We start from the raw sequence: 54,113 nt of genomic DNA, 5'->3' as shown, positions 1-54,113 counted from the left end.
GATTGCTCCGTCTTTCATTACTTCCCCATGCGAGAAAATAAATTATCCGGTATTAGCTAACGTTTCCGCTAGTTATCCCAGTCTTACAGGCAGGTTACCTACGTGTTACTCACCCGTCCGCCGCTAACCCTCCGGAGAGCAAGCTCTCCATCAAGTCCGCTCGACTTGCATGTATTAGGCACGCCGCCAGCGTTCGTCCTGAGCCAGGATCAAACTCTCCAATAAAGTGTTACTCATTGAAAAGAGCGATTAGCTCATTTTGAATCTGACTTATTTCTCAGATTTCACTTGACGTGAAACCCGCTCACTCGTTGTTCAGTTTTCAAAGATCAACTTCGTTTTTAGCGTCGCTGCGTTCTCAGCAGCAACTCTTATAATATATCATGTCCATTTCAGAAAAGCAACAACTTTTTTTAAGCTTGTCTTTTCTAAAATCAACCAGCCGTTTGAAGCGGCGTTTAATTAATATATCAAATATTGCACCCAAATACAAATTGTAATTAATTCCAAATAAAAATACAGAAAAGGCCGGTCACCCCACGGGCGACCAGCCTTTAAAATACTTACTTATATTAATGACATTATTCTGCGCCGAGGAAAATGTAGCGGCAGAGGATCAAAACAGTCAGAATCCACATCAACCAGTGAATCTTAACTTTGTTCTTGTTAACCAAGTTGCTGAATACAGCAAGAATTACGTAAGATACGATACCTGCCGAGATCCCGTTAGCAATACTTCCGGAGAACGGCATCAGGATAATGGTCAGGAATGCCGGGAATGCATACAGGAAATCGTCCCATTCAATCGACTTCACTTGACCCATCATCAATACACCAACTGTAATCAATGCCGGAGCCGTTGCAGCGGATGGAACTACTCCAGCCAGCGGTGCAATGAACAGAGCGCAGATGAACAGGATTCCCGTAGTTACGGAAGTCAGACCTGTACGTCCGCCTTCAGCAACGCCTGCCGTACTTTCCACGAAGGAAGTGATCGTACTTGTACCAAGCACAGCACCCGTACTAACGCCAACTGCGTCAACAAGCATCGCCTTACCGATCATCTTCTCGCCTTTTTCCTTATCCTTCATCAACCCGGCCCGTGTAGCCGTACCAACAAGTGTACCAAATGTATCGAACAACTCAACAAAGGTAAAGACGAATACAATTTCGAGCAAACCAAGCTTGAACGCACCTGCGATATCAAGTTTGCCGACTGCTAGGTCGCTCAGGTTAGGGAACCAAGTTGCATGCGACAAGCCGCTTACGTCAGTAACTCCCATCGGAATACCAATCAAAGTTGTTGCCACGATACCTATTAATAAAGCGCCTTTTACACGCATTGCCATCAGAATAGCAATCAGAATCAAACCGATTAATGTTAATTGGACATCATGACTATGAACAAAATCGCCAAAAGCAAAGTTAATGCTGCTGCCAGGAATCGTAACCGTTGCATCTTCAACCCCCGACAAGTTTGCGGCGATCAAATTACTCATTTTCAAACCGAGGCTTGCTACGAACAAACCGATACCCACCGTGATAGCGGCTTTAAGACTTTGTGGAACGGCAACGAGCAGCAATTGACGAACCTTCGTAATCGTGAGGATGATAAAAATGATACCGGAAATAAATACGGCCCCAAGGGCGGCTTGCCAAGTGATTTCTCCTCCAGAGCTAAGAACAACGGTCATGAAGTACGCATTAAGTCCCATACCAGGCGCAAGCGCGATCGGGATGTTAACGAATAATCCCATAATAATTGTAATCAGGCCCGCCCCTACCGTCGTTGCGAAGAAAACACCATCAGCAGGAATACCAGCTCCGTTTGGTCCAAGGAACAACGTGTTGACGAATAAAATATAGGCCATCGTCATAAAGGTCGTAATACCCGCGATGATTTCAGTTTTTACATTTGTTCCGTGTTCCTTAAGCTTAAAGAACCGATCCATTGTTAAATTTCCCCCTTAAAAGTGCTTGTTCAAAGCTATAGCTTAAAATAAGTCAGGAACGACAAAAAACCCGGGTTGTTACTAGCTTCCCAGGTCACTTGCTGAATAGAAGAAGCGCCGGGAGAATAGAATTCCAAGTCCGTACCCCGCATCTGGCGGATAAGGACATGATTCTATATATCGTCCGGAGTTATTGCCGGTGCGCCTCTTCTTTCCGTAGCCAGATCATTTACGGTGACCTCGTAGAAACTTCCGGGCCAATTCCCGGAATTATACGAAAAGCATATAGAAATTTGTCGATAGTTCCTGTAACAGCAGCTCTTTACTTGAAGATTTGCTACATGGACTATTCTAGGCGCGAACAATATTCTTGTCAACATGAAAAGCGAATGTTTTTGGATGTATTTCTTTTTAATGTTCGTGATTTGTTAAAAAATTAGTAATTTCTCCTATAGTATTGTTATATTATCCTGTATCCATACCACAAAATATTAGAATAAGACGATATGTTGTCATATTACATGGTCTAAGATGAGATCAAATACAACAAAAGGAGTGGTAAAAAATGGAACTATATATTTTGGAAAGCATTCGCACAAATAATTTTACAGACCCTGACATGTACTCAAAAATTACGGGGGTGTGGCAGAGCATACAAGCTCGGCCCGAGGTCGCGAACACGGTCATTTTCGGCGTATACCACAACTATGAGAGTAATTACAAAGGCGATTACGATCTTTCGATTGCTACCTCTTCCTTCAGTACAACTAACAAGCTCACTATATCTGAACAAGGTTATGAAATTTTCAAAGTAGACAGCTCCAAAGACAATGGTGTATTCGAAACCTGGCAGCGGATTTGGGCTTTAGAAGAAAACGGGGAGTTAGACAGAGCTTACACATTCGATTTTGAAAAATACGATACAAATGGAGAGATTGAAATCTATATTGCTATTAACAAAGCGTAACCACCTTAAATCTAGACAAGTGTCTAATTCCCTTTTACCCTGTATAACTATCCGATACAAAACACTAATTGTGACTCTACCTCCCTCTTTTCAGGGCAGAGTGTCTTGTTAAAGGTTAAATTCATGGATATCCCAATCAAAGCAGGCTTCTTTCGGCTAGGATAGTGTTAAGCTATGAAAATGTCTTTAGGACAGGGGGCAAATACGATTTTATGATGATCTTGGAAAGTATATTTGGAGAGACGATAACTTCTTTATTTCTTCCACCATCTATGAAAATCTCTATCCTGAAGGTTCCAAACTTGCCGATGGCAGAAAGTAAGTGATCTTATCAATATCAGTTCAAAATAACAAAACGATTAACCCTGCCCTCCTTTTTCTAACTATAAAAAAAGAGGTCAAGCAGGATACTTTCATTAATAATGATCCTGAGGAACAGACATCGTATTGAAAGCTAATTCTAATAAAATAATTATCATAAGCGTCAAGACTAAAGCAGCACGGTGTTGACATTATGGAAAAGAATAATATATTAGTGAAACAGTTAAGGGCTTTGGAATTAGTACAAAAAGCAATATATCATTGGCCACATTAAGTATTGATCCACTATCAACTGACAAAGAGTGTCCAAAAATGGACACTCTTTGTCATAATGTTTCATTGGTTCTTAGTTACCCTATCTTTAATTTCTTCCTTAAATGCTCTCATCTTTTTACCAAACTCAAACAATAAAGTCGTTAAAATAGTTTCGGAACACTACTTAAAAAGACCTGAGTTGTCAATTCATGAACGAACTTTTTTAATATTTGCTCTATTATCCTTATTGTTTTTTTGTAAAGGTATATTCTTGCCACCTGTTTAAGCGATATATACTGATATCAATGTACTTCTTGGCTCTGCCCCGTACTTCTTGATTTAGTCTGAAATCCTCGATTAACTCATTAATTTGGGCTATAAAAAAACTCCCTTTCATCTGGTAAATAACGCAGATAAAAGAGAGTAACTTTTATCATCCAATGGTTGCGGGTGCAATGGGAATTGCATTGCCTTAAACACTACAAACCCTTGTGACCAAGAATTCACGTCGTTTCAGATCATCATTTCTCTCAGTTTATTCCCACTCAATCGTAGCCGGTGGCTTCGAGGTAATGTCATACACAACGCGGTTGACATTCTCTACCTCGTTGACGATCCGTACCGAGATTTTCTCGAGCACATCCCAAGGGATACGCGCCCAGTCGGCGGTCATGCCGTCGATGGAGGTTACAGCGCGGATGCCGACGGTGTAGGAATAGGTGCGCTCGTCGCCCATGACACCTACACTCTTCATATTAGGCAGAGCGGTGAAGTATTGCCAGATTTCGCGGTCAAGGCCCGCATTGGCAATCTCTTCACGCAGGATATAATCGGAATCGCGAACGATCTTCAGTTTGTCTTCCGTTACATCGCCCAATACGCGAATGGCCAGACCTGGACCCGGGAACGGCTGTCTCCAGACGATTTCCTTAGGCAAGCCGCACTCTTCGCCAACTTTACGAACTTCATCCTTAAACAGCGCCTTCAGCGGTTCGACTAATTCGAACTTCATGTCTTCTGGCAAGCCGCCAACGTTGTGGTGAGACTTGATCGTCTGCGCCGTCGCCGTACCGCTCTCGACAATATCCGTATACAAAGTACCTTGAGCCAGGAACCTAAAGTCATCAAATTTGCTGGATTCTTCGTCAAATACGTAAATGAATTCGTTACCGATAATTTTACGCTTCTTCTCAGGATCATCCACTCCAGCCAGCTTCGAGAGGAATCGTTCGCGAGCATCAATCTTGACCACTTTCATATCGAACTTGCCAACAAAGGTCTCCATCACGCTCTCAGCTTCGCCTTTACGGAGCAAGCCGTGGTCGATGAACATACAAGTAAGCTGATCACCGATCGCTTTATGAATCAGCATGGCTACGACAGATGAATCTACCCCGCCGCTTAATGCGCACAGTACCTTCTTGTCGCCAACCTGGTTGCGAATATCTCGAATGGTATCCTCAATAAAGGTCTCCATGGACCAGTTGCCCTCGCACTTACAAACTTCATACAGGAAATTCTTAATCATCTCATTCCCGTGCAGGGAGTGACGAACCTCCGGATGGAACTGAACCCCGTACAATTCGCGCTCTTTATTAACGAAGGCAGCGATAGGTGCAGACCCTGTCCAACCCCCTAGTGCAAATCCTTCCGGCATTTGTGTAACATGATCCCCGTGGCTCATCCATAATGTCTGTTTTGTATCCAGACCCTTCACCAAAGCCAGATTAGGGTCAAAATCGACCTCAGATTTACCGTACTCACGTTTGTTCGCCCGCTCAACCTTGCCTCCAAGCTGTTGCGCCATCAATTGCATTCCGTAGCAGATTCCGAAAATCGGAACACCGATGTCATAAATAGCCGGATCGATATGTGGAGCATCTTCTGCATATACACTAGCCGGTCCGCCAGAGAACACGATGCCCTTCGGCGCCAGCTCGCGAAGACGCCCCACCGGGGTATTATATGGCAACAATTCGCTGTACACGCCCAGGTCGCGAATCCGTCTAGCGATTAGTTGGTTATATTGTCCTCCAAAATCCAGAACGACAATGATTTCATTTGGCTTATTCATAACTGGCCTCCCTCAATTAATGACAATAATTATACGCAACGACGAAAGATGTCGTCAAGGAAGATCATGAGGGAGATCGCGGTAACGATATGCCAAATCTCGGCATCTCCTCAAAAAATGCATACTTTCATGTCGCCCCAACCTGACCCTTCCATAATAGAGGTTTTCCCAGTTCATTATAAAATCATCCAATTCGGTATAATTTTCTCTGTTCCCAGCTTGCACCAAAGTCATGTACTCCCGTGCGGTCATAGCTTGTGGCTTAAGGCCAAAACATCGATATAACTGACGCCAGACGATATCGGCTGCCAATAGCAATTCATCGGAACCAGGAAATTGTCGGCGCGGCTTAAGGAGATAGAGACTCAACAAAAGCGCGTTCCAGCAAAATAGCTCCCGACGATAACTCCAGAGCAACCAGACGACAGCGGGTATACTGCACAGCACAATGGTCCACATGAGCAGATTCGGCGCGATCCTGATCCAGAGCATATGGGCCGCCATAGACAGCCCTTGCTTCATTTGGTGTGCAATCCGGGCTGCTTGTTCCATGATTAAACCCATATCAAGTTCAGAAGACGTCTCTGCGATATTCTCCTGGCCAAATACGGATAAGCTCTCAAAACCTGGCGTTGGATCAAAGGGCACCCAGCCTAGCCCAGGAAAATAGACTTCTACCCAAGAATGAGCATCCGAATAGGCAACGTCATACTGATTACTAGTTGTCGCTATAAGTTCCCCGGGTGCGAAGCCTTTGACCCATCTGGCGGGCACCCCTCCACTTCGCAGCAAGACGGTCATCGCCGTCGAGAAATGATCACAATACCCGCTTTGGCTCTCGAATAGAAAATCATCCACAAGGTCATGACCGGATGGGGGGAGCGACGTATTAAGATTGTACGTATAGTTGTTCTGTAAATAGTTCATAACCGCAGTAACTGACTCATACCGGTTCGAGCCCTGCCCGACCAGTTCGGTCCCCAGACTCCTAACGCGTAACGGCAATTGCTGAGGCAATTGCAGCGACTGCTGTATGGTTGCCTCTTCTCCAGGATCGGCGATACCCCCAGCTTGCTTCAATTGATCCAACGTATATTGCTGCGGCTGTACCCTTACTTTATAGCCATACAGCTTCTCATTTCGCTCCAATTTGCTAAAGGCCGCATTCGAGGATGAATCGTATAAGATACCGCTGTCGGCCTTCTCCTCCAGATTCTCATCGACATATAAACGTCCGGTTCCCGTGGGCAGGCCGCCCGTAAACAGAGGAATATCCCTGCTCTCCGGCCTAGAGAATATAACAGTCTGTTCAAAAATAGCTCCCGCCTCGCTCGTCTCTCCGGCCTGGGCACCGCTAGAAGCCGGGATTGCGGGGGCATCCCCCACATTTTCAAGCAAAATTCGGTCTGTACCGGACTCCAGCCAGCCTTGTCCCGTATATACATTTTTACTCTCGCCGCGCCAATATGTACGATAGGGCGAGAAAGCCGTAAAGTATCTTTCATGCCGAAGGCTCAGAGCAGACCCCAAAGTGGAATCATCCTGGCCATATCCAGACATCTTATACGCCTGGGTTTGTCTTTCCCCGAGCCGTTCGCCATTCCAATTCTCCCAGGCCCGGATCACCTCATTCCAGGCGATCTCTCTTACGGGCTTCACGGGCATGCGGATAGTAAGAAAGGCTGTCCCTAACAAGCCTGCCAATAAAAAAACAGCACTAACTGCGAGCCAAATCCGCTCCATTCCTCTTGTTCGCAGCTGACCTGCAAGATTCCGATGTCCTTCCGCTCCTAAAACCTGCATTGGCATTCGCCATGAATGGCGCAATGGCTTTGTCTCTGGGAAGGACAGACCCCCCGTTATAATCTGCAGTCTTTGCCTGAACAGGACTAGCTGCAAAAGCAGCCCCCAGCATAGAGTGCGGACAAGGCCAGCATATATATTCAGTTCACCGGCTATTTCAAGCGCCAGCAAGTAAACAATCGATGCTACGAAGAACAACATCGCGCTCTGCCTGCCAAAGGCCAATATTTGCACGGAGGATACCAGCAGTGTCCAGCCGATAAGAAGCAGCAGAGCACGCGTCTCGATGCTTACCTCGTATAACCGGCCTGATTGGACAATATCTGTAAGATCATTTCCCAGCAGCTGAGCATAGCTGGAGAACCATCTTCCCCCGCTTCCCACCCCATACAGGAAGTACAGAGACGCACTGACCAGCAAAGGGTATAAGCCAAACAGCAGGCCCTTTGGCAAGTTCAGACAGCCGATGAACAACAGTGCACCTGTGAGCATCATAAACAGAGTGATGACACGATAATGATCATCACCGATCAACTTCTGCAGCGGAAATAGCCATTCCGAGAACAACGCAAATAGCAGCAGGGAGATCACACTTCTGTTCACCACTAATTGGCGGAATGAAGCAGGGCCTCCTGCCTGTAATGGTGCAGCGAACACCGTCAGGTTATCCCCTCTGACCCTTCCTTCCAGATTAGGCGCTGGCATGTCCGTCCCCCCTGTCATTAGCTTTCGCGGACACCCATGAAGCCAGGTCAACGTAAGGAATGCCCACACGCTGCAGTCGGGCTAACCACGTTCCACGCTCCGCCTCACTGCTAGGTATCGAAGACCAGATCTCTAGTTTCACGCCCGACTCCGCCAGTTGCGTAGCTACAGATACCAGCTCGGAAGTCACTCTTCCCGTGATCAGGGTATGGATCACCCCAACACGGGAAGTCATCGCGTCAACGGGAATGACAAGACGGGAAGCCGAACGATCGGTTCTAACTCCTGCCAACAGATCAAGCCCTTGCCGAAGCCCCTGAAGGGTGGAGACGATGATCGCTTCGGCGGATGCTCCATAACGAAGCTCTATCTCACTGCCACTGGCTTCTCGATCAGACATCTCGGCTGTCTCGTTGCGAAGAAGGTCCGCAGCTGCTTGAACGGCCAGCTCAAAATTAGCCCGTACCGGAACCACCGGACGGCCCTGCTGCGCTTCAGGCTCATACGCGATATGCCGAGTATCCAGCCATAAGCAGCGAGTTTCCTTCCCCCTCACATCTGGAATCCGGGCCAGCAGCGTGCCCGTCCTCGCGGAGCCCTTCCAATAAATGCGATGGAGTGGATCGCCTGGCAAATATTCACGAATACGCTCTATAGATGAACTTGTCTCCATATTTCTAAGAATTGCACCTGAGGTCATCTCCTCATCACCAACGGGATGTACCTCTTTGCCAGGGTAAGCAGCCAGACGCGAAGGGTGAACATAAATGGTATCGTCCATGACAATCCTTCGTGTCCGTTTGAAGTAACCCAGCGGGTCACCATAATTTACGTACACCGCTTCTGTTCCGTAAACTCCTCGCCGTGGGTTCGTTATTACATATTTTACGGTGTGCTGCCTGCGAAGTCCGCTTAGCAGCAAGCTCCCATTTTCGTATTCTTGATCCGGATCCATCCGTTCAGCTTGCATCGCCAGCTTGTCCCTTATAAGCAGCCAGGGGACGGGAATTCCCCCCGCAGCCTTAATACGCAAAGTCACTTCTATAGGCTCCCCAGCCTCTGGTTGTAGAGGCAGCCAGGAGCGTTCTATCTTAACGGAGCGTGGTCCCAATAATAGAATGACCACTCCCTGAAATATCAGCAAGCCAAGCAGCAGGCATAAAAAAAGCAGCGTTGCTCCTCCCCGCCAAATGTACAGTGCGACCAGCAGTCCAGCCGCCAGTGCATACCATAACCCATTCCAAGCCCTTTCCCTCATGACGGGACACCCGGAGCACGATGAAATACAGGAACCGGTATGCCATTTAATAGGTCAGCGATGACCTGATGGGGATTCAGCCCGGAGATTCTTGCTTCGCTATTCAGCATGATTCGATGTGCTAATACAGCTTCCGCTACCTGCTTGGCATCATCAGGGACCACATAGGTTCGTCCTTGGCAGAAAGCCATAGCCTGGCTCGCTCCCAGCCAGGAGAGCGTGCCCCGCGGGCTAATGCCCAGCGAGATCTGCGGATGACGCCGGGATTTATCCGCCACTTCTACCAAATATCGCTTGATTCTATCATCCACGAGCACCATTCTGACATGGCGCTGGATCGCCATCATCTCTTCCGGCAGCAATATTGGCTTTGCCACTGCTGCCTGCGGGTCGCTGAAGCGCCCCAGCATCTCTATTTCTTGCTCCGGTGCCGGGTAGCCAAGAGACAACCTCATTAGGAAACGGTCTAATTGAGCCTCCGGCAACCGATAGGTTCCCTCATATTCCAACGGATTCTGCGTTGCGAATAGCAAAAAAGGCTCAGGCAGGGGACGGGTAATCCCGTCTACCGTTACCTTTCGCTCCTCCATCGCCTCAAGCAACGCAGATTGAGTCCGCGGAGCGGCCCGGTTTAATTCATCAGCAAGCACGATGTTGGCATGAATCGGCCCCTGCTTGAACTCGAAATATCCGGATTGCGGATGATACACCGTTACCCCGGTGACATCGGCAGGCATCAGGTCGGACGTGAACTGAATCCGTCCGAAGGTACCGCCTACGCAGCTCGCCAATGTTCTGACCAGCATCGTCTTCCCAACCCCGGGCACATCCTCCAGCAATACATGCCCGCCGCATAACATCGATACGAGAATAAGTTCAATTTCCTTTCTTTTACCGACAATGACACGTTCCACCCGGTTCACCAGGCGCTCAAGCAGCTCTTGAGCCAGTTCTTGATTCATCTCTACTATTCCTCCATTTCCGGCGATTCAATCTATCAACCAGTATCGCCAGAATCTAGCAGGAATAGACCTATAAAGTATAGTTAACCAGTCGTCCCTAGCCTCGTCTAATTGAAGCGTTTTGAAAAAAACGCACAACGGAAGCATAAGCCTTAGTGCTGATAACCAGCCTTTTGGAACGAACCCCTTAAGAGAGGAACGCTTCATCTGGCCCTTACAAGCCGTTCCTCGGTGGTAGAGGAAGTGGAGAGAATCGGATGTCCTGTCGCCTCGAGAATGGAGCGCAGCGGTACCCAAATGGCTCCGTTTTTTCTCGTAATTGAGATAGATTGAGCCTTCTCATTGCCATCGGCCAAATCGGACTCGGTCATGATCACATTTTCTATCGTATCGATAATAACCTTAGATTCTCCCCAGGTAATGACGGCGCTGCGATTCGGATGATCCCAGACCACTTTGGCCCCCAGGCGCTCCATCACTGCCCGCAGCGGAACCTGGTATTGCTCTCCCTGTAAGTCGTACTCCCCGGCGGCCAGCTTCGTCTGTACGCCACCAGCCTCTACATACAGCGGCAATCCGGGAGCGAACAAGGATGCGTTTGGCACAATATGACTATCAATCCAGGCCTGGGATGGGGCAGATCGCGTTGTACGCTTCATCTTGTCGGAGATCGAGAAATGCACGGACGGCTGCTCTGCTGACAGCGTGCGGAACATGTACCCTTGTTTTTTGTAGAAATCGATAATTCCTGGAAGCGCCTTGACCGTCTCCGCGTGTCCCGCCCCGTCATGCATCAGTACAATCATCTGATTCTTCAATTTATCCGGAGTACTGTTTCGTAAAATTTCCGCAGCCGGTACGCCCTTTCGCTTGGAGTCCCCGCTGTCCACGTCCCAATCAAATATTTTATAGCCGGCCTGCTCCATTAAATCAAAATAGGTCTTGTCAAAATGATCATAGGTACCGCCTGGGGCTCGAACCAGCTCGGGACGTACTCCGGTAATCTGGCGCAGCACTTCCTCTGTCTCCTTAATCTGGCCCCAGAATACATTGAAGCTCTTGTACAGCTCGCTGTATTCATGATTATAAGTATGATTGCCAATCGTATGACCTGCCTCAACAATCCGTGTAATAACCTCTGGCATTTTCTTGGCGTTCCCCCCCAGGACAAAAAAAGTAGCGGGAACATTTTCTTTTTTCAAAATTTTTAGCACTTGATCGGTTAAATTACTGGGCCCGTCATCAAAGGTAAGATAGACAACCTTGTCTGCCTTATCGGATTGAGTCATCGCAGCCGGCGTCCCAGCGGTCAGCGTCACCGCTCCGGCAACCGCTTTATCTGAATCCAGTCCTGATAAATCCGACTTTATACTTGAGCTGTTATTTACAGCAGGCGCTGCTTGCCGCGACTGTGTAATCTGCTCTTCATGAGCCTTATCCAGCGCTGCTTCCCCTGCCCCAGCCACCGTCTGTTCCGGTGTAATCCTGCTCTCCAAGGCCCCGACCTGTTTGGAGGAATAGGCCGAAGCCTCCATAATCCCCGCCTCCCGGGAGATGAAGAGCGAGCTTACCGCAAATACCAGCACTACAAAAAGGATTGGAATCATCACAAGACTGGAAATGAATCTTCTTTTCATTTATTTCTACCTCCGCCGTTTATATGAATCATTTTGCATCTGGTAGATTGTATGTCGGGAAGTATAGAAATAGACTTCTTCAATGAATCCTGGTAAAAGGATCATTCAAGAAGTCTATCGCTGTCACACGAAGTAATCCGGTGAAGTTCCTGTTAGGAGTTGAAATTCTCGTCTTTCGCGGACTTTCGATTCGTTATTTTATATGCAAGGCCAATGCAGGCTGGGATCAAGACAGGTAAAATAATCAAGCTTAAGAGCAATAACCCTGTGATCACGACAATTGCTATTTCGATAAGTGACAATACCCCCGAAGGCATTAAGGCTGCGAAGGTCCCGCTCAATATGATCGCTGCAGAGATAACTATGCCACCTATATGAATTGCTGAGTCCGTTATTTTTCTATCCGGTGAACCCTCGGTTTCCCGATACCGCATCATCAAAAATATGCTGTAATCAACGCCTAAAGCGATAAGCATGACAAAGGAGAAGAACGGTATATTCCAGCCCATTTCGGAAACGCCCAGGAACTTGTCAGTAATCCATTCGCCGATTCCAAGCGACATCCCGTAAGTTAATACCAGTGAGCCAATAATTAGAAGCGGCTGCCAGATGGAGCGTGTGATTAAAATAAGAACCAGGCCGATCCCCACCAGCATAATTACAGCTGTACGGCTGAAGTCGCTTTTGGAGAGATCCCGCAAATCCAAGTTTTGCGAGGTTTTACCACCAATCGCGATATGAGCATCACTTAATTCTGTTCCCTGAACAGCAGATTGAACCTGCTTATCCAGCTTCTCTACCATGTCCATAGCTTCCTCTGTAAAAGGATTTACATCTAGAATGATGAGAACTTTGGTGCTCTTCCGATCCCTGGACATAAACATGTCTAGCGATTGCTGGAACTCTTCCCCTTCCATGACCTCTCGAGGGATATATAATTTGCGGGATGCCTCCGATTCCCCCAGATCACGCAAATATTTATTGGCATCATCAAGCCCCGAATGAATCTGCTTCAAGCCTTCTGTACTATCCGATAATCCCGATTTCAATTGATCCAGCTTGCCCGTTAAATCATCCAATCCAGTCAGCATTTGCTGTTGTCCTTCACTGATTTGCCCGAGTCCGGTTTCAAGCAGGGAGGTTTTATCCGATATTTCCGCTGCGCCTGTTGCGCCCGCTGTAACCCCGGCCTCCAGTTCTGAAGCAGCTCCTTGCAATTGTGCCGCACCTTGTTGTATCTGCGACAAAGCACCATTAACCTGTGTCAGAGATGTATTGGCTTGCTTGAAAGCATCCATCGCTGATTCATATTGGGGGGTCAATTGCTTCAGTTCCTCTGTGAATTGGGTTAACTGCTGCTTCGCGCTCGCGGCAACGGCGAGTGTGCTTTGCACATCCCCATCTTTGGCGAGCTCAGGCTTTTCCTGAAGCAGATGATTCATCGACTGTTCTATCATTTCAAATCCCTGCTTTGCGCCATCGATCGCTTGACGAATGGACGCAAATTTATCGCCGAAGCTTCCTAATCCGTTGGCTAATTGAACATAGCTCTCATGCAATTGATTGGCTCCCTTGGCAAGAGTCGTCATTTGTTCATTTAATAATGCCAGCCCTGACTTTAGCTTGCCAGCGCCTGCGGCTCCATTTTGAAGTCCAGACGATAACTGAGTCAATGCTTCTCCTAATTGGGCTGCACCCTCTTTTACGGCCTCAGTTCCGTCCGCCAGTTTCTGCACCTCGTCCATTCGAGCTGAGTCGGTACTGAGCTGTGACTCGGCCGTAGATAATCCACCCGATATTTTGCCAATCCCATTTTTGGCCTCATCAATTCCACTGTTCAGCTGCTGACTTTGGTCGTCAATATACAGCTCATCGATTTTCTCACCCATCGGCCGGGTCACCGAATAAACCTTTGAAATCCCATCGACCTTGGATATTTTATCTACAATCTCATCAAGAGCTTGCAAGCTTTGCGGATCCTCCAGGGAATGCTCTGATTGAATGACAAGATTAACCGGCGAGGAAAATCCCGCTGGAAAGTGATCCTCAATCACAGTAATCCCCTGCTTGGAGGCATACGAGTCATCCACCTCAAGAAGATCGTTGTAGCTGAACGAATTACTGTAAGTCAAAATACATGGGATGCTAATCATCGCAACAATCACAATGCTTGCGACGGGACGCAATACAGAGTTTTTAGCCAGAAAGCCCCATAGGCGATTTTCACCGTGACCCTTAAACGTTTTGATCGGCCAGAACATTTTTTTGCCGAGCAGCGCCATAAAAAACGGATTTAACGAATTCAGCGCGAACAATAACACAGCGATTCCAATCGCTACGGCGGAAGCAGAACGATACACTTTGAACTCGGCCAGGATCAGGGTGATAAAACCGATGAACACCGCTGCACCACTGTACATAACCGTTTTCCCTGCTGTTTTAAAGGTCGCTTTGACAGCCGCTAATACATTATCCGCAACGCTTAATTCTTCCTTGAATCTGGAATAGAGCAATATGTTATAGTCCGTCCCTATACCGAACAGCACGATAACAATGAACACCTGAGTAAAATTAGAAAACGGATAATTCAATTGCTCAACCAGATTCCCGACGATCGACATCGACACCAAATACGACACACCGACGGTCAGCAGTGAAATGAGAGGAACAATCGGCGAGCGAAAGACAGCGATTAATACTATTAAAATAAAAATGATGGCAATCAGCTCTGTTTTCTTAACCCCTGCCTGAACCGATTGGACAAAGTCCTCGATAATAACGGCGTTACCCGTCAAATAGGATTCCACATGATCTACTTGCAGGTATTTATCCAGCATCGTCTTCACTTCATTGATCGTATGATCCTGCTTGTTCACACCGATTTGCACCAGCATCGTCGTCCGGTCTTTGGAGACAAGCTGTTCCACCATCTGCTTATTATTAAATGGAGACAGAATCTCCTGAATGCCTAGTTGATCTTGATCTATAGTTAATCGTGTAACCGCCTGTTCAATAGCGTTTCGCTGGTCTTTGGACAATGGCGCCTCGCTCCCGCTATGAAACACTGCGATGAGATCATACTTCTCCTGCCCCGTATCAGTCATCTCGCGAGTCAAAACCTTGGCAATCTCACTTTGAGTCGTATCCGGTATACTCACCTGCCCCTTTTCACGGATCAACCCATTCAAATCAGGCATCATCGCTATAGATATAACCGCAACTATAATCCATGCCATAAGTGTTCCTGTACGCCAATTCAGTATTTTTCTCAATCTCTCCATCTCCTTCTGGGAAACATTACGGAATGAACGTTCATTCCGTTTTCCTTTTAGTTTATAGGGAATGAATATTCATTCCGTTTATAGTAAAGCTATAGAATCAATTGATTCTAATAGCGTTCCAGCAGCATTCCTCAATTCCGTCAAGCAATTCCTCAGTCCATTGAAGAACACCATATTGTATCAGTTTATTCAATTGAGAATAGGCCCCGTATACAATGGCGATTAGTCCTTGCGTTGGGAAGTGGTCCACAATAATCCCCTGCTCCCTGCCTTTATCAAGAAACTGGCTCAAAAAATTCAGAAAGCTTCGGAACATCTCCCGGCTCTGATCTGTGAGATAATGCCCCGTACAATGCGACTCAATAAATGTGACCAAGTAAACATCCTGCTTCGTAAGTTCAATCATTTTTTGAAAAATATGATGAAATTGCTCCCGCAGATCAGTGCTGCTATACGGAAAATTCTCTTTAATTTTATTTAAGAAGCTCTCTAGGCATGATTGGAACAGTTCATTAACCAATTGTTCTTTATTCTCAAAATATCGGTAAATCGTGCCTGCCCCCACTTGAGCCTTCTCCGCAATCATCGGTATGGTTGTTCCATCATAACCACGCTCTGAGAACAGAGCCAAGGAGGCATCCATGATATCTTTCTGCTTTTGATTGGACATGTTTTCACCTCATCCATTCGGAATGAATGTTCATTCCGGTATTTTACGCCTATTATAGGCTTAACCTTTTAGATTTTCAAGCTTTGAGCTTTAAAGGCTTGTTTCTTTTATTGCCTCCAGAACCAGCTCTACATGCCCCTTCACCCTGATTCCGCGCCATTCGCGGACCAATCGTCCTTCTTCATCAATTAGAAAGGTAGAGCGTACGATCCCCTCATATTCACGGCCATACATCTTCTTAAGCTGCCATACGCCGAACATCCGACAGACCTCATGATCTGCATCCGATAGCAGTAGAAACGGAAGGTTCTGCTTCTCCACAAAGCGGTCATGCGACTTCACCGGGTCCCCACTAATACCGAGCACAACCGCATCCCGCTCGCTAATAGCACTATAATTGTCGCGAAAATCACAAGCCTCTTGAGTACAAGCTGTAGTCATGTCCTTCGGATAGAAATAGATTACAACCTTCTGTCCGCGGAACTGACTTAAGCTGACTTCTTTGCCCCCGTTAGCGGGAAGGGTGAAATCCGGAACAGGTTGTCCAAGTTCAACTGATTGCCGATTCATAAGAAAATCCTCCTAAAAGAATACTAACTCACATAAATTGATTGTAACTCTAAAAAAAATTATAATGGTTAAAGTACTGCCATCAAAATGAACTCATCGTTTTTTCTGAAAGGAACGAAATTTATATGACAAAACGAACTAAGCGAACCATCCTCTGGTCGCTGCTCGCGGTCCTGGTCATCGTTGTCGGATTTTTGGCTTATTATTTCACCGCGATTTATAACCAGGTAGACCACTTCCAGAAGACCGGCGAAGATTCTCCATTTTATCAGGTTAAACCGACGGAGACAACCAAGACCCCGGAACCGCCAAAATGGGAAGGCACCGACCGAGTGAATATTCTGCTCATGGGTGTTGACGCACGTGGTCTCAAAAAAGGCGAAGTTCCACGTTCCGATACCATGCTGGTAGCCTCGCTTGATCCGGTAACCAAACGCGGGTACTTATTCTCGATCATGCGAGACACCTATGTCAAGGTCCCTGAATATGGCATGAATCGAATTAATACGGCGATTACTCATGGCCCGAACACAGCCATGAAGACGGTCTCCGACTTGCTAGGCATTCCAATTCAATATTATGTATATACCGACTTTCAAGGATTCATCGAGCTGGTGGACGCCATCGGCGGGGTGGATTTCTATGTAGAGAAAGATATGCATTATACAAGCAAAGCGGATAATCATGAATACGATATCGATTTGAAGCAAGGACAACAGCATCTGGATGGCAAAACAGCGCTGCAATACGTCCGTTTTCGGCATGATGCGCTCTCGGACTTCAGCCGTACAGAACGGCAACGTAATTTTTTGACAGCTGTGGCCAATAAAATGATCTCGACGACCTCCTTGCTCAAGCTGCCGTCCATTCTGGAGAAAGTCAATCCATATATCGATACGAACCTGACGATTAACGATATGTGGAAGCTGGCCAATTTAGGCTATTCCAGCAAAATGATGGCCAGTGAGCAAATCCCGCCAATGAGCCTGCTGATCGAGAAGAGTGTTGGCGGAGCTGACGTGTTGGGCGTTAAGAGTGATGAAGAGCTCAAAGCTTATGTCCAGGAAGTATTCAATCGAACGGAAGACACCTCTACAGATGAGCAAAACAGCGGGAATGACAGCAATTCTACGACGAACGGCGGCAGTAGCGCGCCGAAGATTAAGAATGAAGCTGCAGATACTTCCAGCGGGCCTTGAGCCTGAGGAGACGGGCAAAACCTGGATTCTATGCTCTGGAAGTTCTAATAGAGGTTGTTTAAAAAGTCCGCTTTTGATAAGAAGCCGATCGCAGTCATTCCAGGATGAATGACCGCGATTCTAAACCGGACTTTTTGAACACTTATCATTACCTACTGTGAAAGGAAGTTTACTCATCATGAACAGGAAACAATCCGAAATACTATATGAAGAAGCGCTTCAGCATATCGTAGGCGGCGTCAACAGCCCCTCCCGCTCTTTCAAAGCGGTTGGGGGCGGGGCGCCCGTCTTTATGAAAAAAGGCGAAGGCGCCTACTTCTGGGATGTTGATGGCAACCGGTATGTTGACTATCTGGCCGCATATGGCCCAATTATTACTGGACATGCCCATCCGCATATCACGAAAGCAATTACTGAAGCGGCGGCAAACGGTACGCTTTATGGTACGCCTACCGAGCTCGAAATTCAGCTTGCAGTAATGCTGAAAGAAGCCATCCCGTCGATGGATAAGGTCCGCTTCGTCAATTCCGGTACAGAAGCTGTTATGACAACAATCCGCGTAGCCCGCGCTTATACCGGCCGCAACAAGATCATCAAATTCGCCGGCTGCTATCATGGCCATTCCGACCTTGTGCTTGTTGCTGCAGGCTCCGGTCCATCCACGCTTGGTATTCCAGACAGCGCTGGTATCCCGACAAGCATCGCCCATGAAGTCATTACCGTTCCATTCAACGATGCGACCGGGTTACAGGAAGCACTGGAGAAATGGAGCGACGACGTTGCGGCTGTCATGATTGAGCCCATCGTCGGCAACTTCGGGATGGTCATGCCGAAGCCTGGCTTCCTTGAGGATGTATGCAGGCTGGCACGCGAGCACGGCGCGCTCGTCATTTACGATGAGGTTATCACAGCCTTCCGCTTCCATTACGGCTCCGCCCAAACTTATGCGGGTCTGGACAACCACGAGGCGATCAAGCCGGATCTGACTGCTCTAGGCAAGATTATCGGCGGGGGCCTGCCGATCGGCGCTTATGGCGGCAGCAAAGAGATCATGGAGAAGGTTGCTCCGCTTGGCCCGGCTTATCAAGCCGGAACGATGGCCGGCAACCCGGCTTCTATCTCCGCCGGCATCGCTTGTCTCGAAGTGCTGCAGGATCCTAATGGATATGAGGAAATGAACCGCCTCACTGTGAAGTTGACCGATGGTCTTGCTGAGTCCGCCAAGCGTCATGGAGTACCATTAACCATCAACCGTATTCGCGGCTCCTTCTCGACGCATTTCTGTGACCATCCGGTAACAAACTATGATGAAGCCCAGGATACAGATGGCGAAGCATTTGCCGCCTTCTTCCGCGCTATGCTGAATCGCGGCGTGAATCTCGCTCCATCCAAATATGAAGCCTGGTTCCTGACGACGGCTCATACCGAAGCAGACATCGACTTCACACTTGAGGCAGCTGAAGCTTCCTTCAAGGAGATCGCCGGCAAATAAAAAATTACATCCATTTAAGCCCCCTGTGGCCCAGGTATTTTCCTTGGACTGCGGGGGGCTATTTTGTGGGGTAATAACTAAAGAAAAGTAATAGGAACAGCAAAATCTAATATATTGAGCTTCTTTTATTAAATTCTAGTGAATCCGAGGATGGAGTGATGACATTTTAACTTCTGTATCCAGAGTATCTCAATCGAAAATATCAAGATTACCGATTATAGTAATGTAGCCAATTCGTTGAAGAAGCAGCTCGTAGGTTCTACTTGTAATTTTCGGAAGTCCCGTTCTATCAAAAAGATCGGCGTCCCTGTGGACGCCCCTTGCCTCACGGCGGATTTGCAGCTCACTCTAACGAAACGTGGTATCGCTATTCAGGCCCAAATGAGCCTTGAAAAAATATAACGAAACAGGGTATCGCTATTTAGCAAAAATAACTGCTCATAGCCCAGAATTAGCCCAAATAACGATATGATGTTTCGTTAAATTTTATACACGCTTGTTTTTGAGCAAATAACGATATGACGTTTCGTTAGAAAATGACCGGGACCCTCGTCCATCTACTCACCAAACTTCCCCCCAGCGTCAAGACATCAGTCATTACAGCAAAATGAGGCGCCCAAATAAGGACGCCTCATTTACTGCACAGCTGTGTAACTATTAACTAATCTGATTATTTCGCTTCAATTTTATCAAAGTAATTCTCCTGCACGAATTGTGCAGCTACATCAAGCTGTTTCTTCGAATCCGTATCCTTCTTCGAGAATGATTCCTGGACTACATTGGACATCGTTGCATAATAGTCCTGTGTGCCGAATTGAGCTTCCGGTTTGCCTTCCAGCAAGGAGAACAGGTTTGGATCGTATTTATATACGTTGTCGTACTTGTCATAAATCGCTTGGATCTTGCCTGCATACTCGGAATCTTCCTTGAAGTACTCAAGTGGCGTAGGAACATAATACTTACCTTCTGCCTTGCGAGCATTAATCGTATCTTCAACCGCCTTCAAAGAGCCCTCTGAGAAATAATCAAAAGTAATATAGCGGAAAGCCATCTCTTGCTCATCCTTGGTTGCGTTCGGGTTAATAACCAGATAGTTGCCGCCTAAAATTCCGTAGTGCTTGCCGCCAGCTTCAGCAGCCGGCATCGGATAGACGAGCACATCCTCAGGCTTCATGCCACCTTCATTCAAAGCAGCTTGAACGACGTCAAATGCGCCCGCAATAACCATTCCTGTACGTCCTTGTTGGAACGAGCTTACGGCATCGCCCCAGCCGAGAGCCCAGTCCTGCGGAATTGCATTTGCTTCCCATCTCAGCTTCTTATAGAAATCGAGGGCTTTGATGCCTGCATCGCTGTTAAATACAGCCGTTACTTTGCCATCTACATTATTCTCAATATCCCCGCCGGCCTCGAACAAGAAGTTCGTCCAGTTCCATCCGGCTTCGTTGCCTTTGCCCATTGGGGCAATGCCTGAGATCCCTTTTTTCGGATCAGCAACCGCTTTGGCTGTATTGTACATATCATCCCAGGTCCAGTCGAGGGCAGGAATGGAAACTCCTTTATCGTCCAGAATCTTTTTGTTCACTACAGTAGAGGTAATATAACCGTTTTGTGTTATACCAAATACCTTGCCATCCACGATGAACTGATTTTGTATAACAGGGTTAATCTCGTCTTTATACTCCCAACTGTTCCAAAGATCCGTAATATCAGCGACCCAGCCTCGTTCTACCAGGAAGTTCGCTTCTGTAGCCCAAGTGTTGTAGAAGGTTGGGGCTTCGTTGGAAGCCATTTTTACGCCGATTTCATTAATATCGTATTGCCAGTCATCCTTAATGATTGTGACATTCGGATACATCGCTTGGAAGCGGGCGATCTTGTCATCTTCTTGCGCACGAAGCGTCGTTTCATCCGGCAGCGGATAATGGATTTTCAGCGTCACTTTCCTCTGTGTAATGTCATCCTTCGGCTCATCCGTCGCTGTGTTAGTACCGCCGGTATTGCTTGGAGTATTTGCTCCTCCGTTATTAGCCTGATCGCTTGCATTGTTCTTTCCGCCGCACGCTGCGAGCAGTGAACCTAGCAGCATTAGGCACATCAGTACTGCTGAGAACTTGCGCATTGAAACTCCCCTTTTCCATAATTGTTGTCAACTGCTACATTTTTATATTAGAAGATTCCCGGTGTAAGGACGATGTGTATTCATATGGCGATCATGTGCAGCACTACGCTAAATGTAAACGCTATCTCCACTCTGCTTACCCTTTGACGGCGGTCAGGCTGACGCTGCGCACAATGAACTTCTGGAATCCCAAAAACACGAAGATCGGCGGAATCATAACCATGAACAGAATCGAGAACTTGATGCTGCTGTCCAAGCTCCGCGCATTAATGACGTATTTATATATTGCAGTAGCCAAGGTATATTTGTCCTCCGTATGCATAACGAGCGATGGCCAGAACCAATCGTTCCAGGCAGTGGAGAAAATGAAAATCGATAATGTGGCAAAGATCGGGACGGACAGCGGAATAGCTATTCGCAGATAGCTCGTCAGCTCCGAAGCACCGTCAATCCGCGCCGCTTCAAAGATTTCCGGGTGAATGCCATCAAAGAAATTCTTCATCAGCAGGAAGTAGTAAGCATTTGCTCCCGCAGGCAGCCAGAAAGCCCAATAAGAGTTGAGCAGTCCAAGCTGCTTCAGATTCACGAAGTTAGGAATCATATAGCTTGTTGCAGGTATGAACAAGGTAAGCAGGATAAAGAAATAGATAACCCGGCTATACGGAACGCGAATTCGCGATATACTAAATGCTGCCAGACCGAGTACCAGAATCGTCATCAACAGATTCCCGAGGAAAATAAACACCGTATTCTTCAGAAAAACCGGTAAAGCAATATAGTTCCAGGCTTTGGAGAAATTCTCCCAATGCCAGGTTGTCGGGAAGAACTTCGGTGGAAAGGTATTGATCTCAGGATTGCTCTTAAGTCCGTTAAACATCGTCATGAGGATGGGATATAGCATCGTAACAGCCATTATGGCAATACCCAGAACCATGATTCCATAGACGATCTTATTCACCGGCTTCTTCAAATCGGATGGTGACAGGATGCCTCTTTCCATATTAGTAATCCTCCCTGTTCATCTTGAATTGAATGACGCCAAGGATACCCAAGACGATAAACATCAGTACGCCCAGCGCTGTACCCGCTCCATAGTCCAACTGAGTAAATGCATATTTCACTGTAAAGAGCGCATAGGTCAACGTAGCCTTGTTCGGGCCGCCATCCAGCAAGGCCAATTGAGATTGGTAAGCCTGTGATGTACCGATGACCTGCAGGATGAGCATCAGAACAATCAAGCTGCGCATCGATGGAAGAGTAATATATTTAATCCGGCTCCACACTCCGGCACCGTCGATTTCCGCCGCTTCATACCAGTCCCGCGGGATACTCAGTACCCCGGCCAGATAGATCAGCATCGCCGAGCCGAACTGCTGCCACGTCTCCATGAAGACGATCGAGATCATCGAGAAACGCCCGTCGGATATGAACGAGATCGGCTCAACGCCGAACAAGCCAAGCAAGGCGTTAATCGGCCCAACCGGATCGTACATCCATCTCCACATGCCATAGAGCACCACGCCAGGAACGACGAAGGGCAAGTAGGCGGCTATGCGGGCAAAGCCCTGAAAGAACTTCAGCTCCGATATAGATATCGCCGCCACGATCGGCACCCAGAATCCGATGACTAACGTAAGGAACATAAAATACAATGTATTTTTAACGGAAAGCCATAAATCAGGGTTGTGGAATATTTTGGCATAGTTATCAAATCCGACAAAAGAGTTGCCCTTTACGAAATCGACGTTGTAGAAGCTATAGACGATCCCTTTAATAATTGGAACCCATAGAAAGACGATAAAAATGACGATAGCCGGAACGAGAAAAAGATACCCCCACATGTACTTTTTCCAGTTTGATGTTCTTCGTACTTTTTTGAGCTCTTTCTGAGGCCCCTTGACCATGTTTCCTGGTGAAACCACCGATTCCTCCATGAGTTTCCCTCATTTCTCTTTAGTGTCCAGCTTTCATTTTAGAAAATCATGGGGCTCCGGAACAGGTGTAATACTATGCGAAGTATAGCTGTTCTTACTTCTTCAGCTCACTGGGACTAAGACCGAAATACTTCTTGAAAATTTTACTGAAATGTTCGGGAGATTCGTAACCAACGCGCTCAGCAATTTCATAACGACGTAGATCCGTATTGAGCAACAGCGACTTGCTCTCTTCCATCCTCAGTTTGATCACATACTCCCACAGATTGTATCCGGTGTTCTTCTTGAACAGGAAGCTAAGATAATTAGGGCTGACATGATTCTTCTTCGCGACCTCGTGAATCGTCAAGCCTTTCTGTCGGTAATGATCTTCGATATATTGCTTGGCGCTGTCGACAATCCGGTTATTCTGTGTCGTTAGTTCCTCGGCCGTCGGGTCCTGGGCATAATTGCTCCAATTGAAGTCTCCGTAATAGAACACATGGTAATCCCCATGCTTCCCGCCCCACACAATCGCCTTATCCGCTTGACGATCCAGCACAGGCAGAAATTCAGCCCCTTTTAAAATCTGGCTAATTCCGATAATGGCCGGAATATTTAAGTACTTCTGCACATGATGATGCAAACTTCGTCCGATCATCTCCAGATGATTGATTTTATTTATATCCAGCTCTTCATACTCTGTCTCGTTCCACTGCAGCAGAATGCAGATATCTTGCTCATCGGAATAGCAGGTCAATATTTTCTCTTCTTTATGTAGCAGCTCCTCGGCCACGTTCCGCGCGGCATAGTGTAATAGACGGATGTCCCTCTCCGAATAGAAAGCCTCACCCTCTCGCGGAATATCAAGCTTCATTCTTATCACAGAAAAATAAGGCCCCAGCAAGCTTGACTCCGCCAAAATATCCTCAATATCCTCCTGCTGAGACACCGTTCCGTTCAACAAACGTTGCAGAAGCTCGTTCTTCTCCGGGCGAAATTCCTCCATTCGAAAATGATCCGTATCCGCAGATAAAAACTCATCGATTTGCACAACAGGCCGCTCCATTTTCAGCAGGGCATTGCGGACGGAATCCAGGAAATTTTCACTATTCAGCGGTTTGATCAAATAATCCTTGGCCCCGAGTCGCAGCGCCATCTGCGCATACTGAAACGTCTCGTGCGCAGAGATAATAATCGTCTGCACCCATGGCTTAACCATTTTGGCTTGCTGCATCAATTCGATCCCGCTCATCTCTCCCATCTGGATATCAGTCACAAGCAGATCGATCTCCTCCATACGAATATAATCGAGAGCTTCATGTCCGCTATAGGCAGTGTACACCGCCCCAATATCAATGCCGGAGCCGTTCAGAAGCCCAGCCAGCCCTTTGCAGATTAATGGTTCATCGTCAACGACCAGTATTTTGTACATTCTCTTCTCCCCCTGTGCTTTTTGAGTTCACTTTGGATCGCGAAGTTAATCAGGAAGCGTTATCGACATCGAATCTTGAATTTATCCGGGCCCAAGCGGATGCTTACGAAGTTATGTTCCCTGCTAAGGGAATATCTCAGGTGCTCACGTACAAACTACGTACACTCCGCTCCTCACGCCCTAGCTTCATTCAACTAAGCCTTTTGAAAAAAAACGTACTTCAGAAGCATAGACTCCGGTGCCGAATACCCCGAACTTTTTGAATATTAACGCCTCATGTTATGGCTGTTCTCGCACGGACTTTGGAAGCTTTAACATAACCCGGGTCCCGCCATCCTCACGCCTCGAATATTGAAGCCCATAATGGACTCCAAAATGCAATCTGATTCGCTGGTGGATATTGCGTATTCCATAGCCAAACGTCGGGTCCGGATTCTCCTCGTCAAGCAGTCGATTAATCAGCTCGCAATCTACCGGCTTGTACCCGTTATCTTCTATGAATATAAATAGATTTTCCTCATCCGAGGCAGCACGAATCACAATCTCGCCGTCCTCCCCCATATGCTTCACACCATGAATAATGGAATTTTCGATTAAAGGCTGCAGCGTGATTTTCGGAATGGAGATCGGCAGAAGCTCCTCGGGAATATCGATCAAGACCCGGAACTGATAATCATATCTATGCTGCTGTAATTTGATATAGGCAGAAGCATGCTCAAGTTCCTCCCCAAGCGTAATCAACTCCCGCCCCCGGCTAAGGCTGATCTTCATCAGCTTGGACAACTCTTTGATCATTTCGGCAGAGGCGGTATTCCCTTCCATTGTACTTTTCCAATAGATACTCTCCAGCGTATTGTAGAGCAAATGCGGATTAATCTGCTGATACAGAATCTGCAGCTGGGATTCCTTCTGCTTCAGATCCATCGTGTATTTATAATGAACCAGCGCATTTAACCGCCGCGCCATATCGTAAATGCTATGCATCAGTACGCTGATCTCGTCCTTTTTCTCCCTGCTTGGGGTCTCCGGAACGATATTCCCCGGTTCATAACGTCTGACGAAGTAAACCAGCTTCTGAATGGGCATCATCAGGGATCGCCAGAAATAGAGCATGAAGATCAGGCTTCCGGCAAAAAAGACGATCGAGATCAGCTGGATTACCTGCTTGATCTCCTTCTGCTGATGCAAAAGCGCTTGTACTGGAACTTTATAGACCAGCTTCTGCTGCAATACATGGTTATAATTAACGACGTAAATATAATCGCTGGTAATGACATCCTTCACGCCGCTGGTTATGCCCATATCCGCAACCTCCGGCGGAAGCTCCAGCACGTCCTCGTGTTCATTGCTCTGAGCGCTCAGAACGCGGTTGCTCCAATTTGTAAAATAAAGCTCTCCCTCCGGCAGCGATACGGTCTGCAGCGATTCCTGAACCCGAGCGTCCAGATTTGTAACCACCAAAACCCCAATCGTGCCATTTCTATAGATATTGTTGATTGCCCGGATATAAGCAAGCGTTCTTTGATCGCCTTGGCCCTTGGAAGGCGGCGACAAATGATCGATCAGCCGCAAATACCCTTTTCCTTTCTTGTCGACAGCCTCATCGAACCAGTCCGGCTTCTCGTCGTCCGAGAAAAAATAGACTCCCGATTTTTTCGGCCCTGGATAGAAGGGCGCAAAAAAGTAAGTGTTCTCTGGATCATACACATAGAGCGAGTAATAGACTGGCTCCCGCTCATCTGTCTCTTGCGAATACGTGGTCAGTAAATTTTCTAGTTTTTCGTAATTTTTCACCCTTTGCAGTATTGTTTCATCGGTAGAAAGCGGATTCAATTGCTGCAATAGAGAGTTCTGAAATACCGTTGAAGTCACCTTGTTCACTGCTTCAATGTCTCGATTAATCAGTCGGAAATTTTGCTTATTCAGCTCGATATAGGCGTTGGTAACATGACGCTTCAAGATTTGATCAGCCTTGTAATTACCGTAAGCATTCAAAATTAATAGTGGAATAATGATAATGAGGAATAACAGGAATAACTGCTGCTTTACATTCATTCGATTTAATGGATTATTTAGTCTATATTTCAATCGCCGTTCCCCCCTGGCACTTGAAGCGGTAGTCCAACAACCTCCACACCCCTTTCATCCAACTGAAACGTTATGAAAAACGCAGATCAGAAGCATGGGGTTCGGTGCTAAAACCAGTCTTCTTGTTGAACACACACTATAAGTGTAACAAGAATAAAAAATATCAATGGTGTGTATTTCTACGCACATCATAGTTTTTCCTACGATCGGCGGCTATGGAAAATTTCAGAAGCTATCCCTGAGCAAGCAACCACCTCCCCGTATTTCTGTAACGAAACTACGGATCGCTATTTCCTCAAAAACACTGCTAAATTAACTCTAACGAAACTACAGATCGTTATTTGAGATTAATTCGGGCTTTTTACAGTCCATTCCCTAAAATAGCGATACCTAGTTTCGTTACATTTTAAAACGGCACTTTTGGACCTAAATAACGATATCCAGTTTCGTTAGAGTGCGAGCGTTTCCAGATTGCATAAAAAAAGAAGCTATCCTCAAGTAGTAAAAACACTACTATCGGATAACCCCTTACTGGCTTCGTATAACGGTGGTCAACCCCATTTAATCTTCCGGCCATCCATGCTCTATATTCAAGCTCTATTCTATACTCCCGTTCAGGCTCTATGCACTATTCCCATCATACTTTATCCTCTATGCTCAAGCTCTGCACACTATACTCATCATACTTTATCCTCCATGTTCAAGCTCTGCACACTATACTTATGCTCCGTTCAAGCTCTATACTCTATCTCTATCTCTATCTCTATCTCTATCTCTATCTCTATGTCTAGCTCGCCAAATCTATCAATCAGCTCTACATTAACCCTACCATTACCCGCCATACATGACCTGAAATACACTGCACCTATCTGTCACTACCCAACCAGCTCATCCAGTCCCCGGATCACTCTGTCAGCCGCGAACAGCACCTCTGAGCTGCCGATACCGACTACTCGACAGCCGGCGGCTTTGCCGGCTTCCACGCCTGCTGCCGCGTCCTCGAACACGACGCAGTCCGCTGGAGCGAGACCAAGCGCTTCGCTGGCTGCCAGGAACACCTCCGGGTCCGGCTTCGCCTTGGACACCTTCGTACCGTCGATCACCGCGTCGAACAGCTCCGCGATGCCCAGCCGATCAAGAATGAACGCCGCATTCTTGCTGGCTGAGCCAAGCGCAATCTTCACGCCCTGCTGGCGCAGCTGCTGCAGGTACTCCTTGGCGCCCGGCAAAATCTCGGCCGGCTCAAGCCGTGAAATATACTCGACGTATTCTTTATTTTTCTCCTCAGCCATTTTGAGTCGCTCCGCTTCGCCTGCCTCTACACCGCCAATCTCCAGCAAGATTTTCAGTGATTCCACCCGGCTTACTCCTTTGAGCCGTTCGTTACCCGCTGCTGTGAACTCAAATCCGAGCCGTTCAGCAAGCGAGCGCCAGGCCAAATAATGATATTTTGCAGTATCGACGATCACTCCGTCCAGATCAAAGATCGCCCCTCGCATCGTATCCAGCATTTTTCCTCTCCCTCTCTATCAAGTTAGTTATTAACGGCTTTCCCGCTTTCCGGAACGTTACTTCCAGCCTGCTACTGCAAGGAAACAGACAGAATCTGGCCCGGGGCCGCCATTACGTTCTCTAAACTAGCTGCAACCTCCGAATCGGCTATCTCTGTTTCCTTGCCTAGCCGTCGCTCAATTCGGAACTTGATCGAAACCTGATTCTCTTCCGCAGCCTCTACCTTCACTTGATCCGCTTCGATCGTAACGGTGAAGCTTGCCCCTCTCAGCCGCAGCGGGAAACTGACCGAGCTCCAGGCTTCAGGCAAGGATGGGGCAATTGAGACGGCTTCTCCGTCGAACCTCACCCCTGCAAAACCGAGCACCGCAGCCATCCACGCTCCCCCATTCGCGGCGGGATGAGTTCCTCCGATATACAAATCGCCGACATATTGCTTCGAGTCCCCGGTCAGATCAATGGTTGCCGTGCGTTTGAAATACGGGTATGCCCAATCCGATAATCCGATATCTGCGGCGACTAACGCATAAATACAGGAGCTTAAGCTTGAACCATGCTCTGTGCGGGGCTCATAATACTCCCAGTTGCTCCGCTTGATCGCTCTGCTGAACTTATCCTTCAACAGATGCAGCATCAGAACAACGTCGGCCTGCTTCAAAATTTGCGTCGTCGTCGCTAATCCATTGCCGCCGCCAAGATATTCATGCTTGTTCAGGACTCGAGATTTCAACTGCTCCAGCGTTACATCCTCAAGCGTGAAGTAGCGGTCGAACTGCTCGATCACTCCGCTGCCCTCGGCAGGCTGCGGGATATACAAACGATCGTGCATGTCGCGAAGCTGCTCCGGCTTGATTCGGCTGTCCCCGATAAGAGGCTCGGCCACGTCTGGGTATTTACTCTGTAAATAATCATGAACCTGCAAAGCAATATGCAGACAACGCTTAACCATCGCGTTTGTGAAGGCGTTGTTACTCACCCGCTCATGATACTCATCCGGTCCGGTCACATCCAGAATCTCGTAACGGGATTTAACAGAATTATAGTAAGCATAAGAGTAGAAGAAGCGGGCGCATTCCAGCACCGTCTCCGCCCCACCGTCCAGCAAAATGCGGTCATCTCCGGTGAAGATAAAGTACTGCCAGATGCCGTAAGCTACGTCCGCGCTGATGTGCACTTGCTTATCGCGGAAATAAGTCCGCATCGGACGTCCGGTGAACACATCATTGACATTGAACAGGGTGCAAGCATCATCCCCGTTCTCCTGGCTCTCCCAGGCGTAGAACGCTCCTTCATAGCCGTATTCCGCCGCCTTCCTGCGCGCACCATCCAGTGTATGAACCCGGTACATCATCAGATTGCGGGCGATGTCTGGCTGGGTATACAAGAAGAACGGAAGCATGAACATCTCCGTATCCCAAAAGATTGCGCCTTTGTAGACCTGTCCTGATAAGCCGCGCGCCGGGATCGACAGCTTCTCCGAATGTCCCGGAGCAATAATATGCAGCTGGTAAAGGCTGTAGCGAAGGGCAAGCTGAGCCTCGTCATCCCCTGCGATGCGAACATCAGACTCCTTCCATTTTTGCTCCCAGCAGTCTGTATGTCCGGCATATAGTACCTCGTATCCGCACGCCGCTGCTTCCTGGCTATCCTGGAATGCCGCTGCAATGGTATCCGTCGCTTCATCCAAACCGGTAAATACAGACACATACTTGTAGAAGGTATAGCGCTTGCCCGCTTCTGCCTGCAAGCGAATCTCTTTTCCGAGGAAGTCGTCGGTGTCTATGGTGCGCTGCTTCCCGAATCCGCACGCCAGGGAATGGCTAACCGAGACCGGAATGTTCAGTTCATGCGTCCAACCGGTACTAATCATTGTCTCTCCCTGCGTACCTGCCTGGATTGTTCCCTCCATCCGCTCCAGATGCGGACCATTGATATCCCATATCCGCCTGTCGATCCCTGTGGTGATGATTAACTCGCCATCCTGGCTGGCAGTTATCGTTACGCGATTGACGAGCAAGTGCAGGCGCTGCAAGCTGCAGAAGCGCTCCGACTCAACAGTAACGGTTCCGCCGCCCTTAGCCGGATATACCGTCCTGCGACGATGAACGCCGTGGCGTATATCCAGCTCCTGCTCATGTTCAAGCGGCTCACGCTCAAGCACGCTTAAGGTAACGCCGTCGCATATCACTGTGGTGGACAAGCCGTTTGGCGCGCTGATTGGCTCACGCCATTGATCGCCTACTTTATCGTATAATCCGGCCATAATAGTTGCCGTTAGCTCAGATCGTGTGAACTCATCCAACGTACCGCGATAACCCATATAGCCATTGCCGGTCATAAATTTATTGCCGCTGATGGCGATTCGTTCCTGATTAAAGCCGTTTTCTCGAATGACCCAGCTCATTCTTCAGCCCTCCTTCTTCAGATCCAGCTCGATCCCTGCCGGACCCACGATATAGTCCTGACCATAGACTTGGATCGAAGCGGGCTCGCCGCTGCGTACACTAATCTTCACCCGCTGCTGGTTCACATCGACCGCAAGCTCGGTTCCCTGATAGGTAATCGGGAAGGAATATTGGCTCCAGCGCTCCGGAATCGTCGGATTGAAGATCAGCTTATCCCCATCCGAACGCATCCCCCCGAAGCCGTACACAATATTCATCCAGGCCGCGGCAATCGAAGTCGTATGCAGTCCCTCTCTCGTATTACGATTATAATTATCGAGATCAAGCCGGGTGGCGAATTCGAAAAATTTGTAAGCTTCCGCAGGTCTGCCAATCTCCGCAGCCAGAATCGAATGAATCGATGGAGACAGCGACGATTCATGGATGCATCTCGTCTCGTAATAATCGTAATTAGCCCGCTTCGCCTCGACTGAGAACTCGCCGCTGTACAGGAACATGAACATAAGCACATCCGGCTGCTTAATCATGTCATAGCGATAGAGACGATCATAGGACCAGTGCGAATAGAGCGGGAACTCGGTCACCGGGATCGAATGAATATCCAGATGCGGCATATCGAAGAAACCGTCATGCTCCTCGTAGATTCCCGTCTCGTCATCATAAGGTATCTTCATGTTGTCAGCCTTGTTCTCCCAGTCCATCTGCTCCTGCATCGTCAACCCCAGGCGATCCGCCAGCGCTACAAAAGCGGACAGCTCAGCCTGCTCCATCTCACCAATCGTCTGCAGCGTAAACTCGAACAGCTTCTTCGCCATCAGATTGATATAACAGTTGTTATTCACCATAAGCTGGAACTCATCCGGTCCCATAACCCCGAAATAACCGTATTTGCCGCTCTTTTGTCCCCACTGCCCACGGGTTGCATAGAAACGGCTGATCTGAATCAGCATCTCCAAACCTTTTTCATATAAAAATGCCTTATCGCCCGTAATGTTTACATAATGACGAATTCCATAAGCTACGGCCGTACCTACATGCAGCTGTAAATTGGAATGCTGCCACAGATCGCAGCTCTCCGTCCCATCGATCGTCGCAATCGGATAGAACGCTCCTGCACAGTCCAGCTCCTTCGCCCTCTCCAGCGCCTGCGGCAAGGTCTTGTACCGAAATTCCAGCAGGCTGCGCGCCGCCTTTGGATTATTAAAAATATAGAACGGCAGACAATAGGACTCCGTATCCCAGAAGGCCAGGCCGCGATAAGCTTCCCCGGTCAACCCTTTCGCCCCGATGTTAAAACCTGGATTGTCGCCATGATAGGTTTGATACAATTGGAAAATACAGAAGCGAATCCCTTGCTGGTTCTCAGGATCCCCCTCGATCACGATATCGGAATGCTTCCACACCTTCGCCCAATATAACTCCTGCTGCTCCGCAGCGGCCTGATAGTCCACCTCGGCATACTGCTCAGCCAGCTTCATCCCCTTGAACCAGACCTCATCATCACTTTGCTCCCGATCCTTATCCGCATAATTAATGACCAGCTTATCTACTACAATTTCTTCTTCCTTATTTAGCTCCAGAAGGACCTCCTCGCCTATGAAACTTTCTTCACTTAATGCCGCGCTTTGAGCTCCCTCCGGCAGGACAAGCCGATAGCTTGAGAAAAGCCGATTTCCCGTATTCGCTGTCTGGCCCAGCATAGCGCTAATTCCGCGTTGGCTGTCCTGCTTTACATTTTCCCAATATCTTGTGTGCTGATCTTCATGGATTGTCGCAAAGTCAAGCCCCATGATTACCTGGGCTGTACCGGTGAAGTTAAGCGGCTTCAGCACGAGTCTCTGACATCCCAGATTCGACACCTCCATACTTACCAGCCTTTCAAAGACCAGCTGCACGCTTTTTCCATTCTGCAAATGCCAGATAAGCTGACGCGTATATACGCCACGTTTGAAGTCCAGCTCCCTGCGAAAATTCGAGAACTTGCTCGTTCCCATATTAAAGGTTTCATCGTCAATCGTAATGCGTGTATAGAGCCAGTCAACCCCGTTGACCATAAAGCGCAATGAGCGAATGATTCCCTTATAGTGCGCCCCAACCTCACTCTCTTCAAACAATCCATTGAAATAGCTGCCTATTAACGTGTCACCGCTATAACCTTCCTCGGCATAGCCGCGAACCCCCATATATTCATTGCCTAATGAGAAAATAGATTCCGACACCCGGCTGCGCTGCGGATCGAACCCTTCCTCAACGATCTTCCATGGATCAACAACTAGATATTTATCCGCTATCTTCGGCATATTTGATCTCTCCCTATTGAATATAAATTCTGTTCTGGCCACCCTTCCTCCAGATTAGCCAAAACATCGCTCTGTACGAATGTCCAGGTCTAATGAGCTTGTGTGTGATCTTACTGAACTTGAACTGTATCGCTTATCTTCATAGGCTATACCTATTAGCAAGATTGGATTTATATATTTAATCAATGCGAATTTATATGTCACAATAAAGATAATTCATTGGAGGAGGTCCGGTTATGGAGGCAAGACAAGTATGGAATGCCCAGCTCTACGATTCGAAATTCAGGTATGTATCCGAATACGGCAAGGATGTGCTCGAGCTCTTGAACGCACAGGCAGGAGAAGAAATCATTGACCTCGGCTGCGGTACAGGGGATATCTCTTATGAGATCGCCAAAGCAGGAGGCGTTGTCAGGGGCTTTGATCTATCGGAGACGATGATTCAGCAGGCCCGCCTCAAATATCCGGACCAGAAGTTTGAGGTTCAGAATGCGGCCTATTTCACGGTGGAACGCCCTGTTCAGGCCGTATTCTCCAATGCCGCGCTGCATTGGATCAAAGATGCCGAAAATGTAGTCAAATCCGTCTATCGCGCTTTGGATCATGGAGGAAGATTCGTTGCCGAATTTGGCGGCAAAGGAAATGTGGAACTCATCGTCCAGCACATTACCAAAGTACTTGGCGCGGATTATGGCATCGATGCCAAGCCGCTTGACCCCTGGTATTTTCCAAGCCTCGGTGAATACAGCAGTTTATTAGAAGCGCACGGTTTTCGAGTGACCTATGCCGTACATTTCGACCGGCCTACCAGGCTGGAGGGTGGGGCCATGGGTATGCAGCATTGGCTCCGTCTGTTTGCAGAGGATTCATTTCTATATACCCTAAGCGAGCCTGACAAGGAGCAGGCCATTCAGCTCATTGCCAAATCCGCAGAACAAGATCTGCTGGTCGGCAATGACTGGTACGGGGATTACAAACGGCTGCGAATTGTCGCCATTAAGGAAGGACGGTAAGATAGGCCGCATCCCCTGCCAGCACAAAAAACGGATACCCCATTTTATCCATGGCGGTATCCGTTATATTTTTTACAAGTATATTTCATTAATCAGACCTTTGCTTCGATAAGAGATCATATAAGTTATGACTTATCGCCATCGCTTCTCTCTTTATCCATATGTCCCGTTTTCCTTAAATAATCATCGTATCGGTCGTCAACTTCCTTGGCGATTTTACGGTATTTGAACGTCTCTTCCACGATTGGGTCAAGCTGTGTCTGAATCCTTACCTCATATCGCGGGGACAAGCGGCGCCGTTCTTCTGCGCGGCGCTCTTCCTCACTAATCGGTTCGCCTTCCGTCAACAGTTCATTCAATTCCCGTTCCAAATTTTTCTCATCGCTCATGGTATTTGAACTCCTTTTCGATCAGAATTCGGTCTCCACAGGATACTTCGCATCGTCTGACCCCTAGACCCCTGTGGCTTCAGCTGTCTTCAGGACATCAAGCAGCTCCTGATGGATTTTGCCATTGGTGGCCACCAGGCGGCGAACGCCAATATCATAAGGATTGCCTACCGTGTCGGTAACGATACCTCCCGACTCCTTAACCAGCAGAGCCCCCGCGGCAATATCCCATGCATTCAGACCAACCTCATAATAACCGCTAAGCCGACCAGCGGCAACATAGGCAAGATGCAAGGCGGCAGAGCCGGCGGCGCGCAGGCTGCGAGTTCGATCCGACAGTGCGGTGATCCCCTTCATATTAATAGGCAGCGCAACCTCACGGTCCGGGTTGAAGCCCACCGCCAGGACGCTGTCCGCGAGTTTGTCATCCCGAGACACCTGCGTCGGGTTGCCATGAACATAGGCTCCCTTGCCCTTCTCGGCAACAAACATCTCATCGCGGATCGGATCATAAATTACGCCTATAATTACTTCACCACGATAGGCCAAAGCAATCGACACACAGAAAAAAGGATAACCTTGCACAAAATTCGTCGTCCCATCGATCGGATCGATGATCCATAAATATTCAGCTTCCTTCTTCGCCTCTGTCAATGCATTCGCGGATGCCTCCGCGCCGGGATCGACACTCTCTTCCCCAAGGATCGCATGATCCGGGAAATGCGTCAGGATCAGCTTGCGAATCATCAGCTCTGCCCCTTTATCAACATCGGTGACCAGATCCTGTGGTGAACACTTCGTATTTATCTCTTTAATTAGTCCAAGCCGGCTCTTAATCCATTCTCCCGCTTTGGAGGCACTGTTGATCGCCACAGCCGTCGGACTCTTGCTTCCTACTACGTATGGAATTTTAGGCTTAGGTTCCAATGGTTTCACACTACTTTCTGATTGATTTTCAACTTGCATAGCTCTTCTATGAATCTTGCAATTTTTACCTTTTTTAAAATATACGCCCCGAATGGCGCAAAGTTGCATCATTTGAGTGATTTGTGTAGAAAATCAGGCTGAATAGCTGCAAATCGATCTGTATTTAATATACCACCATTTATATAAAAAGTCCGTAACCAGCCAAATAGTACGGCTAATTACGAACCTCTCTCACGAATATGAATCAACTAAACACGATCTTCTATTTACAGAGTTCCCGCCGTCAGGAAAATTAAACCTCGCGAAAACTAACCCTGATTTCCCCTCAAAAGCTTGTCCCTCAATATACCCCAGGCATATGAGCCCCATTGACCGAGACAAGCTCCTGAGCGAAGGGGGCCCCAATTACTTGGGCTCTCCGAAGAACATCTCGTAAGCGAGGGCCGTTTGGATCGCAGACTCTTCATCCGTTAAAGGACGTACCAGGTCCAGCTCGACTGCGGTCACCTCTTCACCGTTGAAGTTAATCTCAGCAACACAGGCGGTAATCTTCACAATCGCTACGGCCTTATTGTCCGGGCTATAAGCAATGACCTTCTGCCCGGTCGGGAATACGCGCAATCCCTCCTTGCGCATCTTGCCACGGCCATATTCCAAAAGGTCGAACAGCTCTTGTTCATTCTTGAATTTACACACCGAATTAAATTCCGTCTGGAACCCCATGCTCATCTTCCTTTCCGTCCTGAATTCTGTCTGTTCCCGAACCGTCTCGCCGGATTAATTAATCCCGTTCTCAAAGAACAGATCCTGTCTCTTTGCAAAGCGCTCCATGGCCAGCTCGATCAGTCGGTCAAGCAGCGTCTCATAAGAGAGTCCTGTCTCTCTCCACAATAGCGGGTACATGCTGTATGGCGTGAAGCCCGGCATTGTGTTCACTTCGTTAATCAGGATACGACCGTCCGTCTTGCGTATAAAAAAGTCAGCCCGGCATAATCCATTGCAAGCGATAGCCTTAAAGGCTTTGACTGCCACATCGCGAATGCGCTCAGCAAGCTCGGTGTCCAGCGGGGCCGGAATCAGCATTTGCGATTTGCCATCAAGGTATTTAGCTTGGTAATCGTAATATTCGCCAGAGGATACGATTTCTCCTGGTACGGAAGGCAACGGAATATCGTTGCCAAGCACCCCAACCTCAACCTCGCGGGCTTCAACAAATTCCTCTACGATGACCTTAGTATCATATCGGAGTGCCAGCTTAACAGAGCTTATTAGCTCCTCTCTCGTCTTCGCCTTCGATATTCCGACGCTGGAGCCCAGATTAGCCGGTTTAATGAAGCATGGGTAACCCAGCTTCTCCTCCACCTTCTGAATCTGCGAGAAGCTATCGCGCTCCCATTCACCATCTGTGAAATAACAGTACCCGCACTGCTCAATTCCTGCATCGGCAAACAGCTTCTTCATAATCACTTTGTCCATACCGGCAGCGGAAGCCAATACGCCTGCTCCTACATATGGCATGTTCGCCATCTCGAACATGCCTTGAATGGTGCCGTCTTCGCCGTTGGTACCATGCAGAAGCGGGAAGGCAACATCAAGCTTTGCTTCACCCGTTGCCAGCTTGCTGAACAGCGTATTGATCGCCGCGCTTGTATCCCCCGCGTCCGATTCCAGCTTCAATTGTTCCAACGCGGTAAAAGGAGCGGATTGATTGCCGCCGACTCTCCACTCCCCTTGCTTCGTAATATAGAAAGGCAGCAATTCATATTTCTCGTAATCAAAAGCCTGCATGACTGCCAGAGCCGTCTGTAGCGACACCTCGTGTTCTCCGGATTTGCCTCCGTAAATCAGCCCTACAGTCAATTTGTCCTGTCCCATGGGTAACCTCTTTTCTAAATGTAAATACACGTCTTGATCGCATGAAACTCCCTGATGTCAGAACCGGTCCGCTATATGGAAAAACCGATACACGGTATTCTCAGTCCAGGCATAGGAATCCCGATAGTCCCAGTAGCGATGCTGGCTTGGCGTCGTATGCGCGTTCACCAGCGGCATGCCGCCAGCGTCAAAAGCGGTAACGATCGTACTGTGCTGATATGCACCGTTCCCATCCCAGTCGTAAATAATTACATCTCCCAACTGAAGCAGTTCAGGACGGTCAACGATCTCCGCACGCAAATGAGAGCTGCTATGGGTCAAAAATAGCTGCAGGGCATTCGCCACCGCCCAGCTATAGCTCCAGGCCTCCTGTTTGCCTACATATCCTTTATACCACCAGCCCGATTCTCTTTTTCCAGTATAGTTTATTGGGGCTCCGCCTGCAAAGAGACATTGGGAGATATAACTGGTGCAATCGACTTCAAATTGGGCAAATTCCGGATTAAAGCTGTCCCACCAGCGATCTGCGTACAATACCGCATCTTCACGCCGATAAGCTGTGCTTCGCTGGGAACCGCCCGCGCCGAGAATTTGATGATTCAGATAAGGACGGGACGGACCGGCCTTTTCTGTGTAGTCCTGATTGTAGATGGAGGCAACATTCACCGGCGCGCTCCGCTCCGGAACAGGCTGATATACGCGAGACACCGTCCAGCCCTCCCCCTCGCGCAGCAGCGTCAGGCGCTGCTGATCAACCCGCTGCTCCTGGTGTCTGGCTCCGCCTTTATCATAATAGATCTTCTGCAACAGCATCAGCTCGACCTCGAGTTCGCCTGCCCGATGCTCGATCTCACGAATCAGCCGCGCCTTCGTCTCGCATCGGACCGGAGCTGCCCCCCGTTCCCTGTACCACATCTCCAGCTTATGTTTGCGCTCCCCGCTGCGGATCAAGTAATCCAGATCGGTCACGACGGAATCCTCCGTGCGCACCCGGTAATCCACTTCATCCTGATTAAGCTGATTCACATACTTTGTCAGTATTCTTCTCCATTCGTCCGCCATGGTTCTCGCCTCCTTCAAATACATTCCCATTCTATTTATATGAACGCATAATATTGAGTATGTACTAACTAGAGGTATGCGTTTCTATTCAACGCTTCAGCTGGATGAGGCTAAGTGCTGAGGAGCGGAGCTGTATGTTTTTGGAGGAAGCTGGCCTGTTTGAGCTTACAGTTTAAATAGAAGCAACTGGACAAAAAACACTTTACTCACTTCGGTAGGGAAGCTATACTTAAGATAGTGAATATGAAATTGTGTTTCACCTAACGGAACAAGGAGGTACATTCATGTCAAAGAACGATTTTTTCACTGCTGCCCGTCAACTGTCTGTTGGTGGTAAGAATTATCGCTACTATGACCTGCAGGCGCTGGAACAGCAAGGGCTTGGTCAAATTTCCAAGCTGCCGTTCTCGATTAAGGTATTGCTTGAGGCGGCTATCCGCCAATATGACGGCAGAGCTATTACTGAAGAACATGTGAAGCAAATCGCTGGCTGGGCCGAGGGCCGCGATGAGAACAAAGAGATCCCATTTATCCCGGCAAGAATCGTGCTGCAGGACTTCACCGGCGTACCGGTTGTCGTCGATCTGGCGGCAATGCGTGATACCGTGAAGAAAGCTGGCGGTGATCCAAAGCAGATTAATCCGCTTGTTCCCGTCGATCTCGTTATCGACCACTCCGTCATGGTTGATGCTTTCGGTTCCCCTGATGCGCTCGAATATAACATGAACATTGAATTCGAACGGAATGAAGAACGCTATCGCTTCCTGCGCTGGGCACAAACCGCATTTAACAACTTCCGCGCGGTGCCGCCCGCAACCGGGATCGTACACCAGGTTAACCTGGAATACCTCGCCTCGGTTGCCGCTACGAAGACTGTAGATGGCGAGACGGTCGTCTATCCAGACTCCCTGGTCGGAACGGACTCTCATACGACGATGATCAACGGCCTGGGTGTTGTTGGCTGGGGTGTTGGCGGTATTGAGGCAGAAGCCGGCATGCTTGGGCAACCGCTTTATTTTGTAGCGCCTGAAGTTATCGGCTTTAAATTGACCGGCAGCTTAAGCGAAGGTGCGACAGCAACAGACCTGGCCTTGACGGTCACAGAAATGCTGCGCAAAAAAGGCGTTGTCGGCAAATTCGTTGAGTTCTACGGACCTGGCTTGACCAACATCAGCCTTGCTGACCGTGCAACCGTAGCCAACATGGCACCGGAATACGGCGCGACGATCGGTTACTTTCCGGTTGACAAAGAGACGCTTGCTTACATGCGCAGCACAGGCCGCACTGAAGAGCAAATTGCGCTCGTTGAGGCCTACTACAAAGCGCAAGGCATGTTCCGCACCCATGAGACTGCTGATCCCGAGTTCTCGGATCTGATTGAGCTGGACCTTGCTACCGTCGTACCAAGCTTGGCCGGACCTAAGCGTCCGCAAGACCGGATCGAGCTGACTGAGATGAAGAACAAATTCAACGATATTATCCGTACGCCTATTGATAAAGGCGGCTACGGCCTGAGCGATGAGAAGATTGCGCAGCGTGTTCCGCTCACCCATCCTGACGGAAGCACCAGCGAGCTCGCTCCAGGTGCAGTAGTTATCGCAGCAATTACAAGCTGTACGAACACATCCAACCCAAGCGTAATGCTAGGAGCTGGCCTGCTTGCCAAGAAGGCTGTAGAACGCGGCCTGACCAAGCCGGGATATGTGAAGAGCAGCTTGACTCCAGGCTCGCTCGTCGTCACTGAATATTTACAGAAGTCCGGTCTAATCGAGCCGTTGGAGAAGCTCGGCTTCTACGTAGCAGGTTATGGATGTGCTACTTGTATCGGCAACTCCGGACCGCTTCCAGAGGAAGTGGGCAACGCGATTGCCGATAACGATCTGACAGTTGCTGCTGTATTGTCCGGCAACCGCAACTTCGAAGGACGGGTTCACGCCCAGGTCAAAGCGAACTATCTCGCTTCGCCTCCGCTCGTCGTTGCTTATGCCCTCGCTGGCACGGTAAACATCGACCTCCAGAACGATCCGCTCGGCTATGATCAGCAAGGAGAGCCGGTTTATCTGAAGGATATCTGGCCAACCTCGATAGAGATCAAGGAAGCCATCGCTTCTTCGATTAGTCCGGAGATGTTCCGCAGCAAATATGAGCATGTCTTTACGCAAAATGAACGCTGGAATTCGATTGCTGTCCCTCAGGGTGAGCTCTATGAATGGGATGAGAAATCCACCTACATTCAGAATCCGCCGTTCTTTGAGAAGATTGGCGACGGCATGCAGGATATCGCGGATATCCACAGCGCGAGCGTACTGGCTCTGCTAGGCGATTCGGTAACGACCGACCATATCTCGCCAGCCGGCAACATCTCGCCTACCAGCCCTGCCGGGCATTACTTGAACGAACGCGGAGTGGCCCGCAAGGACTTCAACTCCTACGGCTCGCGCCGCGGCAACCATGAGATTATGATGCGCGGCACCTTCGCTAACATCCGTATCCGTAACCAGGTAGCCCCTGGCACAGAAGGCGGCGTAACGAAGTACTTGCCAACCGACGAAGTGATGTCCATCTATGATGCGGCCATGAAATATCAAAGCGAAGGGAAGAACCTGGTCGTACTTGCTGGCAAGGAATACGGAACAGGCAGTTCGCGTGACTGGGCAGCCAAAGGAACCTACCTGCTCGGCGTGAAAGCTGTTATCGCGGAGAGCTTCGAACGGATCCACCGCAGCAACCTTGTTGGCATGGGTGTCCTTCCACTGCAATTCCAAGAAGGAACGAGCTGGAAGATCCTGAACATCGATGGCACGGAGACCTTCGATATTCTCGGTCTAAGCAATGACGTTATGCCAGGCCAAGAGTTGAAGGTAGTAGGGACGCGCCAGGATGGCAGCAGCTTCGAATTTACGGTAGTCGCCCGTCTCGACAGCATGGTGGATGTGGACTACTATCATAACGGCGGTATTTTGCAGACCGTATTGCGCCAGATGATCAGCGCAACGAACTAATTTTTTTGGAATTATACCCACTTTGCAATATGCAGACCTGCCATTTCCCTGAACATAACATTCAGGGGGAATGGCAGGTCTTTTTATGGTTTACATATATTTATGTTATCTGTTATATTATAAGTATAACAGTTAGAACAAAGAAGGTGATGGCTGTGATTATCCGGCTTGATATGCAATCCGAGCTTCCGATATACACTCAGTTAGTAAATCAGATCATTGAAGGCATTGCCAGCGGACGCTTGAAACCAGGGGAGCCCCTGCCTTCCGTACGCAGCCTGGCCTCAGATATAGGCATTAATCTGCACACTGTCAATAAGGCATACACGCTGCTCAAGCAGGACGGATTCATCCTCGTGCATCGTCAGAAGGGCGTCGTCATTAACCCCGATGGTATGCCGGGAATTACGGAGGACTACCGGAGCAAAATGAGCGGAGAGCTTAAACCTATTGCCGCAGAAGCGATCTGCCGCGGAATGAACCGGGAGCAGTTGCTATTGGAAGTTGAACGAATATACCAGGAAATAACGCAGACAGACAAGGAGAATGATTAATATGAGTACACTATCCTCCCTTTTGATTGCCCTTATATTTCTGCCTATGATGATTTCCTTAACTGCTATGCCTTATTTGACGCGGGAGACGATAAGCTTCGGCGTAACCGTCAGTGAGGACATTTATCGGAGTGATACGCTGCGCCGTATGCGCCGTTCCTATAGTATGTACAGCGGGACTTTATATGCCGTCTTGTTCATCCTTTGTGTTATCCAGCTGCTCCGCAGTGCTCCCGTACAGCAGAACGGAGTCATTGGCGCTTATATCATCATGGTTATACTGATCTCAACAGCTATGAACGTCATTTATTATTTTAGAATGAAGAAGCTGCTTCCTTCGCTTCCCTCCACCCCATCTCCTTCGGTGCTGGCCGTGGATACGAGCTTCCGCCAAGGCAATCTGGTTCTCTCCAATAAATGGTTTTTGATTCATGCAGTTATTATTCTTGCTGGGCTCATCGCCGTATTGAACCGCTATGAGCAGATACCCAGCCTGATTCCCATGAAGTTCGATTTTATGGGAAATGTAACTCGCAGTGCGGTCAAATCATATCGCTCAGTTCTCTACCCGACGATTATTCAGACCTTCATGACCCTGCTATTCGTCTTTATCAATTGGAGCATCCGCAGTAGTAAACAGCAAATTCAGGCGGATGATCCGCAGCGTTCCCTGCGCCAGAATATCGTATTCCGCCGCAGTTGGTCGTTATTCACGGTGCTGTCAAGCTTCGCCCTGCTGCTCCTGTTCACATTGATCCAACTTCACATGCTGGGCCAGATCAATGTGAACAGCCTGATGCTGATCAGCTTGCTTACCCCGATCTTCGTCGTTCTGTTCGCCTTCCTGATCTCCTTCAGAACAGGTCAAGGCGGCAGCAAAATCGGGCGCCCGGCAGCGGGCTCCAAGCTTGCTCCGGTAAATAACGATAGCCACTGGAAGCTGGGCATGTTCTACTTCAACCGCCAGGACCCGGCCCTATTTATCGAGAAAAGAATAGGCGTCGGCTGGACGCTGAATTTCGGCCACCCGCTATGCTGGCTGGTACTGTTAGGTATCGGTGGTTTCATCGCGATAACCTATGTGTTCGCGAGATAATATATACCTTTTTTCTTAAGGAGGAAATTGTATGTTCAAGAAGAGAACCCCGCTCTATGCTGCCGCTGCAGCCACGATCGCTCTAAGTCTCATGCTGCCTATAGGCGCTTCCGCTGCCCCTTCATTCAGCAGCTCGACAGCACTTACACCGCTAAGAGAATCAGCGCTTGAGTATGGAGCGGATGTCAAATGGGACCAACAGACTCGCACAATTATTATCACGAAGGGCAACACTGTAATTAAGCTGGAAGCGGGAAACCGCCAAGCCCTTGTCAATGGCAAGCAGGTCGCTCTGGAACACCCCATCACCATCGTATCAGGACACGCTCTAATTGATGCCACATTCATAAATGAGCTATTTCAGAATTCGCAGCAGTCCACCGATCCGGCGGACCTGTTCATCCAAGGCCTGCAAGCTGGAGATGGCCCCGAATCCGCCAAATACGTCAGCCCATCCTCTGCTGCTGCGCTACAGGAGAATCTGTTAAAGGTATTGTGGAGCAATTACGAGACCGTCTACGGTAAGATGAAGCTGACTGGCGGCAAGACAGAAAAGGTCAACGCTATACACCGAAATGTAACTTACGGGGTCGAATCAGAAAGAGTTCCGCTTCAAATCACCGTCCGCATGAATCTCTCAGGTCAAGTGGATGACCTGAACGTAACGACTGCCTCCGATGACTCCGGATATAAGAAGCCATCCTATGACATTGCGGACAGCTACATCGAGCAAGAAGTGACCGTTGGTCAAGGCAGCATGGCCTTGCCGGGGACACTCACCTTGCCTAAAGGGGACGGTCCTTTTCCTGCCGTAGTGCTCGTCCAAGGTTCCGGGCCGCATGACCGCGATTCATCCATAGGTGGAACGAAGCTGTTCCGTGATCTTGCTGCAGGGCTTGCTTCACAGGGAATCGCCGTACTGCGCTATGACAAGGTGACCTATGAGCATACCTTCAAGGTAGCTGCAAATCCAAAATTTACGATAAAGCAAGAAAGCGTTGACGACGCGTTGGCTGCGGTACAATTGCTCAAGGGGAAGGCAAGCATCGACAGTTCGCGGATTTTCGTTGCCGGCCATAGCCAGGGCGGATACGCGATTCCTCTGCTGATCGCCGAGGACAAGGATCATAATGTAGCGGGAACCGTGGTCATATCCGGACCAAGCGGCAAGTTTGCCGATGTGCTGGCTGAACAGCAGCAGGAGCTCGTTCAGCGCGTCAAGCAGCTTGGCATGAATGCTGCGCCATATGAGCAGCAAGCTGCTCAATATATCGCACTTGCCAATATGGTCAATGATCCGCAATATACAGTAGATCATATGCCGGAGCAGTTCCCGCTACAGCCTGCTTACTGGTGGTTCGAACAGAAGAACTATGTTCCGGCTGAGCTCGCTAAGAATCAGAGCACCCCGATGCTGATTTTACAGGGAGAAAATGACTGGCAGGTGACGATAAAGCAATTCGAGAACTGGAAGACTGCTTTGAAGGACCGCAAAGATGTGAAGTTCAAATCTTATCCGAATGTAAATCATCTATTGACCTCCTACCAGGGTGTCTCAATTGGAGCTGAATATGCTCAGCCAGCCAATGTATCGGAGGACATCGTTGACGATATCGCCACCTGGATTAAAGAGAGCAAATAATCCTTTACCAAAAAAATCGCGAGTCTGCATGGCCTGATTCTGGCCAGGGACTCGCGATTTGTTATCTAGATAGGGATATCAAGTTTAACTGGGATGAATCATCATCCCCATCTCTCTGGCCGCCTCGATTAATATCGGACCATACTCATGCAAATTCTGAGGATTCAAGCGGCTGACCGGACCGGATAAGGAGAGCGCTGCGGCAATTTTTCCGTTCCGGTCAAAGATCGGAGCTGCGACCGCTGAAGCCCCGGGCTCACGTTCCTCATAGCTGATGGCATAGCCCTGCTCACGAATCTCCTGCAACTGCTGCATATACGCTTCCCGGTCCACAAAGGCGGGCCAATCAGGGCTGTCCAGGACAGCCTGAACAACAGCATCATCCGCATAAGCTACCAGTACCTTGCTGGAAGCGCCAACGAACAGCGGCAGCCTTGCGCCAACCGGAGCAACCCTGCGAATAGCCTGATTGCTCTGTACCGCTTGAATACGCAAGCGGTCCGTTCCGTCCCGCAAGTATAAGCTTACCGTCTCGCCAAGACGATCCCGGAGCTGCTCCATTTGCGGAAGAAGCAGCACTGCCGGATCATCATTATGCGACAGATGCGCGGACAGCTCCCATATTTTCAGACCCAACCTGTATTTCTCGGTAGATGCATTACGGACTACAAATCCCTTCTCCTCAAGGGTATTCAACAGGCGATGCACCGTGCTCTTATGCAGGTCAATCTCTGCGGCAATTTCTGTTAACCCAAGGTCATCCTTCTTCGTGAAGCACATCAATATGTCAAGCGCCCGTTCTACGGCGCGTACGGTTAATTTCCGCTCTTCCATATGGCATCCCTCCCTTTCGTTTCACTATATGAAACTCGGTTACATAAATTATATGAGAAAACCATCATTTCCGTCAATGACAAAGGCCATAAATTCCCCCTCACGCATTGACAATCGAAAAAGGTAGCCGTACGATATTTTCATAGTTCCCTTCATAAATCATCTTTTTTCGACACGATCTTTGACGTCCGCTTGGAATTTCGATAGAATGACAACTTTAAGAGATTTAGATTGATGTAAAAAGCGATTTTCCTCAGCCGGACATATAATATAATTAAACATTTATTCTTAGATGAGGAGGAGCAGCCATGAAATTATCGAATCGCAACGATCTTCCTCTGCAGCCTGATTGGATCGGATCTGACTCTTCCGTGCATAAATCGAAGCGGATTAGTCTTAAGAATATTATCGTCGCTCTGTTACTGTCCATAATCTTCTTCCTGATCTTCTGCTTTGTAGCCCTGCACGGCTTCATCGCTTGGGTGTTGTCCAATCCGACAGTGGCCCCTTTATACTCCAACCCGAAGCTGGCCAAAAATCTGGATTACTATAATATCTCCTTCCCCGCTGCGGATGGCAGCCGGATGATGCAAGGCTGGTATATACCTGCAGATTCTTCACGTAAGACCATTGTGTTCAGTCATGGCTATGGCGCGAATCGGGAGGAGAACTGGATTCCGATGTACGATCTCGCCCACTATGCCCACCGTCTGAATTTTAATGTCCTTATGTTCGATTATGGATTTGCCGCCGGGGGCAGCAAAGAGGTTGCGACGGGCGGGAAAAAGGAAGCCCAGCAGTTGCTAGGAGCGATCCAATATGCCAAGCAGCATGAAGGCGATGAGCTTATCGTCTGGGGCTTCTCCATGGGAGCCGGCACGGCGCTGCAGGCTGCACTATATAGCAAGGATATCGATGCCATGATCCTGGATAGCACTTTCCTGCTTGAACCGGATACGATGTATCATAATATTCGACAGCATATCGATTTGCCGCGCCACCCTTCGCTGGAGATTATCGGGCTGTTGCTGCCCGTGCTGAACGGTACAAGTTTGCGGCAAATCCCCTATCAAGCAGTCAAGACGGAGGATTATCCGTTCCCAATCCTATTCGTACACGGCACCAAAGACGACAAGGCTCCTTACCCCATCGCCGAACAATTGGCCGAGAACCAGACGAATCCGATCTCTGATGTATGGATCGTCAAAGATTCTCATCATGAATTGATTTTCCGCGAGCATCCGAAGGAGTATTTGCGTCTTGTCTCCAGCTTCCTTGGACGTGTTGAGGCTGCGATGGGTTCTGACAGCCCTTAATGCTTGTCCAAAAAGTCCGGTTTTCGGCTCTTTTGAACCACCTCTTTATATTCAAATCGTTGGAAATTTTTAGTATAGTCCAACCTGCCTCGGTAATAAACTAAGTATAATGACATACGACCGAGGAGGTTAATGAATGCTATTCATTTATGGCCCCTATCTGCCTGTGCGTATTCTGGAAGAGATCTACTGCTGGAAGCGCCAGGAAGCCAGGCACACGCAATTAATTAAAGCGGCTATTCCCGGACTGGAGCCGGAATACGTCAAACTGCTTGAAGAATGGAATCATGTATTCCGTGGAACGGAGGAGGAAGCAAGCCGTCTCTTGCATCATGCTTTAGGCAACACCCATGCAACCTCAGATCCCCATTTTATGAAAGAGGTCGAGAAGCTGCTTGATGTCTCCTGCCGCCAATCCCATGAGTTCATCAGGCAGCTGCATTATATTCTCGATCATAGCGCTGCTGTACAGTCCAATCCACATGCACAGGCTTTACTACGGCACATCATCCAGGAATCGGAACATTACCTGCTGAAGGCCCAAAGCATAAATGCCCCACACCATCCTGCACATATGATGGATAATAAATCTTCCAACGATCCCTTCTCCACAGCAGAAAATACAGCTCGCCCCAGACCCGAAGTTCTCCCTGAAGAGCAAAATTTGCAGGCGGACATCTCTATTTCTCCAGAAAATGTCCCCAACCGAGACAATACGGAAAACAACGATGTGACTGCCAGTATATCCGAAGAAGCTGCTGTCTCTTCTGATATCCGCAAAGAACAAAGCGGCGGCAGCCTGGTGAATTCAGTCACCCCGATAAACTCGCCTAATCAAGCTAATCCGGCTAAACCCGATGATCCGCCAAACGATAATGAGCATCCCGTCCCGATCGGCAAACATACATTGCCGCCACTGCCCTACGCTTATAATGCTCTGGAGCCTTATATTGATGAGAAGACCATGCGCATCCATCACGATATCCATCACAAATCTTATGTAGACGGCCTGAATACAGCCGAGAAAAAGTTGCAGGATGCCCGGAAATCAGGCAATTTCGATCTGGTAAAGCATTGGGAACGGGAGCTCGCCTTCAATGGCGCCGGCCATTATTTGCACACAATCTTCTGGGATATTATGAATCCGAAAGGCGGCGGCAAACCAGAAGGAGAGCTGTTAGAGTATATCAAGCGTGATTTTGGCAGCTATGATGCCTTCAAGAATCAATTCTCAAAGGCTGCCGAAAAGGTAGAAGGCGGCGGTTGGGCGATCCTGGTCTGGAGCCCGCGCAGCCACAGATTGGAAATACTCACAGCCGAGAAGCATCAGAACCTGACCCAATGGGATGTCGTTCCGCTGCTTGTTCTGGACGTATGGGAACATGCCTACTATCTAAAGCATCAGAACGAGCGTCCGAAATATATCGAGGATTGGTGGAATGTCGTCTACTGGCCGGCGGTCGCCAAGCGGTTCGAGCAAGCGAAGAAATTAAAATGGCAGCCCTTCTAGCGGCTGCTTTTTTTATGGCTGCAGATTATTCAAGCTCCGATCCTGCCCGTTCTCCTTGCAATATCCACGATATTGAATCAGTAGGCGGGCCGCTCCAATACAAAATAACAAAAATCCTCCAGTACACCGTTCCATAGCAGCGTTCATTCGCTGTTGGGCAGATATACTGAAGGATTGATCATGAAAATCTATTATTCTTTAATTAGAGATAAAAACTCTGCTCTGGAAGCAGCATCGGTTCGGAAGGTACCTCTTACTGCCGAGGTAATGGTCTTGCTGCCCGGCTTCTTCACACCGCGGGCACACATGCACATATGCTCGCCCTCAACGACAACGATCACACCTTGCGGTTCAAGTACTTCCTCCAGGATGTCGGCGATTTGCGAAGTAATCCGCTCCTGAACCTGCAGTCTGCGAGTCACCGCTTCCACCAGCCGGGCCAGCTTGCTAAGTCCGGCAATTCTTCCACTTGGAATATAACCAATATGTGCCTTGCCGAAGAAAGGCGCCATGTGATGCTCACATTGGCTGAAATATACGATATCTTTGACGATAACCAGTTCCTCATGATCTTCTTCGAAGGTTACTCCCAGTACATCGCGAGGATCTATTTCATACCCGGCAAAGATCTCCTCATACATTCGGGCCACGCGGGCCGGTGTCTCGATAAGCCCTTCCCGCTCAACATCTTCACCAATCAACTTCAAAATTTCGCGAACATGGTATTCAACCTTTTCCCGATTTTCACCCACATGTGCATTTACGTAATCCTTTAATCCTGACATTATAGCGCCTCCTCCTTTCATTCCAATCCACTAAAACTTCGTGCGCATTAATTCAGCCCTCGTTAGCTCTGGAGAGTCTGGATGAAAATAGCTCTAGCCTCCCCCGATCCTACGGGTCACATAAGAATACAATATGGCAACCTCACCTCACAGACCCGTAGAGATCCGAGCTGCTAAGCTGCTGAATTGCTGCGTCACTGTATTGCCAGGCCTGAGGCCGTTAGTTCTACTTCTTCTTCTTCTTCCCAGCTACAGTCGGCGGCTGATTTTTCATCATTTGCTGCGCGCGCTGCATCTGCTTGTTATTGAGATTGTAGCCCATCTGCTTGGCCATCTTTTGCAGCATTTGCGGATCATTCTGCATCTTCGTAAGCTGGTTCTTCAGATAAAAGACGCCGATCGCAAAGCCACCAACCAAACCAACGATTAAAGTAATAATAGGAATTGCAATATTCACTCCCGGACTCCCCCCGTACCCAATCTTCGAATTTCATCATGTACCTCATGCATAGCTAGAGTTACTCAACATATAATAGCATTCCGCCACTGCAGTATTCAAGCCAAAACCGCTTCAATAAAAGTGGTAGTCTCTGTAGCAAGGTCCAATTCCTTCACTTCCATCGCCTCACTCGTTCCATGAACGATGCGAATGACCGGCCTGCCCGGCAGCCCTCTATGCTGTCGAACAACGACACCAATCTCCTTCGTGGACAGTCGAACCGATGAGCCATTCGGATAGACGGACACAATCCTCGTGAACTCGACGAGTGCATCATGATCCAGCTCTTGCTCAGAGCAAGCCATCAGTCGTTCACAAGCCTCATGGGGAAGCAATGGACGGCCTCCGCTCCCTTCGCCACCCGCGATCAGATTATCGTACATATTGGCGACAGCTACAATTTTCGGATACAGATGAATATGACTTTCATCCAGACCACGCGGCAGCCCGCTGCCATTCAGACGCTCATGATGCTGCAGCGCTGTATGGGCAATCATCAGGTTAAATTCGCGCTTATTCTTCAATATTTCAAATCCGCGCCAGGTATGATGATTCTTCATGTTTTCCGCATCTGCCCCTTCTGGCAAAGGCACAGATTTCCCAATATCATGAAGCAGCGCACCAATAGCCAGATCCTTCAATTGCGAGTAATTCAGGCCCAGATTCAGACCGATCATGGTTGACAGCAAAGCAACATTCACCGCATGCATATAACCCGCATTGTCATTAGTACGAATATCCGTAAGCTGGATCAGCACCTCTTTATTGTTCAGAACATCTGTCAGAAGCGAATCCACAGCGACGCCTACCTTGCGTGGACTCCAGTCCTTGCCCGAGCGAATCGCTTCCATCGTCTCGCTCATATCCCTGAACACAGCCTGCTTCGTTGGTTCACTGAGTACATCGTCTATTTCAATATCCTCGAATCCGGGATCCTTGATGTACAGCATAGTGACACCAACCCGTTTCAAAGTATTGATCATAAAAACCGTAAGCTGAATATCCTCCGACAGCAGCACTGTCCCATTCGCCGAATATACGGTTCTTCCTAGTATCTGTCCGGGCTCAATGTCCTCAACACTTATAAATCTCATGAATATCCCCCTCGGTAGCCATCCCATATTGTCGCTGACTAAATCTTTCTTTACTTAGACCCTCATAAAGAAATATCGGTCATCGGGCCGCCGACTTTAAGCATAAATCAATTGAGATGAGCTTCCTCCGCCTCCAGCAGCTTATGCTCGGCGCGTTGGAGCCGTTGGAGAACTTCTTCATCCTGCTCCACCGCAAGCGCCCGCTGCACGCCGTCCAGCGCTTCCTGACCGCCTATGCGGCTCAAAGCCCAGGCCGCTGTTCCCCGTATAACAGGCCGCGGATCCTTAAGCATGACCTCTACTATCTTCGGTACCGCAGAGCGATCCTTGAAGTTGCCAAGCCCGATCAGCGCATTCCTCTGGATCGGCTTCTTGCCGCGCCATGCGGCTGCACTGCTTCCGAACCGCTCCTTGAACTCCCGGTTGCTCAGATCGAGAATCGGCAGCAGCAGCGGCTTCACAGTCTCTGGGTCAGGCTGCAGCTCAGGCCGATGGTTCCATGATTTCCCTCTATTCTTCGGACAGACGATCTGACAGGTATCGCAGCCATACAAGCGATTGCCGATCTTCACCATGAACTCCTCGTCCAGGAACCCCTTGGTCTGCGTCAGAAAAGAAATGCATCGCTGAGCGTTTAGCACCCCGGGACCGACCAGCGCTCCTGTCGGGCAAGCATCAATGCATTTCGTACACTCGCCGCAATCCTCGGTTACCGGTGTATCTGGCGAAAAGGGAATATTCGTAATCATGTCGCCTAAATAAATCCATGAACCCCATTTGGGCGAGATAATGGCGCAATTTTTGGCCTTGAACCCGATGCCTGCTCGCTCAGCAACAGCACGGTCCACCAGGGCACCTGTATCCACCATGCTCTCCAGACGGGCATCCGGCACACGCTCACGAATGAACGCCTCCAGGTTGGCCATCGCTCTGCGCAGCACCAGATGATAATCTTCCCCCCATGCCGACCGGGCAAGAATACCTCGGCGTTGTCCCGGCTCCGACTTTGGCGGATTGTCCAGCTTGGACGGGTAGGCCACCGCGATGGAGATTAGAGAAGCTGGCTGCTCCAGCGTCAGCTCGGGGTAGACCCTTTTATCAATATCAGGCTCCTCGAAGCCCGATTCATAACCCTTGGCTCGACGGTCAAGCAGCACCGACTTCAACGACAAAAACGGGTCCGCGGTAGCAAACCCGATATCATCAATTCCAAGCGATGGAGCCGCTTCAATAATCTCCCGCTTCAGCTTGTCCCATACCGCTCTACCTGTTAAATTGGCGCTTGTCTTCAGCTCCATGCTTGTCCCTCCTCGATGTTCTGTCATTCAGATAAGCGTTTAATCGCTTCACGGGCGAGAAAATCACAATGATTGTTCAATTCATTATCGCTATGTCCCTTAACCTTGATGTACTCCACCCGATGGATGCCCATTAAACGCCATAATTCCTGCCATAGATCCTTGTTCTGGGTCGGCTGATTTTTGCTGTTCTTCCAGCCATTCCTCAACCAGCCCTGAATCCAGCCCTGCTGGAAGCAATTGACCACATAAGCAGAATCACTGTACACCTTTACCTTGCATGGCTCCTTTAGCTCGGCAAGCGCCGAGATCACAGCCTGGATCTCCATCCGATTATTTGTGGTCAGCTTCTCGCCGCCGGACAGTTCTTTGCGATGCCCTTTATATAAAAGAATGGCTCCCCATCCCCCTGGGCCGGGATTCCCCGAGCAAGCGCCATCCGTATAAATCGACATTTCCCTCACGTTTCTCCCTCCAGCTTTGGGCAGTAACTGAGCTTCAACACAGCCGAATGCTTCTTGTTTCTAAGCCGTGTAAAATCCCTATATAATAGAAAAGCATATCCAGTCCCCTTTTGCAACGGGTAGCCAGACATGCCTAAAAATATCAATATTGGATATTCTTTATAAAAAAATCAAAAAACGCCTAATTTCTTATGATCCTGACAAGGATTGAACAGCAGCAATGCTAAGCTTCTGGAACGCCTCCAAAAATTTGCTGGCGCCGTACCCCAAAGTCTCATACAAAGGTGCGATTGCTTTATTATGTTCGTCTCCGGCAATCACAATTTTGCAAACCTTGCGCTGTTTGAAACGCTGCTCCATGCCGCTCACAAGCCCGGTTGCTATACCTTGACGACGGTAATCCGGATGAACAACCGTACGGTAGATACAACCTACATTATTGTCGATTGTACCGATCAAAACACCAACGATTTCCTCGTCCACTTCAGCAATTACAATTAAGTCTGAGTCCCAAGACAATTGCCTGGCAAATGCCCGCTTTGTGTCTTCACAACAATCTTCCGATAAGGCCACTTGCAAAAGCTCCATCACTTGATTAGCATCACTCAACTGAAAGGAACGAATACGCATGCTATGATCTCCCTTTTCTTTTCGCAAGATAGATTATGTAAAAATGTCCTCCCATTTTTACAAAACTGAAACAATTGAAATCAGACAAAAATCGAGAAAAAATAGTCTCTTTGTCCATTAAAGCATATTTATCGTGGAAATACACCATTTTTCTTCTGAAAGCGCTTTATATTAAGCGTTTACATTGATTTAACCCTCATTTATTTCCATTAACGGAAATGAAACTGTTTTAATCTGCTTGTTTAATAACCTATCTCTCATTTTAACACTCTACTTACAATGTCTATTATACCTCTGAAAGAAACAAATTTTTGTTCAAATTCAAAGTAACAGCCTCATTGGTTTAATCCATTTGAGGATCATCTTTAATTTATTGGCAAATTACACATACTAATGAATGAACCGGCAGGTTAACCATAGATCTCACCCAATCACACCATGGATGGAGGAAATAATTAATGGACAATAACCATTCGAACCTTAGCAATGATCCACAGGAGCTGCTCAAAGCCAAACATAAACAGGATCAGCATAAAGCACAGTTCACTAACTTCGCCCGTAATGTCAGCGGTGATACGCCTGTCGATTCGGGCCAGGCCAGTCCGGACCAGCACCGTGAGCCGGATCAGCAGAATACGATGAAAAGTGTCGAAAATCGCATGATTGGCGACTAAAGAAGTTCTACTCTACCTGCGCCATATACGCGGCTATGGGCTATGTATGAATACGCTCCGTCATAACAAGAAGCAGCCTCGGCTGAAGACATTCATCGAATGTCCTGCCTGGACTGCTTCTTGTCATAACCGGCGGCGGTCTGGCTCTGCGCCAGCCTTATCTTGTAGAGAAGTATTGGTTCAGGATGCGAATAAAAACATTAGGGAAAGCCAGCTCTCCCATATCCTTCTTCGTAATCCAGCGATATTCGGCCCGGTCAGGATCTGGGCTCAGACCGTTCACATTATCATCCGCTTCATAAGCGGAAGCGGACTCCGCCACGGCCGTCAGCTCGCCGCCACGGCCATTCACCTGCTGGAAGCGAAAGACGCGCATATTCCAATGAATATGGCTGAATGTATGCTCCGCTTCCATCAGGGCTCCCTCCGGGGCGGCCAGTACGCCCGCACCGCCTAGTGCAGCAGCGAGCCTGTCCATCGCCGGGCCGTCCGGCAGGCCGGCCCCTTCACCGGGCTCCGCCGCTGCGG

Annotated in this window: 40 protein-coding genes, 1 rRNA gene, 1 pseudogene and 1 riboswitch; of the genes and pseudogenes, 11 read left to right on the top strand and 31 right to left on the bottom strand. The window is 48.6% G+C overall.

Annotated features, from left to right (window positions below):
- A 16S ribosomal RNA gene (locus tag BN1360_RS10005) occupies positions 1–225 on the bottom strand; the annotation flags it as partial.
- Between the two features lie 356 nt (positions 226–581).
- Positions 582–1,952: an NCS2 family permease gene (locus BN1360_RS10000; RefSeq protein WP_068779740.1), complete on the bottom strand. Its 1,371-nt coding sequence runs from the start codon at positions 1,950–1,952 to the stop codon at positions 582–584.
- A 197-nt stretch (positions 1,953–2,149) separates the two neighbouring features.
- Positions 2,150–2,250: riboswitch (purine riboswitch) on the bottom strand.
- 267 nt (positions 2,251–2,517) lie between these two features.
- On the opposite strand from BN1360_RS10000, the gene BN1360_RS09995 reads away from it, so the two are divergent.
- Entirely contained in the window at positions 2,518–2,919 is a 402-nt protein-coding gene (locus BN1360_RS09995; RefSeq protein WP_068779739.1) for a GyrI-like domain-containing protein, read from the top strand.
- A gap of 1,111 nt (positions 2,920–4,030) precedes the next feature.
- Here BN1360_RS09995 and guaA read toward each other — a convergent pair.
- The 8 genes from guaA to bcp all read right to left on the bottom strand — a co-directional run bounded on the left by guaA (position 4,031) and on the right by bcp (position 16,455).
- A complete protein-coding gene (guaA, locus tag BN1360_RS09990) occupies positions 4,031–5,569 on the bottom strand; it encodes a glutamine-hydrolyzing GMP synthase (RefSeq protein WP_068779738.1) in 1,539 nt (512 codons plus the stop codon).
- A gap of 54 nt (positions 5,570–5,623) precedes the next feature.
- On the bottom strand, positions 5,624–8,077 hold the full coding sequence (locus BN1360_RS09985) for a transglutaminase-like domain-containing protein (protein ID WP_068779737.1): 2,454 nt from the start codon (positions 8,075–8,077) through the stop codon (positions 5,624–5,626).
- Positions 8,064–9,335 carry a DUF58 domain-containing protein gene (locus BN1360_RS09980; protein WP_068779736.1) on the bottom strand — a complete coding sequence of 424 codons (1,272 nt, stop codon included), beginning with the start codon at positions 9,333–9,335 and terminating at the stop codon, positions 8,064–8,066. The genes BN1360_RS09985 and BN1360_RS09980 overlap by 14 nt, the downstream gene beginning before the upstream one ends.
- The gene (locus tag BN1360_RS09975; RefSeq protein ID WP_068779735.1) at positions 9,332–10,297 is read right to left on the bottom strand and encodes an AAA family ATPase; all 966 of its coding nucleotides are present in this window, start codon (positions 10,295–10,297) and stop codon (positions 9,332–9,334) included. Before BN1360_RS09975 ends, BN1360_RS09980 begins: the two co-directional genes overlap by 4 nt.
- Before the next feature lie 203 nt (positions 10,298–10,500).
- Positions 10,501–11,934, bottom strand: coding sequence for a polysaccharide deacetylase (locus tag BN1360_RS09970; protein ID WP_229520950.1), 1,434 nt, complete (start codon positions 11,932–11,934; stop codon positions 10,501–10,503).
- Between the two features lie 152 nt (positions 11,935–12,086).
- On the bottom strand, positions 12,087–15,206 hold the full coding sequence (locus BN1360_RS09965; protein WP_068779734.1) for an MMPL family transporter: 3,120 nt from the start codon (positions 15,204–15,206) through the stop codon (positions 12,087–12,089).
- 106 nt (positions 15,207–15,312) lie between these two features.
- Positions 15,313–15,885 carry a TetR/AcrR family transcriptional regulator gene (locus BN1360_RS09960; protein WP_068779733.1) on the bottom strand — a complete coding sequence of 191 codons (573 nt, stop codon included), beginning with the start codon at positions 15,883–15,885 and terminating at the stop codon, positions 15,313–15,315.
- Between the two features lie 90 nt (positions 15,886–15,975).
- Positions 15,976–16,455, bottom strand: coding sequence for a thioredoxin-dependent thiol peroxidase (bcp, locus tag BN1360_RS09955; protein WP_068779732.1), 480 nt, complete (start codon positions 16,453–16,455; stop codon positions 15,976–15,978).
- A gap of 125 nt (positions 16,456–16,580) precedes the next feature.
- Here bcp and BN1360_RS09950 point away from each other — a divergent pair, with 125 nt between their 5' ends.
- Together BN1360_RS09950 and BN1360_RS09945 are read left to right on the top strand one after the other, a co-directional pair.
- On the top strand, positions 16,581–17,654 hold the full coding sequence (locus tag BN1360_RS09950) for an LCP family protein (RefSeq protein ID WP_068779731.1): 1,074 nt from the start codon (positions 16,581–16,583) through the stop codon (positions 17,652–17,654).
- Positions 17,655–17,832: 178 nt separating this feature from the next.
- On the top strand, positions 17,833–19,146 hold the full coding sequence (locus tag BN1360_RS09945; RefSeq protein WP_068779730.1) for a glutamate-1-semialdehyde 2,1-aminomutase: 1,314 nt from the start codon (positions 17,833–17,835) through the stop codon (positions 19,144–19,146).
- Between the two features lie 670 nt (positions 19,147–19,816).
- On the opposite strand, the gene BN1360_RS09940 is transcribed toward BN1360_RS09945, so the two are convergent.
- From BN1360_RS09940 to BN1360_RS09905, 8 genes are all read right to left on the bottom strand, one after another.
- The gene (locus tag BN1360_RS09940) at positions 19,817–21,268 is read right to left on the bottom strand and encodes an ABC transporter substrate-binding protein (RefSeq protein ID WP_068779729.1); all 1,452 of its coding nucleotides are present in this window, start codon (positions 21,266–21,268) and stop codon (positions 19,817–19,819) included.
- 136 nt (positions 21,269–21,404) lie between these two features.
- Positions 21,405–22,268 (bottom strand): carbohydrate ABC transporter permease, encoded by an 864-nt coding sequence (locus tag BN1360_RS09935; protein ID WP_068779728.1) that lies wholly within the window; start codon positions 22,266–22,268, stop codon positions 21,405–21,407.
- 1 nt (position 22,269) lies between these two features.
- Positions 22,270–23,202, bottom strand: coding sequence for a carbohydrate ABC transporter permease (locus BN1360_RS09930; RefSeq protein WP_068779727.1), 933 nt, complete (start codon positions 23,200–23,202; stop codon positions 22,270–22,272).
- A 94-nt stretch (positions 23,203–23,296) separates the two neighbouring features.
- A complete protein-coding gene (locus BN1360_RS09925; protein WP_068779726.1) occupies positions 23,297–24,616 on the bottom strand; it encodes a response regulator in 1,320 nt (439 codons plus the stop codon).
- A gap of 279 nt (positions 24,617–24,895) precedes the next feature.
- Positions 24,896–26,704, bottom strand: coding sequence for a sensor histidine kinase (locus tag BN1360_RS09920; protein ID WP_068779725.1), 1,809 nt, complete (start codon positions 26,702–26,704; stop codon positions 24,896–24,898).
- 875 nt (positions 26,705–27,579) lie between these two features.
- A complete protein-coding gene (pgmB, locus tag BN1360_RS09915) occupies positions 27,580–28,215 on the bottom strand; it encodes a beta-phosphoglucomutase (RefSeq protein ID WP_068779724.1) in 636 nt (211 codons plus the stop codon).
- Between the two features lie 71 nt (positions 28,216–28,286).
- Complete coding sequence (locus tag BN1360_RS09910; RefSeq protein ID WP_069188329.1) at positions 28,287–30,620, bottom strand: glycoside hydrolase family 65 protein; 2,334 nt, start codon at positions 30,618–30,620, stop codon at positions 28,287–28,289.
- A 3-nt stretch (positions 30,621–30,623) separates the two neighbouring features.
- Positions 30,624–32,921, bottom strand: coding sequence for a glycoside hydrolase family 65 protein (locus BN1360_RS09905; RefSeq protein WP_068779723.1), 2,298 nt, complete (start codon positions 32,919–32,921; stop codon positions 30,624–30,626).
- A gap of 236 nt (positions 32,922–33,157) precedes the next feature.
- On the opposite strand from BN1360_RS09905, the gene BN1360_RS09900 reads away from it, so the two are divergent.
- On the top strand, positions 33,158–33,934 hold the full coding sequence (locus tag BN1360_RS09900) for a class I SAM-dependent methyltransferase (RefSeq protein WP_068779722.1): 777 nt from the start codon (positions 33,158–33,160) through the stop codon (positions 33,932–33,934).
- Positions 33,935–34,059: 125 nt separating this feature from the next.
- On the opposite strand, the gene BN1360_RS09895 is transcribed toward BN1360_RS09900, so the two are convergent.
- From BN1360_RS09895 to BN1360_RS09875, 5 genes are all read right to left on the bottom strand, one after another.
- Complete coding sequence (locus BN1360_RS09895; protein ID WP_068779721.1) at positions 34,060–34,323, bottom strand: hypothetical protein; 264 nt, start codon at positions 34,321–34,323, stop codon at positions 34,060–34,062.
- A 63-nt stretch (positions 34,324–34,386) separates the two neighbouring features.
- Positions 34,387–35,289, bottom strand: a complete 903-nt coding sequence (locus BN1360_RS09890) for an inositol monophosphatase family protein (RefSeq protein WP_068779720.1) — start codon at positions 35,287–35,289, stop codon at positions 34,387–34,389.
- Between the two features lie 366 nt (positions 35,290–35,655).
- Positions 35,656–35,973 carry a hypothetical protein gene (locus tag BN1360_RS09885; protein ID WP_068779719.1) on the bottom strand — a complete coding sequence of 106 codons (318 nt, stop codon included), beginning with the start codon at positions 35,971–35,973 and terminating at the stop codon, positions 35,656–35,658.
- A 54-nt stretch (positions 35,974–36,027) separates the two neighbouring features.
- Positions 36,028–37,125, bottom strand: a complete 1,098-nt coding sequence (locus tag BN1360_RS09880) for a D-alanine--D-alanine ligase (protein WP_068779718.1) — start codon at positions 37,123–37,125, stop codon at positions 36,028–36,030.
- A 57-nt stretch (positions 37,126–37,182) separates the two neighbouring features.
- Positions 37,183–38,187 carry an amidase domain-containing protein gene (locus tag BN1360_RS09875; RefSeq protein WP_068779717.1) on the bottom strand — a complete coding sequence of 335 codons (1,005 nt, stop codon included), beginning with the start codon at positions 38,185–38,187 and terminating at the stop codon, positions 37,183–37,185.
- Positions 38,188–38,471: 284 nt separating this feature from the next.
- Here BN1360_RS09875 and acnA point away from each other — a divergent pair, with 284 nt between their 5' ends.
- The 4 genes from acnA to BN1360_RS09855 all read left to right on the top strand — a co-directional run bounded on the left by acnA (position 38,472) and on the right by BN1360_RS09855 (position 44,481).
- Complete coding sequence (gene acnA / locus BN1360_RS09870) at positions 38,472–41,189, top strand: aconitate hydratase AcnA (protein WP_068779716.1); 2,718 nt, start codon at positions 38,472–38,474, stop codon at positions 41,187–41,189.
- A 155-nt stretch (positions 41,190–41,344) separates the two neighbouring features.
- On the top strand, positions 41,345–41,743 hold the full coding sequence (locus BN1360_RS09865; RefSeq protein ID WP_068779715.1) for a GntR family transcriptional regulator: 399 nt from the start codon (positions 41,345–41,347) through the stop codon (positions 41,741–41,743).
- A gap of 1 nt (position 41,744) precedes the next feature.
- Positions 41,745–42,839 carry a DUF1648 domain-containing protein gene (locus tag BN1360_RS09860; RefSeq protein ID WP_068779714.1) on the top strand — a complete coding sequence of 365 codons (1,095 nt, stop codon included), beginning with the start codon at positions 41,745–41,747 and terminating at the stop codon, positions 42,837–42,839.
- 31 nt (positions 42,840–42,870) lie between these two features.
- The gene (locus BN1360_RS09855; protein WP_068779713.1) at positions 42,871–44,481 is read left to right on the top strand and encodes an alpha/beta hydrolase family protein; all 1,611 of its coding nucleotides are present in this window, start codon (positions 42,871–42,873) and stop codon (positions 44,479–44,481) included.
- 84 nt (positions 44,482–44,565) lie between these two features.
- On the opposite strand, the gene BN1360_RS09850 is transcribed toward BN1360_RS09855, so the two are convergent.
- Entirely contained in the window at positions 44,566–45,315 is a 750-nt protein-coding gene (locus BN1360_RS09850) for an IclR family transcriptional regulator (protein ID WP_068779712.1), read from the bottom strand.
- Between the two features lie 308 nt (positions 45,316–45,623).
- Here BN1360_RS09850 and BN1360_RS09845 point away from each other — a divergent pair, with 308 nt between their 5' ends.
- Both BN1360_RS09845 and BN1360_RS09840 read left to right on the top strand, forming a co-directional pair.
- Complete coding sequence (locus BN1360_RS09845) at positions 45,624–46,631, top strand: alpha/beta hydrolase (protein WP_068779711.1); 1,008 nt, start codon at positions 45,624–45,626, stop codon at positions 46,629–46,631.
- A gap of 136 nt (positions 46,632–46,767) precedes the next feature.
- On the top strand, positions 46,768–48,141 hold the full coding sequence (locus tag BN1360_RS09840) for a Fe-Mn family superoxide dismutase (protein ID WP_068779710.1): 1,374 nt from the start codon (positions 46,768–46,770) through the stop codon (positions 48,139–48,141).
- A gap of 191 nt (positions 48,142–48,332) precedes the next feature.
- Here the strand turns inward: BN1360_RS09840 and folE are convergent, their stop codons facing one another.
- The 6 genes and pseudogenes from folE to BN1360_RS09810 all read right to left on the bottom strand — a co-directional run bounded on the left by folE (position 48,333) and on the right by BN1360_RS09810 (position 52,911).
- Positions 48,333–48,926, bottom strand: coding sequence for a GTP cyclohydrolase I FolE (folE, locus tag BN1360_RS09835; protein WP_068779709.1), 594 nt, complete (start codon positions 48,924–48,926; stop codon positions 48,333–48,335).
- 226 nt (positions 48,927–49,152) lie between these two features.
- Positions 49,153–49,383 (bottom strand): YneF family protein, encoded by a 231-nt coding sequence (locus tag BN1360_RS09830; protein WP_068779708.1) that lies wholly within the window; start codon positions 49,381–49,383, stop codon positions 49,153–49,155.
- Positions 49,384–49,481: 98 nt separating this feature from the next.
- Positions 49,482–50,519 (bottom strand): HD-GYP domain-containing protein, encoded by a 1,038-nt coding sequence (locus BN1360_RS09825; RefSeq protein ID WP_068779707.1) that lies wholly within the window; start codon positions 50,517–50,519, stop codon positions 49,482–49,484.
- 119 nt (positions 50,520–50,638) lie between these two features.
- Positions 50,639–51,817: pseudogene (gene queG / locus BN1360_RS09820) on the bottom strand (tRNA epoxyqueuosine(34) reductase QueG); the annotation flags it as partial.
- A gap of 23 nt (positions 51,818–51,840) precedes the next feature.
- Entirely contained in the window at positions 51,841–52,272 is a 432-nt protein-coding gene (gene rnhA / locus BN1360_RS09815) for a ribonuclease HI (RefSeq protein WP_218653045.1), read from the bottom strand.
- Between the two features lie 198 nt (positions 52,273–52,470).
- A complete protein-coding gene (locus BN1360_RS09810; RefSeq protein WP_068779704.1) occupies positions 52,471–52,911 on the bottom strand; it encodes a GNAT family N-acetyltransferase in 441 nt (146 codons plus the stop codon).
- A 458-nt stretch (positions 52,912–53,369) separates the two neighbouring features.
- On the opposite strand from BN1360_RS09810, the gene BN1360_RS09805 reads away from it, so the two are divergent.
- Positions 53,370–53,585, top strand: a complete 216-nt coding sequence (locus BN1360_RS09805) for a hypothetical protein (RefSeq protein WP_068779703.1) — start codon at positions 53,370–53,372, stop codon at positions 53,583–53,585.
- Positions 53,586–53,742: 157 nt separating this feature from the next.
- Here the strand turns inward: BN1360_RS09805 and BN1360_RS09800 are convergent.
- Positions 53,743–54,113: NUDIX domain-containing protein (locus BN1360_RS09800; protein ID WP_195714251.1), on the bottom strand; the 371-nt coding region annotated here is incomplete at its 5' end.

It is taken from the genome of Paenibacillus sp. GM2, assembly GCF_900069005.2.
Taxonomy (GTDB): Bacteria; Bacillota; Bacilli; order Paenibacillales; family Paenibacillaceae; genus Fontibacillus.
The sequence above is the reverse complement of the archived record's forward strand: the minus strand, read 5'-3'. Positions and strand labels throughout refer to the sequence as shown.

What these genes read in the sequence shown, in the direction of transcription:
- BN1360_RS10000 (WP_068779740.1), bottom strand. Translation starts at nt 1,952, where the DNA reads ATGGATCGGTTCTTTAAGCTTAAGGAACACGGAACAAATGTAAAAACT.
- BN1360_RS09995 (WP_068779739.1), top strand. Translation starts at nt 2,518, where the DNA reads ATGGAACTATATATTTTGGAAAGCATTCGCACAAATAATTTTACAGAC.
- guaA (WP_068779738.1), bottom strand. Translation starts at nt 5,569, where the DNA reads ATGAATAAGCCAAATGAAATCATTGTCGTTCTGGATTTTGGAGGACAA.
- BN1360_RS09985 (WP_068779737.1), bottom strand. Translation starts at nt 8,077, where the DNA reads ATGCCAGCGCCTAATCTGGAAGGAAGGGTCAGAGGGGATAACCTGACG.
- BN1360_RS09980 (WP_068779736.1), bottom strand. Translation starts at nt 9,335, where the DNA reads ATGAGGGAAAGGGCTTGGAATGGGTTATGGTATGCACTGGCGGCTGGA.
- BN1360_RS09975 (WP_068779735.1), bottom strand. Translation starts at nt 10,297, where the DNA reads ATGAATCAAGAACTGGCTCAAGAGCTGCTTGAGCGCCTGGTGAACCGG.
- BN1360_RS09970 (WP_229520950.1), bottom strand. Translation starts at nt 11,934, where the DNA reads ATGAAAAGAAGATTCATTTCCAGTCTTGTGATGATTCCAATCCTTTTT.
- BN1360_RS09960 (WP_068779733.1), bottom strand. Translation starts at nt 15,885, where the DNA reads ATGTCCAATCAAAAGCAGAAAGATATCATGGATGCCTCCTTGGCTCTG.
- bcp (WP_068779732.1), bottom strand. Translation starts at nt 16,455, where the DNA reads ATGAATCGGCAATCAGTTGAACTTGGACAACCTGTTCCGGATTTCACC.
- BN1360_RS09950 (WP_068779731.1), top strand. Translation starts at nt 16,581, where the DNA reads ATGACAAAACGAACTAAGCGAACCATCCTCTGGTCGCTGCTCGCGGTC.
- BN1360_RS09945 (WP_068779730.1), top strand. Translation starts at nt 17,833, where the DNA reads ATGAACAGGAAACAATCCGAAATACTATATGAAGAAGCGCTTCAGCAT.
- BN1360_RS09940 (WP_068779729.1), bottom strand. Translation starts at nt 21,268, where the DNA reads ATGCGCAAGTTCTCAGCAGTACTGATGTGCCTAATGCTGCTAGGTTCA.
- BN1360_RS09935 (WP_068779728.1), bottom strand. Translation starts at nt 22,268, where the DNA reads ATGGAAAGAGGCATCCTGTCACCATCCGATTTGAAGAAGCCGGTGAAT.
- BN1360_RS09930 (WP_068779727.1), bottom strand. Translation starts at nt 23,202, where the DNA reads ATGGAGGAATCGGTGGTTTCACCAGGAAACATGGTCAAGGGGCCTCAG.
- BN1360_RS09925 (WP_068779726.1), bottom strand. Translation starts at nt 24,616, where the DNA reads ATGTACAAAATACTGGTCGTTGACGATGAACCATTAATCTGCAAAGGG.
- pgmB (WP_068779724.1), bottom strand. Translation starts at nt 28,215, where the DNA reads ATGCTGGATACGATGCGAGGGGCGATCTTTGATCTGGACGGAGTGATC.
- BN1360_RS09910 (WP_069188329.1), bottom strand. Translation starts at nt 30,620, where the DNA reads ATGAGCTGGGTCATTCGAGAAAACGGCTTTAATCAGGAACGAATCGCC.
- BN1360_RS09905 (WP_068779723.1), bottom strand. Translation starts at nt 32,921, where the DNA reads ATGCCGAAGATAGCGGATAAATATCTAGTTGTTGATCCATGGAAGATC.
- BN1360_RS09900 (WP_068779722.1), top strand. Translation starts at nt 33,158, where the DNA reads ATGGAGGCAAGACAAGTATGGAATGCCCAGCTCTACGATTCGAAATTC.
- BN1360_RS09895 (WP_068779721.1), bottom strand. Translation starts at nt 34,323, where the DNA reads ATGAGCGATGAGAAAAATTTGGAACGGGAATTGAATGAACTGTTGACG.
- BN1360_RS09890 (WP_068779720.1), bottom strand. Translation starts at nt 35,289, where the DNA reads ATGCAAGTTGAAAATCAATCAGAAAGTAGTGTGAAACCATTGGAACCT.
- BN1360_RS09885 (WP_068779719.1), bottom strand. Translation starts at nt 35,973, where the DNA reads ATGGGGTTCCAGACGGAATTTAATTCGGTGTGTAAATTCAAGAATGAA.
- BN1360_RS09880 (WP_068779718.1), bottom strand. Translation starts at nt 37,125, where the DNA reads ATGGGACAGGACAAATTGACTGTAGGGCTGATTTACGGAGGCAAATCC.
- BN1360_RS09875 (WP_068779717.1), bottom strand. Translation starts at nt 38,187, where the DNA reads ATGGCGGACGAATGGAGAAGAATACTGACAAAGTATGTGAATCAGCTT.
- acnA (WP_068779716.1), top strand. Translation starts at nt 38,472, where the DNA reads ATGTCAAAGAACGATTTTTTCACTGCTGCCCGTCAACTGTCTGTTGGT.
- BN1360_RS09860 (WP_068779714.1), top strand. Translation starts at nt 41,745, where the DNA reads ATGAGTACACTATCCTCCCTTTTGATTGCCCTTATATTTCTGCCTATG.
- BN1360_RS09855 (WP_068779713.1), top strand. Translation starts at nt 42,871, where the DNA reads ATGTTCAAGAAGAGAACCCCGCTCTATGCTGCCGCTGCAGCCACGATC.
- BN1360_RS09850 (WP_068779712.1), bottom strand. Translation starts at nt 45,315, where the DNA reads ATGGAAGAGCGGAAATTAACCGTACGCGCCGTAGAACGGGCGCTTGAC.
- BN1360_RS09845 (WP_068779711.1), top strand. Translation starts at nt 45,624, where the DNA reads ATGAAATTATCGAATCGCAACGATCTTCCTCTGCAGCCTGATTGGATC.
- BN1360_RS09840 (WP_068779710.1), top strand. Translation starts at nt 46,768, where the DNA reads ATGCTATTCATTTATGGCCCCTATCTGCCTGTGCGTATTCTGGAAGAG.
- folE (WP_068779709.1), bottom strand. Translation starts at nt 48,926, where the DNA reads ATGTCAGGATTAAAGGATTACGTAAATGCACATGTGGGTGAAAATCGG.
- BN1360_RS09825 (WP_068779707.1), bottom strand. Translation starts at nt 50,519, where the DNA reads ATGAGATTTATAAGTGTTGAGGACATTGAGCCCGGACAGATACTAGGA.
- rnhA (WP_218653045.1), bottom strand. Translation starts at nt 52,272, where the DNA reads ATGTCGATTTATACGGATGGCGCTTGCTCGGGGAATCCCGGCCCAGGG.
- BN1360_RS09810 (WP_068779704.1), bottom strand. Translation starts at nt 52,911, where the DNA reads ATGCGTATTCGTTCCTTTCAGTTGAGTGATGCTAATCAAGTGATGGAG.
- BN1360_RS09805 (WP_068779703.1), top strand. Translation starts at nt 53,370, where the DNA reads ATGGACAATAACCATTCGAACCTTAGCAATGATCCACAGGAGCTGCTC.